This window comes from Streptosporangium sp. NPDC000239 (assembly GCF_040300765.1).
In the GTDB taxonomy this organism is placed as follows: domain Bacteria; phylum Actinomycetota; class Actinomycetes; order Streptosporangiales; family Streptosporangiaceae; genus Streptosporangium.
Genome location: NZ_JBEPEI010000010.1, coordinates 113195 through 169571, shown reverse-complemented (window position 1 = coordinate 169571; position 56377 = coordinate 113195). Strand labels below are relative to the sequence as shown.

The 56377-nt window shown below is 70.5% G+C and carries 55 protein-coding genes and 1 riboswitch (2 of these 56 cut by a window edge); of the genes, 39 read left to right on the top strand and 16 right to left on the bottom strand.

The features are described 5' to 3' along the window. Both ABT340_RS24405 and fabI read left to right on the top strand, forming a co-directional pair. Positions 1–542: the 3' portion of a beta-ketoacyl-ACP reductase gene (locus ABT340_RS24405; protein ID WP_352013125.1), read on the top strand. 163 nt of this gene lie to the left of the window's left edge; only the last 542 of its 705 coding nucleotides appear in the window; the start codon falls outside the window, past its left edge; the stop codon is at positions 540–542. A gap of 2 nt (positions 543–544) precedes the next feature. After that, the gene (gene fabI, locus ABT340_RS24400) at positions 545–1306 is read left to right on the top strand and encodes an enoyl-ACP reductase FabI (RefSeq protein WP_352013124.1); all 762 of its coding nucleotides are present in this window, start codon (positions 545–547) and stop codon (positions 1304–1306) included. Between the two features lie 8 nt (positions 1307–1314). Here the strand turns inward: fabI and ABT340_RS24395 are convergent, their stop codons facing one another. Both ABT340_RS24395 and ABT340_RS24390 read right to left on the bottom strand, forming a co-directional pair. Further along, entirely contained in the window at positions 1315–2526 is a 1212-nt protein-coding gene (locus tag ABT340_RS24395) for a hypothetical protein (protein ID WP_352013123.1), read from the bottom strand. 180 nt (positions 2527–2706) lie between these two features. Beyond that, positions 2707–3651, bottom strand: coding sequence for an aldo/keto reductase (locus ABT340_RS24390; protein WP_352013122.1), 945 nt, complete (start codon positions 3649–3651; stop codon positions 2707–2709). 65 nt (positions 3652–3716) lie between these two features. Between ABT340_RS24390 and ABT340_RS24385 the strand changes: the two genes are divergently transcribed. The 5 genes from ABT340_RS24385 (at position 3717) to mshC (ending at position 7876) form a co-directional block, all read left to right on the top strand. Beyond that, positions 3717–4427 carry a histidine phosphatase family protein gene (locus ABT340_RS24385; protein ID WP_352013121.1) on the top strand — a complete coding sequence of 237 codons (711 nt, stop codon included), beginning with the start codon at positions 3717–3719 and terminating at the stop codon, positions 4425–4427. Positions 4428–4437: 10 nt separating this feature from the next. Further along, positions 4438–5010, top strand: coding sequence for a DUF3090 domain-containing protein (locus tag ABT340_RS24380; protein WP_352013120.1), 573 nt, complete (start codon positions 4438–4440; stop codon positions 5008–5010). Further along, on the top strand, positions 5007–5768 hold the full coding sequence (locus ABT340_RS24375) for an SCO1664 family protein (protein WP_352013119.1): 762 nt from the start codon (positions 5007–5009) through the stop codon (positions 5766–5768). The genes ABT340_RS24380 and ABT340_RS24375 overlap by 4 nt, the downstream gene beginning before the upstream one ends. A gap of 75 nt (positions 5769–5843) precedes the next feature. Continuing rightward, positions 5844–6560, top strand: coding sequence for an NRDE family protein (locus ABT340_RS24370; protein WP_352013118.1), 717 nt, complete (start codon positions 5844–5846; stop codon positions 6558–6560). A gap of 92 nt (positions 6561–6652) precedes the next feature. Further along, positions 6653–7876, top strand: coding sequence for a cysteine--1-D-myo-inosityl 2-amino-2-deoxy-alpha-D-glucopyranoside ligase (mshC, locus tag ABT340_RS24365; protein ID WP_352013117.1), 1224 nt, complete (start codon positions 6653–6655; stop codon positions 7874–7876). A 99-nt stretch (positions 7877–7975) separates the two neighbouring features. Here the strand turns inward: mshC and ABT340_RS24360 are convergent, their stop codons facing one another. From ABT340_RS24360 to ABT340_RS24345, 4 genes are all read right to left on the bottom strand, one after another. Then, positions 7976–8179, bottom strand: a complete 204-nt coding sequence (locus ABT340_RS24360; RefSeq protein ID WP_352013116.1) for a cold-shock protein — start codon at positions 8177–8179, stop codon at positions 7976–7978. A 210-nt stretch (positions 8180–8389) separates the two neighbouring features. After that, on the bottom strand, positions 8390–8866 hold the full coding sequence (gene def / locus ABT340_RS24355; RefSeq protein ID WP_352013115.1) for a peptide deformylase: 477 nt from the start codon (positions 8864–8866) through the stop codon (positions 8390–8392). 127 nt (positions 8867–8993) lie between these two features. Further along, positions 8994–9644, bottom strand: coding sequence for a hypothetical protein (locus ABT340_RS24350; RefSeq protein WP_352013114.1), 651 nt, complete (start codon positions 9642–9644; stop codon positions 8994–8996). Positions 9645–9835: 191 nt separating this feature from the next. Next, positions 9836–10690: a PAC2 family protein gene (locus ABT340_RS24345; RefSeq protein WP_352013113.1), complete on the bottom strand. Its 855-nt coding sequence runs from the start codon at positions 10688–10690 to the stop codon at positions 9836–9838. 190 nt (positions 10691–10880) lie between these two features. Between ABT340_RS24345 and metH the strand changes: the two genes are divergently transcribed. The 8 genes from metH to ABT340_RS24305 all read left to right on the top strand — a co-directional run bounded on the left by metH (position 10881) and on the right by ABT340_RS24305 (position 22042). Continuing rightward, entirely contained in the window at positions 10881–14345 is a 3465-nt protein-coding gene (metH, locus tag ABT340_RS24340) for a methionine synthase (protein ID WP_352013112.1), read from the top strand. A gap of 21 nt (positions 14346–14366) precedes the next feature. Further along, positions 14367–15017 (top strand): HAD family hydrolase, encoded by a 651-nt coding sequence (locus ABT340_RS24335; RefSeq protein ID WP_352013111.1) that lies wholly within the window; start codon positions 14367–14369, stop codon positions 15015–15017. A gap of 131 nt (positions 15018–15148) precedes the next feature. Further along, on the top strand, positions 15149–15679 hold the full coding sequence (locus ABT340_RS24330; RefSeq protein WP_352013110.1) for a cellulose synthase: 531 nt from the start codon (positions 15149–15151) through the stop codon (positions 15677–15679). Between the two features lie 263 nt (positions 15680–15942). Continuing rightward, positions 15943–16953, top strand: a complete 1011-nt coding sequence (locus ABT340_RS24325; protein ID WP_352013109.1) for an ABC transporter permease — start codon at positions 15943–15945, stop codon at positions 16951–16953. Between the two features lie 58 nt (positions 16954–17011). Next, positions 17012–18796: an ABC transporter substrate-binding protein gene (locus tag ABT340_RS24320; RefSeq protein ID WP_352013108.1), complete on the top strand. Its 1785-nt coding sequence runs from the start codon at positions 17012–17014 to the stop codon at positions 18794–18796. A gap of 81 nt (positions 18797–18877) precedes the next feature. Continuing rightward, a complete protein-coding gene (locus tag ABT340_RS24315) occupies positions 18878–19891 on the top strand; it encodes an ABC transporter permease (RefSeq protein ID WP_352013236.1) in 1014 nt (337 codons plus the stop codon). Continuing rightward, positions 19888–20931 carry an ABC transporter ATP-binding protein gene (locus ABT340_RS24310; protein ID WP_352013107.1) on the top strand — a complete coding sequence of 348 codons (1044 nt, stop codon included), beginning with the start codon at positions 19888–19890 and terminating at the stop codon, positions 20929–20931. Before ABT340_RS24315 ends, ABT340_RS24310 begins: the two co-directional genes overlap by 4 nt. A 61-nt stretch (positions 20932–20992) precedes the next feature. Beyond that, complete coding sequence (locus ABT340_RS24305; protein WP_352013106.1) at positions 20993–22042, top strand: ABC transporter ATP-binding protein; 1050 nt, start codon at positions 20993–20995, stop codon at positions 22040–22042. Between the two features lie 76 nt (positions 22043–22118). On the opposite strand, the gene ABT340_RS24300 is transcribed toward ABT340_RS24305, so the two are convergent. Continuing rightward, the gene (locus tag ABT340_RS24300) at positions 22119–22409 is read right to left on the bottom strand and encodes a hypothetical protein (RefSeq protein ID WP_352013105.1); all 291 of its coding nucleotides are present in this window, start codon (positions 22407–22409) and stop codon (positions 22119–22121) included. Further along, entirely contained in the window at positions 22406–23170 is a 765-nt protein-coding gene (locus tag ABT340_RS24295) for an AzlC family ABC transporter permease (RefSeq protein ID WP_352013104.1), read from the bottom strand. The genes ABT340_RS24300 and ABT340_RS24295 overlap by 4 nt, the downstream gene beginning before the upstream one ends. A 79-nt stretch (positions 23171–23249) precedes the next feature. Between ABT340_RS24295 and ABT340_RS24290 the strand changes: the two genes are divergently transcribed. Beyond that, complete coding sequence (locus ABT340_RS24290; protein WP_352013103.1) at positions 23250–24128, top strand: LysR family transcriptional regulator; 879 nt, start codon at positions 23250–23252, stop codon at positions 24126–24128. Here ABT340_RS24290 and ABT340_RS24285 read toward each other — a convergent pair. The 3 genes from ABT340_RS24285 to ABT340_RS24275 all read right to left on the bottom strand — a co-directional run bounded on the left by ABT340_RS24285 (position 24106) and on the right by ABT340_RS24275 (position 26956). Continuing rightward, on the bottom strand, positions 24106–24789 hold the full coding sequence (locus ABT340_RS24285) for a response regulator (RefSeq protein ID WP_352013102.1): 684 nt from the start codon (positions 24787–24789) through the stop codon (positions 24106–24108). The two genes, ABT340_RS24290 and ABT340_RS24285, sit on opposite strands and share 23 nt — an antisense overlap. Then, positions 24789–25967: a sensor histidine kinase gene (locus ABT340_RS24280; protein ID WP_352013101.1), complete on the bottom strand. Its 1179-nt coding sequence runs from the start codon at positions 25965–25967 to the stop codon at positions 24789–24791. Before ABT340_RS24280 ends, ABT340_RS24285 begins: the two co-directional genes overlap by 1 nt. A 116-nt stretch (positions 25968–26083) precedes the next feature. After that, complete coding sequence (locus tag ABT340_RS24275) at positions 26084–26956, bottom strand: RecB family exonuclease (protein ID WP_352013100.1); 873 nt, start codon at positions 26954–26956, stop codon at positions 26084–26086. Positions 26957–27215: 259 nt separating this feature from the next. Here ABT340_RS24275 and ABT340_RS24270 point away from each other — a divergent pair, with 259 nt between their 5' ends. Beyond that, positions 27216–28307, top strand: coding sequence for a site-2 protease family protein (locus ABT340_RS24270; protein WP_352013235.1), 1092 nt, complete (start codon positions 27216–27218; stop codon positions 28305–28307). Positions 28308–28550: 243 nt separating this feature from the next. Next, on the top strand, positions 28551–29990 hold the full coding sequence (locus ABT340_RS24265; RefSeq protein WP_352013099.1) for an FHA domain-containing protein: 1440 nt from the start codon (positions 28551–28553) through the stop codon (positions 29988–29990). Between the two features lie 19 nt (positions 29991–30009). On the opposite strand, the gene ABT340_RS24260 is transcribed toward ABT340_RS24265, so the two are convergent. After that, positions 30010–32052: a cation:proton antiporter gene (locus tag ABT340_RS24260; protein WP_352013098.1), complete on the bottom strand. Its 2043-nt coding sequence runs from the start codon at positions 32050–32052 to the stop codon at positions 30010–30012. 118 nt (positions 32053–32170) lie between these two features. On the opposite strand from ABT340_RS24260, the gene ABT340_RS24255 reads away from it, so the two are divergent. Beyond that, the gene (locus ABT340_RS24255; RefSeq protein ID WP_352013097.1) at positions 32171–32959 is read left to right on the top strand and encodes a protein kinase domain-containing protein; all 789 of its coding nucleotides are present in this window, start codon (positions 32171–32173) and stop codon (positions 32957–32959) included. An 11-nt stretch (positions 32960–32970) separates the two neighbouring features. On the opposite strand, the gene ABT340_RS24250 is transcribed toward ABT340_RS24255, so the two are convergent. Continuing rightward, positions 32971–34053 (bottom strand): GNAT family N-acetyltransferase, encoded by a 1083-nt coding sequence (locus ABT340_RS24250; protein WP_352013096.1) that lies wholly within the window; start codon positions 34051–34053, stop codon positions 32971–32973. A gap of 162 nt (positions 34054–34215) precedes the next feature. On the opposite strand from ABT340_RS24250, the gene ABT340_RS24245 reads away from it, so the two are divergent. The 10 genes from ABT340_RS24245 to ABT340_RS24200 all read left to right on the top strand — a co-directional run bounded on the left by ABT340_RS24245 (position 34216) and on the right by ABT340_RS24200 (position 45793). Next, the gene (locus tag ABT340_RS24245; RefSeq protein ID WP_352013095.1) at positions 34216–35085 is read left to right on the top strand and encodes a tRNA (adenine-N1)-methyltransferase; all 870 of its coding nucleotides are present in this window, start codon (positions 34216–34218) and stop codon (positions 35083–35085) included. Positions 35086–35290: 205 nt separating this feature from the next. Beyond that, positions 35291–37054, top strand: a complete 1764-nt coding sequence (gene arc / locus ABT340_RS24240) for a proteasome ATPase (RefSeq protein ID WP_352013094.1) — start codon at positions 35291–35293, stop codon at positions 37052–37054. A gap of 199 nt (positions 37055–37253) precedes the next feature. After that, positions 37254–38420: an acyltransferase family protein gene (locus ABT340_RS24235; protein WP_352013093.1), complete on the top strand. Its 1167-nt coding sequence runs from the start codon at positions 37254–37256 to the stop codon at positions 38418–38420. An 85-nt stretch (positions 38421–38505) separates the two neighbouring features. Further along, a complete protein-coding gene (gene dop, locus ABT340_RS24230; protein WP_352013092.1) occupies positions 38506–40023 on the top strand; it encodes a depupylase/deamidase Dop in 1518 nt (505 codons plus the stop codon). A 91-nt stretch (positions 40024–40114) separates the two neighbouring features. Beyond that, positions 40115–40233: riboswitch (cobalamin riboswitch) on the top strand. A 32-nt stretch (positions 40234–40265) separates the two neighbouring features. Then, positions 40266–40460 carry a CbtB domain-containing protein gene (locus ABT340_RS24225; protein ID WP_352013091.1) on the top strand — a complete coding sequence of 65 codons (195 nt, stop codon included), beginning with the start codon at positions 40266–40268 and terminating at the stop codon, positions 40458–40460. Positions 40461–40476: 16 nt separating this feature from the next. Further along, the gene (locus ABT340_RS24220; RefSeq protein WP_352013090.1) at positions 40477–41217 is read left to right on the top strand and encodes a CbtA family protein; all 741 of its coding nucleotides are present in this window, start codon (positions 40477–40479) and stop codon (positions 41215–41217) included. Next, positions 41214–41777, top strand: a complete 564-nt coding sequence (locus ABT340_RS24215) for a histidine phosphatase family protein (protein ID WP_352013089.1) — start codon at positions 41214–41216, stop codon at positions 41775–41777. Before ABT340_RS24220 ends, ABT340_RS24215 begins: the two co-directional genes overlap by 4 nt. Beyond that, entirely contained in the window at positions 41774–43834 is a 2061-nt protein-coding gene (locus tag ABT340_RS24210) for a putative cobaltochelatase (RefSeq protein WP_352013088.1), read from the top strand. The genes ABT340_RS24215 and ABT340_RS24210 overlap by 4 nt, the downstream gene beginning before the upstream one ends. Before the next feature lie 43 nt (positions 43835–43877). After that, positions 43878–44480: a cob(I)yrinic acid a,c-diamide adenosyltransferase gene (gene cobO, locus ABT340_RS24205; RefSeq protein WP_352013234.1), complete on the top strand. Its 603-nt coding sequence runs from the start codon at positions 43878–43880 to the stop codon at positions 44478–44480. Continuing rightward, complete coding sequence (locus ABT340_RS24200; RefSeq protein WP_352013087.1) at positions 44474–45793, top strand: cobyrinic acid a,c-diamide synthase CobB; 1320 nt, start codon at positions 44474–44476, stop codon at positions 45791–45793. The genes cobO and ABT340_RS24200 overlap by 7 nt, the downstream gene beginning before the upstream one ends. Positions 45794–45868: 75 nt before the next feature. On the opposite strand, the gene ABT340_RS24195 is transcribed toward ABT340_RS24200, so the two are convergent. Next, positions 45869–46663: a serine/threonine-protein kinase gene (locus ABT340_RS24195; RefSeq protein WP_352013086.1), complete on the bottom strand. Its 795-nt coding sequence runs from the start codon at positions 46661–46663 to the stop codon at positions 45869–45871. Positions 46664–46730: 67 nt separating this feature from the next. Next, complete coding sequence (locus tag ABT340_RS24190; RefSeq protein ID WP_352013085.1) at positions 46731–47135, bottom strand: hypothetical protein; 405 nt, start codon at positions 47133–47135, stop codon at positions 46731–46733. A 214-nt stretch (positions 47136–47349) separates the two neighbouring features. Between ABT340_RS24190 and ABT340_RS24185 the strand changes: the two genes are divergently transcribed. The 8 genes from ABT340_RS24185 (at position 47350) to ABT340_RS24150 (ending at position 54286) form a co-directional block, all read left to right on the top strand. Then, positions 47350–47559 carry a ubiquitin-like protein Pup gene (locus ABT340_RS24185; RefSeq protein ID WP_352013084.1) on the top strand — a complete coding sequence of 70 codons (210 nt, stop codon included), beginning with the start codon at positions 47350–47352 and terminating at the stop codon, positions 47557–47559. 557 nt (positions 47560–48116) lie between these two features. Next, a complete protein-coding gene (gene prcB, locus ABT340_RS24180) occupies positions 48117–48965 on the top strand; it encodes a proteasome subunit beta (protein ID WP_386190379.1) in 849 nt (282 codons plus the stop codon). 19 nt (positions 48966–48984) lie between these two features. Next, on the top strand, positions 48985–49776 hold the full coding sequence (gene prcA / locus ABT340_RS24175; RefSeq protein WP_352013083.1) for a proteasome subunit alpha: 792 nt from the start codon (positions 48985–48987) through the stop codon (positions 49774–49776). Positions 49777–49894: 118 nt separating this feature from the next. Continuing rightward, positions 49895–50401, top strand: a complete 507-nt coding sequence (locus ABT340_RS24170; RefSeq protein WP_352013082.1) for a hypothetical protein — start codon at positions 49895–49897, stop codon at positions 50399–50401. Between the two features lie 179 nt (positions 50402–50580). Continuing rightward, positions 50581–51939, top strand: coding sequence for a Pup--protein ligase (gene pafA, locus ABT340_RS24165; RefSeq protein WP_352013081.1), 1359 nt, complete (start codon positions 50581–50583; stop codon positions 51937–51939). A gap of 96 nt (positions 51940–52035) precedes the next feature. After that, the gene (locus ABT340_RS24160) at positions 52036–52983 is read left to right on the top strand and encodes an FKBP-type peptidyl-prolyl cis-trans isomerase (protein ID WP_352013080.1); all 948 of its coding nucleotides are present in this window, start codon (positions 52036–52038) and stop codon (positions 52981–52983) included. A 151-nt stretch (positions 52984–53134) separates the two neighbouring features. Further along, positions 53135–53776 (top strand): helix-turn-helix transcriptional regulator, encoded by a 642-nt coding sequence (locus tag ABT340_RS24155; RefSeq protein ID WP_352013079.1) that lies wholly within the window; start codon positions 53135–53137, stop codon positions 53774–53776. A gap of 33 nt (positions 53777–53809) precedes the next feature. Next, positions 53810–54286 carry a DUF3291 domain-containing protein gene (locus ABT340_RS24150; RefSeq protein WP_352013232.1) on the top strand — a complete coding sequence of 159 codons (477 nt, stop codon included), beginning with the start codon at positions 53810–53812 and terminating at the stop codon, positions 54284–54286. Here ABT340_RS24150 and ABT340_RS24145 read toward each other — a convergent pair. Further along, on the bottom strand, positions 54232–55302 hold the full coding sequence (locus ABT340_RS24145) for a DUF3866 family protein (protein WP_352013078.1): 1071 nt from the start codon (positions 55300–55302) through the stop codon (positions 54232–54234). The genes ABT340_RS24150 and ABT340_RS24145 overlap by 55 nt on opposite strands. A 56-nt stretch (positions 55303–55358) precedes the next feature. Between ABT340_RS24145 and ABT340_RS24140 the strand changes: the two genes are divergently transcribed. Beyond that, positions 55359–56318 (top strand): helix-turn-helix transcriptional regulator, encoded by a 960-nt coding sequence (locus tag ABT340_RS24140; protein WP_352013077.1) that lies wholly within the window; start codon positions 55359–55361, stop codon positions 56316–56318. A gap of 37 nt (positions 56319–56355) precedes the next feature. Next, a protein-coding gene (locus ABT340_RS24135; RefSeq protein WP_352013076.1) for a helix-turn-helix transcriptional regulator crosses the window boundary here: on the top strand, positions 56356–56377 show its 5' portion. Its footprint extends 935 nt past the window's final position; 22 of the gene's 957 nt are visible here — the first part of the coding sequence; the start codon lies at positions 56356–56358; the stop codon falls past the right edge of the window.

Sequence of the window (56377 nt, the reverse complement as noted above, 5' to 3'; positions counted from 1 at the left end):
TCGACGCGGCGTTCGGGAAGATCGAGGCCGAGCACGGCCCGGTCGAGGTGCTCGTCGCGAACGCGGGCATCACCAAGGACACGTTGCTGCCGACGATGAAGGAGGAGACCTTCACCGACGTCATCGACGCCAACCTGACCGGCGCCTACCGGGTCGCCAAGCGAGCCACGCGCGGCATGCTCAGGCTCAAGCGCGGCAGGATCGTGCTCATCTCCTCGGTGGTCGCCATGCTCGGCTCGGCCGGCCAGAGCAACTACGCCGCCTCGAAGGCCGGGCTGATCGGCTTCGCCAGGTCGGTGGCCAGAGAGCTGGGCTCGCGCGGCATCACGGTCAACGTGGTCTCGCCCGGGTTCGTCGAGACCGACATGACGGCCGAGCTCGAAGAGGCCTACCAGGAGCAGATCCGTAAGAACATCCCGCTGGGACGCTACGCGAGCACCGAGGAGATCGCGCGCGTGGTCGGGTTCCTGGCGAGCGAGGACGCCGCCTACATCACCGGGGCCGTGATCCCCGTGGACGGCGGCCTGGGAATGGGGCACTGACAATGGGAATTCTCGAAGGCAAGCGCATTCTGGTCACCGGTGTCCTGACCGAGGCCTCCATCGCGTTCTCCGTCGCCAAGCTGGCCCAGCTGGAGGGCGCGCAGGTCGTGCTGACCGGCTTCGGCAGGCTCAGCCTGGTCGAGCGCATCGCCAAGCGGCTGCCCGAGACGCCGCCGGTGATCGAGCTGGACGTGCAGAACACCGAGCACCTCGACTCGCTGGCCGACCGGGTCGGCGAGCACCTCGACGGCCTCGACGGCGTGGTGCACTCCATCGGCTTCGCCCCGCAGAGCTGCCTCGGCGGAAACTTCCTGAACACCTCGTGGGAGGACGTGGCCACCGCGGTGCACGTCTCGACCTACTCGTTCAAGTCCCTCGCCGTGGCCTGCCTGCCGCTGATGAAGGAGGGGGGCGCGGTCGTCGGGCTCGACTTCGACGCCAGCAAGGCCTGGCCGGTCTACGACTGGATGGGCGTGGCCAAGGCCGGGCTTGAGTCCTGCTCCCGCTATCTGGCCCGTGACCTGGGCAAGCACAACATCCGGGTCAACCTGGTGGCCGCGGGGCCGCTGCGCACGATGGCCGCCAAGAGCATCCCGGGCTTCGCCGAGTTCGAGGACAGCTGGCCGGAGAAGGCACCGCTCGGCTGGGACCTGCGCGACACCGTGCCCGCGGCCAAGGCCTGCCTGGCACTGATCTCCGACTGGTTCCCTGCGACGACCGGGGAGATCGTCCACGTCGACGGCGGCGTGCACGCGATCGGCTGACCGGCGGCTCAGGCCGTCCTGTGCCGCTTCATCCGCAGCGGCTCAAGCGGGATGGACTTCTCGCCGATCCGCCTGACATACAGCAGGCGGACGGCGAGGATCGCCGCGAGCAGCAGCACGGCGGTGAACGCCGTGCCCAGCGGGTCCGGTGTCTTGGTCGGTGTGACGGCCCGCTGGAACCTGCGCATGACCGGGCCCGCGGGCCACAGCAGTTCGAGCCGGGGCGCCTCGGCGTCGACCGTGGGCGGCGGAGTCTCGGAGCCGGTGGCCTCCCCACGCCTGCCGCCGCGTTCGCCGCCCCCGTCGGTCTCCGCCACGCGCCTGCGGGTCTGCGGAGGACGCGCCTGCTCGCCCGCCGGCCGCCGCGTGGCCTCCTCCGCGGGCACGGTGCCGCCGGAGTGGGAGGGCCGGGGGCTCGGGGAGGCGTGCGGGGACGGTGTCGTCTTGTGGGCCGGGTTCGCCGAGGTGCCCGCACATCCGGGGGAGTCGGACAGCGGGGAACAGGCGCCGCCCGGGTTCTGGGACGGCAGGACGTCGTTGTCCGCCGGATCCTGGATGTCGGGGACGTCCTGGACGTCCGCGGTGTCCTCACCCCAGGGGGTCACGAGGATCTCGGGGACGGTCTCGGGAAGGACGGACGGCTGGGGCTGGTCCAGAACGCTCTCCGCGTCCAGCACGTCGGCCCCGCTCTGCGCCTTTCCGATTTTATCGCCTTTTTTGGCGTTATCGTCTTTCTTGCTTTTTCCGGCTTTTTCGGTATGCGGTGGGGTTTCCGCGTTCTGTCCGTAGCCGTAGCCCTCCCCGCCGGGGGAGGGGCCGCCGGCCGGTCCGTTCGCGGGGCCGCTCGTGGCACTGTTCATGGCGCCGCCCGGAGTGGCGCTCACGGTGTCGTCCGGCGGGCCCCCCGCCGTGTCGCTCACAGTGGTGCCCGCGGTGGTGCTCATGGTGACGTTCACGGTGTCGTCCACGACGACGCCGCCGAGCAGGGCGCCGCCCACAGCGTCACTCACAGTGTCGCTAACGGTGTCGTTCGCGGTGGCACTCACGGTGTTGCCCAGGACGCCGACCGCCTCGCACAGACCGCCGGTCACCCCGCCGAGAAGCCCGCCGCCCTCACAGTCACCCGCCTGGGTGACGGCGCTCACGGGGGCGGGTGCGACGGCGAGCAGTACGCCGCCGAGTGTCAGCGCCAGGGCGCCGACGGAGATCGCGGTTCGCAATTGTCCCCCTTGTGCATCGGTGACGGAACGTCGCTGACACCTGAGTGCCCCTCCTGTCACCATTGACAGTTTTGTGGGGAGGCCAGGGTTTTCCACGTAAAGTTGCCATTCGGTATCGAGTAGTGATACGCGAGATGGATTCTCGTTCTGTTCGGGCTCGCTTTCCTCGTTCCGAGTTCCTCAGTCCGCCGAGACGTCGTCAAGAGCCTCTCTGATCTCCACCGGCAGGACGAGGTCCTCCGACTGGAGCACCCCGGTCAGCTGGGCACAGGTCCTGGCGCCGACGATCGCCGCCGCGACCCCCGGCTGGTCCCGCACCCAGGACAGGGCGACCGACAGTGGCGAGACCCCCAGCCCCTCGGCCGCGGTCGTCACCGACTCCACGACCCGCCGGCACCTCTCGTCCAGGTACGGCGTGACGAAGTCGGCGAAGTGCGGGGTCGCGGCCCGGGAGTCGGCGGGGATGCCGGTGCGGTACTTGCCGGTGAGGACCCCCCTGCCCAGGGGCGACCAGGCCAGCACCCCCGCGCCGACGTGCTCGGCCGCCGGGACCAGCTCACGCTCGGCCTCCCGCGCCAGCAGCGAGTACTCGACCTGGGCCGCGACGATCGGCGTCCGCCCGGGGACCGCCCGCTGGCTGACGGCCGCCGCCGCGAGCTGCCAGCCCGTGTAGTCGCAGACACCCGCGTAGGCCGCCCTGCCCGAGGACACGATGGCGTCCACCGCGGCCAGGGTCTCCTCAAGCGGCACCTCCTGGTCGAAGGCGTGCAGCTGCCACAGATCGACCTCGTTGATCCCGAGGCGACCGAGGGAGGCGTCGATGGCCGCGATCAGGTGCCTTCTTGAGGCGTCGCGCGGCCTGTGCCCGGCCGGGGTGAGCACGGCCTTGGTCGAGATCACCAGCTCGGAACGGGGCACCGAGTCCCGCATCATCCGTCCGAGCAGCCGCTCCGCCTCGCCGCCCGAGTAGACGTCCGCGGTGTCGATGAGGGTGCCCCCGGCATCGGCGAACGTCCGGAGCTGCGCCGTGGCCTCCTCCGCGCCGGTGTCGCGTCCCCATGTCATCGTCCCGAGTCCGAGGCGGGACACCGACAGGCCGCTCCGGCCCACATAGCGCTGCTCCATGATCCGGCCAGGGTACCGCCCGGCCGGTTAAAAGTAGTGGAGCGAGGCCTGCAAGACTTGCCCGCGTGACGACCCTGTTGCTGGCCAGACACGGCCTGACCCCCCTCACCGGTCCCGTGCTGGCGGGCTGGACACCAGGACTCCACCTCAGTGACGCGGGCCGGGCCCAGGCCGAGGCTCTGGCCGTACGGCTGGGCCCGCTGGAGCTGGACGCGATCGTCTCCAGCCCGCTGGAACGCTGCCAGGAGACGGCCGGAGCCGTGGCGGCCGGGCGGGAGACCGAGGTGGTGACCGACGAGCGGTTCGGGGAGTGCCGCTACGGAGACTGGACCGGCCGCCCGATCGCCGAGCTGGCCAAGGAGCCCCTGTGGCGGGTCGTGCAGACCCATCCGAGCGCCGTGACCTTCCCCGGCGGGGAGTCGCTGGCCGCCGTACAGCACCGGGCGGTGAGCGCCGTCAGGGAGTGGAACGAGCGGCTCGGCCCGAAGGGGGTCTATCTCGTCTGCAGCCACGGAGACGTGATCAAGGCCATCGTGGCGGACGCGATGGGCCTGCACCTTGACCAGTTCCAGCGGATAACCGCCGACCCCGCCTCACTCACCGCGATCCGCTACACCCCCCTGCGCCCCTTCGTGCTCAGGCTCAACGACCTGGGCGGAGAGGTCGCCGGGCTGCGCCCGCCAGAGGAAACCCAGGACGGAGCGGGGGAGAAGGACGGGGGACAAAACCTCACCGAGAGCGACGCCGCGGTCGGCGGCGGTGCCGGGACCACGTAAGGTCAGGGCTATGCCGGTCTTCGACTACGACCCACCTGAGAGATTCGTGGCCGGTGCCGTGGGGCAACCGGGATCGCGAGCGTTCTTCCTGCAGGCCCGCGGGCAGGGCCGGCTGACCACGGTCGGGCTGGAGAAGTTCCAGGTCGCCGCGCTGGCCGACCGGCTGGACGAGCTGCTCGATGAGGTGCTGCGGCGCGGAGGGGCCCAGGTGCCCGCCGCCGCCCCCGCCGCGCTGACGGACAACGACCCGCTCGACGTGCCCATCAGCGAGGACTTCAGGGTGGGCGCCATGGCCCTGGCCTGGGACGCGGAGACCGCTCAGGTGGTCATCGAGGCGCAGGAGGCCGTCGCGGAGGACGAGGAGGACTTCGAGCCCTCCCCGCTGTCGGAGCCCGCGGTGCTGCGCGTGCACATCAGTCCCGCCGCCGCCAGGGCCTTCACCAGGCGCGCCATGGCCCTGGTCGCCGCAGGACGCCCACCGTGTCCGTTGTGCGGCCAGCCTCTCGACGCGGATGGGCATATTTGCGTGCGTCTCAACGGTTACCGGGGTAGGAGCGCTTCACAGGCAGAAGGAGGCGAATGAGTGCCGAGGGCGAGTTCACGCTGAGCGCGGCTCCCATGGCGGGACTGGACGACGAGACCGCTCTGCGTCTGCTCCGCGACGGGCACCTGGAGGTCGAGGGCCGTCTGGTCGAGGCGAGCAACATGACGCTCTACTGTTCGGTCCGGCTCGGCGGCCTGTCCGCCGCCTGCGTGTACAAGCCGGTGCGTGGAGAACGCCCGCTGTGGGACTTTCCCGACGGCACTCTCGCCGCCCGCGAGGTGGCCGCCTTCGAGGTCTCCGCGGCCACCGGCTGGCGGATCGTCCCGCCGACGGTCTACCGTGACGGCCCGTTCGGCCCGGGAATGTGCCAGATGTGGATCGACGCCGACCCCGACGCCGACCTGATGGTCCTCATCCGCAGCCGTCAGCCCTCCCTGCGGCGGATGGCGGTCTTCGACGCCGTCGTCAACAACGCCGACCGCAAGGGCGGCCACCTGCTGCCGCTGCCCGGGGGGCACGTCCACGGCGTCGACCACGGGGTCTGCTTCGCCACGGAGAACAAGCTGCGCACCGTGCTGTGGCAGTGGCGTGGCAAGCCGCTGTCGCGCGAGGCCGTGAACGTCCTGGCCCGTCTCGAACGTGACCTGGAACAGGGAGGTCTCGGCCGCCGGCTGCGCGAGCTGCTGACCCCCGCCGAGGTCCAGGCGACGGGCGAACGGGTTCGCAGGCTCCTCGACACCGGCCTGCACCCCCTGCCCTCCCAGGACTGGCCCGCCATTCCCTGGCCCCCGATCTGAGGTTCTTGATCCGAGGCCCTGATCCGAGGGACCCCGGTCCGGCCCGTCCGGCGGCGGGGGCGTAGCCTGCCGGGCATGTGCACGGTTGTGGTCAGCGTCGATCCCGGCGCCGACGTTCCCCTGATCATGGTCGGAGTGCGAGACGAGTTCGTCGACCGGCCGTGGTCGCCCCCGGGGCCGCACTGGCCGGGCCTGTTCGGTGGACGCGACCTGCTCGCGGGCGGGACCTGGCTCGCCGTGCATCCGGCGGAGGGCAGGATCGCCGCGCTGGTCAACGGGCAGGGCGTGCCCGCCCCGCAGGAGGGCAGGATCTCGCGTGGGGGGCTGCCGCTGACGGCCGCGGCCGAGGGCGGTCTCACGGGCCTCGACCCCGCGGGCTACGACCCCTTCCACCTGGTCCTGGCCGACCGGAGCGGAGTCCGGCTGTGGCACTGGGACGGGACCGGGCTGTGGGACGAGGAGCTCCCCGAAGGAACGCACATGATCGTCAACAGCGGCTGGGAGCGCGGTGAGGAGAACGAGCGGGTCGCCTTCTTCCGCCCGCTGTTCGCCAAGGCCACCAGGCCGGACACCCTCGGCGGCCCCTGGCGGGAGTGGCGGGAGGCCGCCACCGGTGCGGGCCTGGCCAGGGACGATCCCCGGGCCATGATCGTCCGGCACGAGCTGCCCGACGGACGCGTCTTCGGCTCGCTGTCGGTCTCCCTGCTCGGGTTGTCCGCCGAGGGCGTCCGCTACGACTTCACCGGCGATCCGCGGGACCCGGCGGCCTTCCGCCGCGTCCTGCCGGAATGATCCACGGGGTCGCCGAGGTTGAGAAAGTGCCCCTGTACCACCCACCGTCCCTGCCTGACCGGGACGGTCTGTCTGCTGGATAGGCTCATCACATGAGATCGTGGTCTGCGCCGAAGGTCCCTCGGCTTCCCGGTGCCGGTGTCCCGTTGCGGTTGTTCGACACCGCCTCCGGGGAGACCGGCCCCACCAGGCCGGGCCCGACGGCGCGGATGTACGTCTGCGGCATCACGCCGTACGACGCGACCCACCTCGGGCACGCCAACACCTACCTCGCCTTCGACCTGGTCAACCGCGCCTGGCGGGACGCCGGTCACGAGGTCCACTACACCCAGAACGCCACCGACGTCGACGACCCGCTGCTTGAGCGGGCGGAGCTGACCGGCGTCGACTGGCGTGAGCTGGCCGAGCGTGAGATCGAGCTCTTCAGGACCGACATGGAGGCGCTGCGGATCCTCCCGCCGCGCGAGTACGTCGGGGTGACCGAGGTCGTCGACCAGGTCGCCGAGCTGATCGAGCGCCTGCGCGACAAGGGCGCGACCTACGAGCTCGACGGTGACGTCTACTTCGACGTCGCGGCGGCGCCCAAGTTCGGCGCCGTCTCCGGATATCCGGAGGAGCTGATGCTCACCCTGTCCCGCGAGCGCGGCGGCGACCCGGACAGGGCGGGCAAGAAGCACCCGCTCGACTGGCTCCTGTGGCGCGCCGAGCGTCCCGGTGAGCCGTCCTGGTCCTCGCGCCTCGGCAGGGGCAGGCCGGGCTGGCACATCGAGTGCACCGCCATCGCGCTGGCCAACCTGGGCAGCGGGTTCGACGTCGCGGGCGGCGGTTCCGACCTGATCTTCCCGCACCACGAGTGCGGCGCCCACGAAGGCCATGTGGCCTGCGGGGAGTGGCCCTTCGCCAAGGCGTACGTCCACGCGGGAATGGTCGCCCTCGACGGCGAGAAGATGTCGAAGTCCAAGGGCAACCTGGTCTTCGTCTCCAAGCTCCGCAGGCAGGCCGACCCGATGGCCATCCGGCTGGCGCTGCTGGCCCACCACTACCGCGCCGACTGGGAGTGGACCCCCGACCAGCTGGCCTCCGCGGAGGTACGGCTGGCCCGCTGGCGCTCGGCGACCGGGCTGCAGACCGGTCCCCAGGCGCGTGACCTGCTTGAGGAGGTCAGGGCCAGGGTCGCCGACGACCTGGACGCCCCGGGGGCGCTGGCGCTGATCGACGGCTGGGCGGAGCGGGCGCTGGCGGACGGCGGCACCGACCCGCAGGCGCCCGGGCTCGTCAAGGACATCACCGACGCGTTGCTCGGCGTCGAACTCTGAGAACGCGCAGGCCCGTGCCGCGGAGAGCGGCACGGGCCCGAGGCCGGGACGTGCGACCGGAAGGCATCCGGTGCTCCGGCGGGAGACCTGAGGTCAGGGTCAGACGATCCGGACCTGCTCGGCCTGCAGACCCTTCTGGCCCTGCGTGATGACGAAGCTGACCCGCTGGTTCTCCTCCAGGGAGCGGTAGCCCCTGGAGTCGATGGCCGAGTAGTGCACGAAAACGTCGGCGCTGCCGTCATCCGGCGCGATGAATCCGAAACCCTTTTCGGCGTTGAACCACTTGACGGTACCTTCGGACAAAACCCACTTCTCCTCGTCGGGAGCCTCACCGGACCGCCAAGCCGGCGGTTCGGGGCTGCGTTGCGGGCCTCGCCTGCACCCACGAAACCATCGGGAGAAACCGGAAAGCCCGCCGTCGGCGGACCTCATTGAGCACTTGAGATGATAAGGCTTGCTGAGAACTACGACTGCAACCGGGCGACCTTATCAGAAGGGTTACCGTCTGACAAGTCACGAGTTGGCGGCGAAGAACCGTTCCTGCTCCTCCTCGGGGAGCCGGTCGACGAACAGGACGCCGTCGAGGTGGTCGGCCTCGTGCTGCAGGACCCGGGCGAGGGTCCCCAGGGCGCGGACGGTCACGGGCTTGCCGAACATGTCGCGGCCACGGGCCGTGACCATGTAGGAGCGTTCCAGCGGCCACCAGAGGCCGGGCGCCGACAGGCACGCCTCATCGGCCACGATTCTGCGCTCTGACGCCTCGATGCGCGGATTGACCAGATGCCCGGACCTGCCGTCGAGCTCGTAGACGAGGACCCGCAGCGAGACGCCGATCTGCGGGGCGGCCAGACCGGCTCGGCCCGAGCCCGCGCGCAACGTCGCCTGGAGCGACTTGACCAGGCCGCGCAGCTCGCGGTCGAAGTCGGTCACCGGCTCGGACGCGGTCCTGAGCACCGGGTCTGCGAACAGTCGGATCGGCTGGACGGTCACGCGCACTCCCCGGGTCGGCGGGCGGACAGGCACACGATTCCCATTGTCGCCTCCGGCCAACCCCCGTGGGGGCCGCTTGGCCGTATGGGCGAAGGGTGCGCACCGGTCTTCCGGCCGGTGCGCGGGCTCACTCCGGCGGGGTGCCGCCGGCGGGGTCCTCGCCGGGGGCGCGCTCCAGACGCAGCTCGCGGATGATCTCCTCGGCGCTGTCGTCCCGTGACGGCAGGAAACCGGTGCCGACGAACATCTCGTAGTAGGCGTGGCGGAAACACCCGGCCAGCAGCAGCCGGGCGCTGGCCAGCGGGTCCGCGTCCGCCGAGATCCGGCCTATCCGCTGCTCGGCCGCGAGGTACTCGGCCAGGGGGACGACCTCGGACATGGGGCCCATCTCGCTGTCACGCATCGCCTCACGGAAGCGGACGGTGACCGAGGGGGAGGTGAAGGCGGGCAGCGCCGCGGCCTGGACCTCCAGGTAGTAGTCGATGCCCGCCCTCGCGATGGGCAGCAGGTTGTCGTTCACCCGCCCTTTTCCGACGAGATACATGAGGTCGTCGAGAATGCGCACCCAGACCGGAAGCCGGTCCTGCAACAGGGCGAGGAACATGTCGACCGCCTGCCCGGGGGTCGTGCCCCGCACCTGAGGGTAGGAGGGGACGTTCTCACCGTCCTCGCGTTTCATGATCACGGCCATCTCGAGGACACGGCGTCGCGCCTCCTGTGCCTTCTGGTGCGGATCGAGCTGTGGAGTGGCCATGATCGCCCTAACGTGCGCTGTCACGTGGACAATGTTCGGCGCGGTGACGGGCCCGTTCACCGGTGTTTACAGAACGGTGTTTCTCCTGGTCGTCCAAACGTCGTGAACCGGTTTCCCAACCCGGTGCGACCCGAAGGAAGACCCGGATGGTCACCGATTATCACTCTAAATCAGTGGAGAAAGGAGTAAACGATTATAACTATGTCGCGGGCGTCTCAGCCATCGCCGTCGCGATCTCTGCGCCGGAGATAGCGTTCGAACTCCGCGGCGATGGCGTCGCCGCTCGCCTCGGGCAGCTCGGCGGCGTCCTTGCGCTCCTCGAGCTCCTTGACGTAGTCGGCCACCTCGCTGTCCTGTGAGGCCAGCTCGTCCACCCCGTGCTCCCAGGCCCGCGACTCCTCCGCCAGGGCGCCCATCGGCATCGGGATGTCGAGGAGGTCCTCCATCCGGCTGAGCAGCGCCATGGTTGCCTTGGGGTTGGGCGGCTGCGCCACGTAGTGCGGCACCGAGGCCCACAGTGAGACCGCGTGCACCCCGGCGGTGCCGAGCGCGTGCTGGAGCACGCCGACGATGCCGGTCGGCCCCTCGTAGCGGTTCAGTTCCAGGTTGATCGCCCTGGCCAGCCCCTCGTCGGTCGCCGAGCCGACGATCGGCACGGGCCGGGTGTGCGGGGAGTCGTTGAGAAGCGCGCCGAGCAGTACGGCCAGCTCGACGCCCAGTTCGCGGCAGATCACGACGATCTCCTCGCAGAACGAGCGCCAGCGCATGTTGGGCTCGATGCCGCGCACCAGCACCACGTCGCGGTCGGCGCCGGGAGGACGGGCGAAGGACAGCTTGGTCGTCGGCCACGTGATGGACCTGGTCAGGCCCTCACCCATCTCCACGATGGGGCGCGTCACCTGGAAGTCGTAGTACTCCTCCGGATCGAAGGAGACCAACGGGGTGGCCTTCCACTCCTCCTCAAGGTGTGCGATCACTCCGCTCGAAGCCTCGCCCGCGTCGTTCCACCCCTCGAACGCGGCGATCAGCACCGGGTCGACGAGCTCGGGTAGACCTTCGAGTTCGATCACGCGCGGCCTCCTCCTGGTTTCCTCGCCGTACTGTCTATCCCGCTAAGCCTATGCTGTGAGGGGGCCTTTACGTCACCTTCCCAGGGGTGCGCATGATCAGGACGGCCACGGCACGTTCGCCCCGTCCTGCCCGCCGAGGTGCCGTACGGCGGAGCGGTGACGGTCGCAGGGGCCCCAGTAGTCTTGTCCCATGACGAGCACCCCGTCTTTCCGTGAGGCTCTGGCCGAGCGGGTGATGGTCGCCGACGGGGCCATGGGGACGATGCTCCAGGCCCACGAGATCACCCTCGACGACTTCGAGGGGCGCGAGGGCTGCAACGAGGTCCTCAACGTCACCCGCCCCGACATCGTCCGCGCCGTGCACGACGCCTACTTCGAGGTCGGCGTCGACTGCGTCGAGACCAACACCTTCGGCGCCAACCTGGCCGCGCTGGGCGAGTACGACATCCAGGAACGCGTCTTCGAGTACTCGGAGGCCGGGGCCAGGGTCGCCAGGCAGGCCGCGGACCACTGGTCGGTGCCCGGCCGTCCCCGATACGTGCTCGGATCCATCGGGCCCGGCACCAAGCTGCCCACTCTGGGGCACCGGTCGTACGGTGTGCTGCGCGACGCCTACTACGACAACGCGGCCGGTCTGATCTCCGGAGGGGCCGACGCCCTCATCGTCGAGACCTGCCAGGACCTGCTCCAGGTCAAGGCGGCCGTCGTCGGGGCGAAGCGGGCCGTGGCCGACGGGGGCAGGGACGTGCCGATCATCGCCCAGGTGACGATCGAGACCAACGGCGCGATGCTGCTCGGCTCCGAGATCGGCGCCGCGCTCACCGCCGTCGAGCCCCTCGGCGTCGACGTCATCGGGCTCAACTGCGCCACCGGCCCGGCCGAGATGAGCGAGCACCTGCGCCATCTGGCCAACCACGCGCGGGTGCGCCTGTCCTGCATGCCGAACGCGGGCCTGCCCGTGCTGACCTCGGACGGCGCCTACTATCCGCTCTCGCCGGAGGAACTGGCCTCCGCCCACGAGACCTTCGTCCGCGACTACGGCCTGTCCCTGGTCGGCGGCTGCTGCGGCACCACGCCCGAGCACCTGCGCCAGGTGGTCGAGCGGGTGCGCGGCCACGAGGTGCCCGCCCGCCGTCCCCGTCCCGAGCCGGGCGCCTCCTCGCTCTACCAGAGCGTCCCCTTCCGCCAGGAGACCTCCTACCTGGCCATCGGTGAGCGCACCAACGCCAACGGCTCAAAGGCCTTCCGCGAGGCGATGCTCGCGGGCGACTGGGAGGAGTGCGTCGAGATCGCCAGGGCACAGGCCCGAGACGGCGCCCACATGCTGGACCTGTGCGTCGACTACGTCGGCCGTGACGGCGCCGGCGACATGCGGGAGCTGGCCTTCCGGCTGGCCACGGCCTCGACGCTGCCGATCGTGCTCGACTCGACGGAGCCCGCCGTGATCGAGGCGGGACTGGAGATGCTCGGCGGGCGCGTGATCGTCAACTCGGTCAACTACGAGGACGGCGACGGCCCGGACTCGCGCTTCCACAGGATCATGCGGCTGGTCCGCGAGCACGGCGCCGCGGTGACCGTCATGACCATCGACGAGCAGGGCCAGGCCCGCACCGCGGCCGACAAGGTCAGGATCGCCTCCAGGATCATCGACGACCTGCGCCGGGACTGGGGGATGCGGATCGAGGACATCGTCGTCGACACCCTCACCTTCCCCATCGCGACCGGCCAGGAGGAGACCAGGCGCGACGGCGTCGAGACCATCGAGGCGATCAGGGAGCTCAAGCGGCTGTACCCCGGCGTGCAGACCGTGCTCGGCCTGTCCAACATCTCCTTCGGCCTCAACCCGGCCGCGCGGGTGGTCCTCAACAGCGTCTTCCTCAACGAGTGCGTCAACGCGGGCCTCGACGCGGCCATCGCGCACGCCTCCAAGATCCTGCCGATGTCACGCATCCCCGACGAGCAGCGCCAGGTCGCCCTGGACATGGTCTACGACAGGCGCAGGGAGGGCTACGACCCGCTGCAGCGGTTCATGGAGCTGTTCGAGGGGGTGGACGCCGCCTCGGTCAAGGCCGACAGGGCCGCCGAGCTGCTCGCCCTGCCGCTGTGGGAGCGGCTCAGGCGCCGCATCGTCGACGGTGAGCGCAAGGGGCTCGAAACCGACCTCGACGAGGCTCTGGCCCTGCGCCCGGCCCTGGAGATCGTCAACGACGTGCTGCTCGACGGCATGAAGACCGTCGGCGAGCTGTTCGGCTCCGGCCAGATGCAACTGCCGTTCGTGCTCCAGTCGGCCGAGGTGATGAAGAGCTCCGTCGCCTACCTCGAACCCCACATGGAGCGGGTCGAGGGCGAGAGCAAGGGCCGCATCGTGCTGGCCACCGTCAAGGGCGACGTGCACGACATCGGCAAGAACCTGGTCGACATCATCCTGTCCAACAACGGCTACGAGGTCGTCAACCTCGGCATCAAACAGCCGGTCTCGGTGATCCTCGAGGCGGCCGAGGACAAGGGCGCCGACGTGATCGGCATGTCCGGCCTGCTGGTCAAGTCCACGGTCGTCATGAAGGAGAACCTGGAGGAGATGAACTCCAGGGGCATCGCCGAGCGCTATCCCGTGCTGCTCGGCGGCGCCGCGCTCACCCGCGCCTACGTCGAGCAGGACCTCGCCGAGCTCTTCCAGGGTGAGGTCCGCTACGCCCGTGACGCCTTCGAGGGGCTGCGCCTGATGGACGCCTTCATGGCGGTCAAGCGCGGTGAGGAGGGCGCCAGGCTGCCCGAGCTGCGCGAACGGCGGGTCAGGACCGGGGCGAGACTGGTCAGGACGCCGGAGGAGGAACTGCCCGCCCGCTCGGACGTGGCCGCGGACAACCCCGTGCCGAGGGCGCCCTTCCACGGTGAGCGCGTCGTCAAGGGCATCCCGCTCGCCGACTACGCCGCCTTCCTCGACGAGCGCGCGACCTTCATGGGCCAGTGGGGCCTGAGGGCCGCGCGGGGCGGGGAGGGCCCCTCCTACGAGGAACTGGTCGAGACGGAGGGCAGGCCCCGCCTGCGCATGTGGCTGGAGCGGATGCAGACAGAGGGCCTGCTTGAGGCGGCCGTCGCCTACGGCTACTTCCCCTGCGTCAGCGAGGGGGACGCGCTGATCGTCCTGGACGAGGCGGGCGGGGAGCGCACCAGGTTCACCTTCCCGCGTCAGCGCCGTGACCGGCACCTGTGCCTGTCGGACTTCTTCAGGTCCAGGGAGTCCGGTGAGACGGATGTGGTCGCCTTCCAGATCGTCACCATGGGCGGCCGGATCTCCGAGGCGACGGCCGAGCTGTTCGCCAAGGACGCCTACCGTGACTACCTGGAGCTGCACGGCCTGTCGGTGCAGCTCACCGAGGCGCTGGCCGAGTACTGGCACGCCCGGGTCCGTGCGGAACTCGGCATCGGTGGCGACGAGTCGCTTGAGGACATGCTGAAGGTCAACATCACCGGGTGCCGTTACTCCTTCGGCTACCCAGCCTGTCCCAACCTGGAGGACCAGGTCCAGCTGACCCAGCTGATCGACCCGGCCAGGATCGGGGTGAGCCTGTCGGAGGAGTTCCAGCTCCATCCGGAGCAGTCGACGTCCGCGCTGGTCGTCCACCACCCTGAGGCCAAGTATTTCAACGTCTGACGTGTAAGGGGTTTTCAGGGTATGGACGCGGTTCTCTTCGACATGGACGGTCTGCTCGTCGACAGCGAGAAGATCTGGTTCCAGGTCGAGAGCGAGGTGATGGAACGGCTCGGCGGCGACTGGAGGCCGACCGACCAGGAGAACCTGGTCGGCGGTTCGATGCCCTCGACCGTCGCCTACATGCTCAAGGCCTCCGGCTCCGGCGCGGACCCCGCGGACGTGGCGGCCTGGATGCTGGAGGGCATGACCTCCAGGCTCGCCGATGGGGTCGAGATGATGCCGGGCGCCGCCGAGCTGCTGGCGGCCGTACGGCGGGCGGGGCTGCCGACCGCGCTGGTCACCTCCTCGCTCAGGCCCATCGCCGAGGCCTGTCTCGACGGCATCGGCAGGCACAACTTCGACCGGGTCATCACCGGGGACGACGTGACGAGGACCAAGCCGGACCCCGAGCCCTACCTGCTGGCCGCGAGCCTGCTCGGGGTCGGCCCGGCCCGCTGCGTCGTGCTTGAGGACTCCCCGAACGGTGTGACCTCCGCCACCGCGGCGGGCTGCCGGGTCGTGGCCGTGCCCAGCGTGCTGCCCGTCCCGCAGGCCCCCGGGCGCCTGGTCGTCGGCTCGCTGCGCGAGGTCGGCGTCGAGACGCTGCGGGAGCTGTCCGCCGCGAGCCTGTGACCCACCCGGACTCTTCCCTGAGAGGGTCCCCGGCGGCCCCCTAGGGGACGTTCCCTCCGCTGGGAGGAGGAACGGTCCTCGCGCGACATGCCAGGATGGATCGGGTAAGCCGACTTTGAGGGGCGGTCCGCATGTTGTCGTACGGTCAGATCGCGTGGTTGCCGCTGTGCGCCGGGGTCACCGGGGTGGGGCTGGTGCTGAGCTTCCTGGCGCTGCGCCGCAGAGGCGCGGCCGCGGGACTGAGAGGGGCGGCCTGGTCGCTGCTGCCCATGGCGGCCTACCTCACCGGTGCGCTGCCCGCGCTCTGGCAGGCGGGTACGGCCATCGCCGGATTCCTCACCGGCCTGGTCTTCAACCCCATCGTGTGGTCGGGGGTCGCCGTCACGGGGCTTTCCGCGCTGCTGTTCCTGGTGTCCGGCGTGCTGCGCCGCCGTGCCGCCCCCAAGGCGGCCGCGGCTCCCGCGGCCTCCGCCGCCCCCGCCGCGCCGGGGGTCACCGCCGGGTCCCCGGCCACCCAGCCCCTGCCGCGGCGCCAGCCCCAGGCCGGAGCGAAGCCGGGCGCCCCGACCGGTGCCAAGCCCGGCGCCCGGGGGGCCTCGCCCGCCGCCGACGACGACTTCTCGGATATCGAGGCCATTCTCAAGCGCCGCGGGATCGGATGACCCAGCGTCACCCCTTGGGTGCAATGTCACAAATCTGAGACACAAGCCGAACGGCTTCTGGACATTCGCTTCAAGATCAAAACAAATGAATTTCGCATGAATCACAGTTGAGCCACATGGTGTGCCAGGGGACTAGTCAGCGCAGATCAGCCCATAGATTCTGCGTCACGGGACCGTCAAACGGCCCATAGACTTCAGGCGCGCTACCCGACCCGGGCACGCGTAATAGGACAATGTCGTCTGGGACCCAGGGGGCCACTGGTATGACCGCACCGCTCGATGTCTCCGGGCAGGCCATGGAGGCCCAGCCCGAGGCCGTTCTCGAAGGGGCGGGCGGAAAGGCCATCGAAGGCCGTTCGCTCGGGCGGATCGCGTGGATTCGCCTCAAGCGCGACAAGGCGGCGATCATCGGCGCCTTCATCGTGGCCTTCCTGACCTTGGTCGCCATCTTCGCCGAACGTCCCTTCGGGGGCCTGATCGCGCTGTTCGGTGACAACCCGAACATTCCGAACAACGACCTGATCGACCCGCTCACCAGCGCCCCCAGCGGCGCCTGGGGCGGCATCAGCCTGGAGCATCCGTTCGGCCTCGAACCGGTCAACGGGCGCGACCTGTTCGCCAGGGTCCTGTCGGGTGCCCAGATCTCGCTGCTGGTCGCCTTCCTCGCCACCCTGATGTCGGTGGTGATCGGCTCGCTGATGGGTGTGCTGGCCGGCTTCTTCGGGGGCTGGGTCGACACGCTGATCAGCCGCCTGATGGACATCTTCCTGGCCTTCCCGCTGCTGCTGTTCGCCATCGCCATCGTGGGCGCGCTGCCCGACTCGGCGCTCGGCCTGACCGGCAACGGCCTGCGGATCGCCGTGATCGTGTTCATCATCGGTTTCTTCAGCTGGCCGTACATCGCGCGTATCGTGCGTGGTCAGACGCTGTCGCTGCGTGAGCGGGAGTTCGTGGACGCCGCGCGTTCGCTCGGCGCGGGCAACGGCTACATCATCTTCCGCGAGATGCTGCCGAACCTCGTGGCGCCGATCCTGGTGTACGCGACGCTGCTCATCCCCACGAACATCCTCTTCGAGGCCGCGCTGTCCTTCCTCGGAGTGGGCGTGAACGAACCGCAGGCCTCGTGGGGCGGCATGCTCACCCGGGCGGTGGACTACTACCAGATCGCCCCGCACTTCATGATCGTTCCGGGCCTCGCGATCTTCATCACCGTCATGGCCTTCAACCTGCTGGGCGACGGGCTCAGGGACGCCCTCGACCCGCGCGCCCGATAGCGGAACACGACCGTTTCTCCATATCACTGTCACTCATGACAAGGGGTGTACCACCACGATGAGGAAGACCAACGTCCTGGCGCTCGCGGCGCTGGGCACCGTGCTGACGATGGGGCTCGCCGCCTGTGGCGGCACAGCCGGTGGCGGTGGCAGCACGTCCCCCGCGAACAACGGCTCGACGGGCACCGGTAACGCCTCGGCCGCCAAGCACAACGACGGCTACACCAAGGTCGTCAACCCGTCGGACGCCAAGGGCGGCACGCTCAAGTTCGCGCTGACCGACGAGCCGGACTCCGCCGACCCGGGCAACACCTACTACGCCTGGAACTGGAACTTCACCCGGCTCTACGCCCGCCCCCTGATGACCTACGCGGCCAAGCCCGGTCCCGAGGGCCTGAAGCTGGTCCCCGACCTGGCCGAGGCCCCCGGTGAGGTCAGCGCCGACGGCAAGACGTGGACCTACAAGCTGAAGAAGGGCATCAAGTACGACGACGGCACCGAGGTCAAGGCCGCGGACGTCAAGTACGCCATCGCCCGCAGCAACTTCACCGCGGAGCTCACCGACGGTCCGAAGTACTTCGCGCAGTACCTCGACGCCGGCGACTACAAGGGTCCCTACAAGGACAAGAACCTCGACGACTTCAAGGGCATCGAGACCCCCGACGACTACACGGTCGTCTTCAAGCTCAAGGCGCCCTTCTCCGAGTTCGACTTCCTGGTCGCCAACCCGCAGTCCGCCCCGGTGCCGCAGGCCAAGGACACCGGTGTCGACTACGAGAAGGCCGTCGCCTCCACCGGTCCCTACAAGTTCGAGAGCTACGAGGTCGGCAAGCAGCTCAACCTCGTCAGGAACGAGAACTGGGACCAGGCGACCGACACCACCCGCAAGCAGCTGCCTGACCGCATCGAGGTGCAGTACAAGCAGAACGCCGAGGACATCGACAACCGCCTGATCGCCGGGCAGATCCAGGTCGACCTGGGCGGCACCGGTCTGCAGCCCGCCGGCCGCGCGAAGGTCGTCAGCAACCCGCAGCTGAAGGACTCGACGGACAACCCGTTCACGCCCTTCAACCGCTACGCGATGATGTCCACCAAGGTCGCGCCGTTCGACAACGTCGAGTGCCGCAAGGCCGTGCAGTACGCCACCGACAAGGTCGCCACCCAGGCGCCGTGGGGCGGCCCGCTCGGCGGTGACATCGGCACCACCGCGATGACCCCGACCACGGTCGGCTACAAGCCGTTCGACCTCTACCCGAACGGCGCCGACCACAAGGGCGACCTGGCCAAGGCCAAGGAGGCCCTGGCGGCCTGCGGTCACCCGGACGGCTTCTCGACCAACATCGCGGTCCGCGGTGACCGGACCAAGGAGGTCCAGGTCGCCGAGGCGATGCAGGCCTCCCTCGACCGGGTCGGCATCAAGCTCACGATCAAGAAGTACCCCTCGGGTGACTGGAGCGCGCAGTACGCCGGCAAGCCGGACTTCGTGCACAAGAACAACCTGGGCATCATGATCGCCGGCTGGGGCTCCGACTGGCCGTCCGGCTTCGGCTTCCTGTCGCAGATCGTCGACGGCCGGGCCATCAAGCCCTCCGGCAACTACAACATGATGGAGCTCGACGACAAGTCGATCAACGAGCTGCTCGACAAGGGCGTCCAGACCTCCGACGCCGCCGCCCGCAACGAGATCTGGGCCCAGGTCGACCAGAAGGTCATGGAGTCGGCCGCGTTCATGTCCTTCGTCTACGAGAAGACGCTGATCTTCCGTCCCGCCAGCCTCACCAACGCGTACGTGCACCCCGCCTGGGGCATGTACGACTACACGTGGCTGGGTGTCAAGCAGTAGTCCTTCTCTAGCTAGCCAAAGGCAGGTGAAGGCCTGACGATGCCCGGGAGTGACCCTCCCGGGCATCCCGGCCGAACGATCGTGGTCGCTTTCATCGTCCGCCGCGTGATCGCCGCCGTGCTGATGCTCGCCGTCGTCAGCATGGCCACTTTCGCGATCTTCTTCCTCATCCCGCGCGCCCTGGGACAGACCCCTGAGGGCATGGCGTCGCGTTACGTGGGAAGGGACGCCACACCCGAGGCGATCCAGGGAGCCGTCAAGCGGCTGCACCTGGACGACCCGCTGCTCGTGCAGTACGGGCGTTTCGTCAAGGGCATCGTCGCCGGTGAGGATTACTCCCTCGGCCCCAAGAAGGCCGAGTGCCCCGCGCCCTGCTTCGGCTTCTCGTTCAACAACAACCAGCCGGTCTGGCCGACGCTGCTCGACCGGTTGCCCGCGACGCTCTCGCTGGCCCTCGGCGCCGCCGTCCTGTGGCTCGTCACCGGTGTCAGCATCGGTGTCATCTCCGCGCTGAAACGCGGCACCGCACTGGACAGAGCGGCCATGACGATCGCCCTGGCCGGAGTGTCGTTGCCGATCTACTTCACCGGCCTGGTCTCCCTGTCGGTGTTCGCCTACACGCTCGGGATCTTCCCCGGCGGCGGCAGCTACACCCCGATCACCCAGGACCCGGTCATGTGGTTCCAGGCGCTCGTGCTGCCCTGGATCACCCTGGCCTTCCTCTACGCCGCCCTGTACGCACGGCTCACCAGGGCGGGCATGCTGGAGACGATGGGTGAGGACTACATCCGCACCGCCCGCGCCAAGGGGCTCAGGGAGCGCACGGTCGTCACCAAGCACGCCCTGCGCGCCACGCTGACCCCCATCCTCACCATCTTCGGTCTCGACCTCGGGCTGCTGCTGGGCGGTGCGGTGCTCACCGAGAGCACCTTCTCCATCCAGGGAGTCGGCAAGCTGGTGATCGACGCGATCCGCGGCAACGACCTGCCGGTCGTGCTGGGGGTGACCCTGTTCGCGGCGTTCTTCATCGTCCTGGCCAACCTCATCGTGGACATCCTGTACGCGGTGGTCGACCCGAGGGTGAGGCTCTCATGACGACTCAGCCACCCGAGTCCTTCCTCGAACTGCGCGACCTGCGCATTCACTTCCCGACCGAGGACGGCCTGGTCAAGTCCGTCGACGGCCTGTCGTACAAGCTCGACCGGGGCAAGACCCTGGGCATCGTGGGCGAGTCCGGCTCCGGCAAGAGCGTGACGAGCCTGGGCATCCTCGGCCTGCACAAGGGCGGCAGCGCGAAGATCTCCGGTGAGATCTGGCTCGACGGCGAGGAACTCGTCAGCGCCAGCGCCGACCACGTGCGGACGCTGCGCGGCAAGAAGATGGCGATGATCTTCCAGGATCCGCTGTCGTCGATGCATCCCTTCTACTCCGTCGGCGCCCAGATCGTCGAGGCCTACCGGATCCACAACAAGGTCAGCAAGGCCGTCGCGCGCAAGCACGCGATCGACATGCTCGGCCGGGTGGGCATCCCGCAGCCCGACAGGAGGGTCGACGACTTCCCCCACCAGTTCTCCGGTGGCATGCGCCAGCGCGCGATGATCGCCATGGCGCTCTCCTGCGACCCCGAGCTGCTGATCGCCGACGAGCCGACCACGGCCCTCGACGTGACCGTCCAGGCGCAGATCCTGGACCTTATGACCGACCTGCAGCGCGAGTTCAACTCCGCGCTGATCATCATCACCCACGACCTCGGCGTGGTGGCCGAGCTGTCGGACGACATCCTGGTGATGTACGGCGGCAAGTGCGTCGAGTACGGCTCCGCGGAGGACATCTTCTACCGGCCGGAGCACCCCTACACCTGGGGCCTGCTGGGGTCGATGCCCCGCCTGGACCGTGACCGGACCGAGCGCCTGCTCCCGATCAAGGGCACGCCGCCCTCCCTGATCAATGTCCCGAGCGGTTGCGCCTTCAACCCCCGGTGCGCCTACGCGGGCCGTACCGAGGGCAAGTCCACCACACAGGTGCCCGAACTGCTGGAGACCGAGGGCGGTCACCTGGTCCGCTGCCACATGCCCCGCGCGGAGCGGCGGTCCATCTGGGACAACGAGATCAAGCCGATGATGGAGAGCACGTGAGCGAGCGTAGCCAGCGAGCCGGTGGGCACACCGTATGCCCGCGAGTGACGGGAGAGGGCGCGTGACCTCGCACGAGGACCACAAGAACGAGGCCGAGGTCCTGCTGTCCGTCCAGGGGCTCCAGAAGCACTTCCCGGTGACCAAGGGGCTGCTGCGCCGCCAGGTCGGTGCGGTCAAGGCCGTCGACGGGGTCTCCTTCGACGTCCGCAAGGGGGAGACGCTCGGCCTGGTCGGTGAGTCCGGCTGTGGCAAGAGCACCACCGGCAGGCTGATCACCCGGCTGCTCGAACCGACCGGTGGGAAGATCCACTTCGAGGGTCACGACATCACCCACATGTCGGCGTCGCGGATCCGCCCGCTCCGCCGGGACATGCAGATGATCTTCCAGGACCCCTACTCCTCGCTCAACCCCAGGCACACGGTCGGCGCCATCGTGGGCGCCCCCTTCCGCATCCAGGGGATCGAGACCGAGCAGGGTACGAAGAAGGCGGTCCAGGACATCCTCGAACTGGTCGGCCTCAACCCGGAGCACTACAACCGCTATCCGCACGAGTTCTCCGGCGGCCAGCGCCAGCGCATCGGCATCGCCCGCACACTCGCGCTCAAGCCCAAGCTCATCATCGCCGACGAGCCGGTCTCCGCGCTGGACGTGTCGATCCAGGCCCAGGTGGTCAACCTCCTGGAGGACCTGCAGGACGAGCTGGACCTGACCTACGTCATCGTCGCGCACGACCTGTCGGTCATCCGGCACATCAGCGACCGGGTCGCGGTCATGTACCTCGGCAAGATCGTCGAGCTGGCCGACCGCAAGTCCCTGTACGACACGCCGATGCACCCGTACACCAACGCCCTGATGTCGGCGGTGCCGATCCCCGACCCGGCCAGGCGTAACGACCGCGAGCGCATCCGGCTCCAGGGCGACGTGCCCAGCCCGCTCAACCCGCCGCCCGCCTGCCGCTTCCACACCCGCTGCTGGAAGGCGCAGGAGGTGTGCAAGACGGTCGAGCCGCCGCTGGTCGAGCTGGCCCCCCGGCACCAGGTGGCCTGCCACTTCCCGGAGAACGCCCCGGAGACAGGCCGGGCGACCCCGGCCGAGACGGTCTCCGCCTGAGGCGCCGACGCGCCGGGGTGCCGAGGTATCCGGACCTCCCGCCCCGTACGGCCCCGCCGTACGGGGCGGCCGGCGTTCAGGGGAGCAGGGCCCCGGCGAGGGTGCCCAGCAGCACGGCGGGCAGGAACCCGGTACGGCGGGCGCACAGCCCGGCCACCGTGGCGGCGACGGCCAACCGGACCGAGGGAGCGCCGCCGGGCGCCGCCTGGACGGTCACCACGGCGGCCAGCAGGGCCACCGGCAGCGCCGCGGCCGCCGCGCCGAATCCCGGGCCGCCCACGCGTCCCGAGGCCGCCGCGCTCACACCGGCCAGCCGCAGCAGGTAGGTCGTCACCGCCAGCCCCGTCACGAACAGCACGACGCTCACGCCCGTCTCACCGCCCCCGGCAGTACGGCCAGCGCCGCGAGCGCGACCGGCAGGCCCGCGGGCAGCCACCACGAGGACACCAGCGCCGTCGCCGCGGCGCCCGCCGCGACGGCCAGATCGGCACGGGTGCGCAGCAACGGGGCCAGCAGCGCTGCGAAGGCCGCGACCGCGGCGCCGTCGACGGCCTGCCGGGCCTCGGCGGGCAGCGCGGCCCCCAGCGTCGCGCCCACGACGGTCCCGGCCACCCAGCCCGTGAAGAGCACCGACCCGACGACGAGGAAGGTCCGCCTGCGCGCGCGGGGGGACTCACGCGTCACTGCCGCGGCCACCGACTCGTCGGAGACCAGGTGCGCGGCGAGCGCACGCCCCCACCGGGTCGGGAAGACGTCGCCGAGCGCCAGGCCGAAGGCGGTCAGCCGCAGGTTGACCAGCGACGCCGTGGCCACCGCGGCGGCCACTGAAACGGTCACTGAAACGGACGCTGAGAGGGCCACCGAGGCGGCCGCCGTGGCCCCCGGGACCGCCGGAGCCCGCGTTCCCACGTCGTCCAGCGCGGCCAGCCCGACGATCTGGCTCCCGCCCGCGTGCACCGCCACGCTGGCCAGCACCGCCTCCCAGACGGACCAGCCCCGCTCGACCGCCGCCGCGCCGAACACCGCCGAGTAGACGGCGGCCCCGCCCGCCGCGCCCAGCGCGAGCCCGAGGTCCTCCCGGAGGCCGCCCCGTCGTCCGGGAGGGGGTGTGCCCGTTCGTCGTCTCATGTGCCGATCCTCGGCGAAGGACCCCCGTCCTGTTCAACAGCCTCCGGCTATGCCCATAGCCGGAGGCTATCGTTGCGGGATGGAGGTTACGCTGCCCGCGGTACGGGCCTTCGTGGCCGTCGTCAGGGAGGGCTCGTTCGGCGGGGCGGCCGCCCGGCTCGGCGTCAGCCAGCCCACGGTGAGCGCCGCCGTCAGACGCCTGGAGACCGCCGTGGGACGGCCGCTGCTGGTCCGCGACCGCGACGGTGTACGGCCGACCGAGCTGGGCCACCGGCTGCTGGCCCACGCGGTGGCCGTGGTGAGCGCCGCCGACGACTTCGAGGCGCTGCTGGCGGGGGAGACCCCGGAGCTGACGGTCGGCTTCATGGGCGAGGCGGCGGGCCCGCTGACCTCCCGGCTGCTCGCCGTCGTGCGCCGCGCCCGCGGCGGAGAGGTACGGCTGCGCCGGTTCGACTTCGACGACCCGTCCTGTGGTCTGCTGACCGGGGCCAGCGACCTGGCCGTGGTGTGGCCGCCGCTGGAGGCGGGTGACGCCCTGGAGACCCTGCTCCTGGGCACCGACCGGCGTGCCGTGGCCGTACCCGTCGGAGACCCTCTCGCCGGGCTCGCCACCGCGGGGCCGACCGAGCTGGCGGGCCGCGTCTGGGTGGTGCCGCGCAGCCGGGACGAGGTCTGGCGGGCCTTCCGCCGTCCTGAGGCGGTCGGGGTGACGGACGTGGCGGGGGAGGTCGGCTCGGACGCGATCGAGGAGACTCTGGAACTGGTCGCGGCGGGACGGGGCGTCGCCCTGCTTTCCGAGGGGACCGACGAGCACTACGCCCGTGCCGGAGTGGTCTTCGTCCCCCTCACCGGCGGTCCCAGGTGCGCCACCGCCCTGGCCTGGCGGCGCGCGGACACCCGCCCTGTGCTGGCCGGCATCCTGCGGGCGCTCGGGGCTAGGGAATGGCGCCCGGAGTGATCAGGCCGGTCTCGTAGGCCAGGACGACGGCCTGGACGCGGTCGCGCAGGCCGAGTTTGGTGAGCACGTTGCCGACATGGGTCTTGACCGTGGTCTCGCTGACCACCAGCTCGGCGGCGATCTCCGCGTTCGACATGCCTCTGGCGATCAGCTTCAGCACTTCGAGCTCCCGCTCGGTCAGCCGGTCCAGACGGGCCGGAGTCGACTGCTGGTAGGCCGAGGGCAGCCGCGCTCCGAAACGGTCGAGCAGCCTGCGCGTGACGCTCGGCGCGACGATGGCGTCTCCCGCGGCGACCACCCGGATGGCCTGCACCAGCTCGTCGGGCGGGACGTCCTTGAGCAGGAAGCCGCTGGCCCCGGCGCGCAGCGCCTCCACGATGTACTCGTCGAGGTCGAAGGTCGTCAGCACCAGCACCCTGGGAACGTGCGCCCCACCGGTCGCCTCCCGGACGATCCTCCTGGTCGCCTCGATGCCGTCGACCCCGGGCATCCTGATGTCCATCAGCACCACGTCGGGCAGCAGAGCCCGCGACTGGTCCTGGGCGGCCTTGCCGTCCCCGGCCTCGCCGACCACGGTGACGTCGGGCTCGGCCTCCAGGATGAGACGGAAGCCGGTGCGCAGCAGTGGCTGGTCGTCCACCAGCAGCACTCTGATCGTCATCACACGTCCTTGAGGGGGAACCGGGCATTGACCTCGAACCCGCCCTCTGGGCGCGGGCCGATCCTCAGGACTCCACCATAGAGGGCCACACGCTCACGGATGCCGACGAGGCCGTGGCCGCTGCCCTCCCCGGGGGCGGCGCCGCCGTCGAGGCCCCGGCCGTCGTCCTCGACCTCGACGGCCAGCTGGCCGTGCTCGTGCCGTACCGTCACCCAGGCGCGGGCCGTGGGACCCGCGTGCCGCAGGCTGTTGGTCAGCGCCTCCTGGACCAGCCGGTAGGCGGCCAGGTCGACCCCGGGCGGCAGCGTCCCCGGGGTGCCCTCGACCCACAGCTGCGCGCGCAGGCCCGCCTCCCGCATCTGGTCGACCAGCGCGGGGATCTCGGCGACCCCGGGCTGCGGGTTGCGTTCGGCGGGGGAGGCGTCGGTCCTGAGCACGCCCACGATGTTGCGCATCTCCGCCATCGCGGTGCGGCCCATCTCCTCGATCGCGGACAGGGCCTCCCGCGCCCCCTCCGGGTTGGTCGCCAGCACCCGGCGCGCCGCGGAGGCCTGGACGGTCATCACGCTGACGTGGTGGGCGACCACGTCGTGCAGCTCCCTGGCGATGCGGGAGCGTTCCTCCGCCCTGGCCGCCCTGGTGTCGGCCTCCCTGGCCCGTTCGGTGCGCCGGGCCCGGTCGCGCAGTTCCTCCAGGTACGCCCTGCGCAGCCGTACGCTCCGGCCGGTGAGCCACATGGTGACGGTGAGGACCGTGACCGGCAGGTGGACGCCCCAGTCGCCGAGCGTGCCGCCGGGAACCGTCGTGACGAAGTGGCACACCAGGCTCCACACCAGCGCGCACAGGCTCAGCGCCAGGCCGCGGTGGGCGGCGACCGTGTAGACCAGCAGCAGCACCGCGGGCCACAGCGGCAGCCCGTCGACGCCCAGCGTCGCCAGGGCGATCCCCGCCAGGCAGGTCGTCAGCAGCATGGAGAAGGGCGCGCGGCGGCGCAGCACCAGGGACAGGCACCAGGCCACGGCCAGCGCGGCGACGAGGCCCTCCTGCGTCCCCTCGCGGGGCGGGACGGCGCGCAGGAGGAGCACGGCGACCCCCGCGAGCGCCACCGCGAGAGCCGTGTCGGGGACCAGTGGACGGTCGTTGAGCCAGGCCCGCAGGACGCCGGAGGGGTTGCGCACACAATCAATTTAGGCGCCCAGTCTCCGCCGCCGCCCTGCTGCGGGTGGATATCGCACTCATACCCACGGATGACGCGGAACGCCTCGGAGGTGCTGCCGAGGTGCTGCGGAGGTGCTCAGAGCTCGTCGGTCGCAGCCCTGGCAGGACGTCTTCTCGTGCTGCGCACGGTGTCGCCGGGCTGCCGCTCGGGCAGCGGCGGGGGAGTGCCGCCGAACTGCGGGCACAGCTCCTGGTAGTTGCACCAGTCGCACAGGCGGCTCGGTCGCGGCGGCCACTCGCCGGTCTCCATGGCCCGCTCGATGGCCGTCCACAACGCCCGCACCTTGCGCTCCGTCGCCAGCAGGTCGGCCTCGTCGGGGGCGTAGCGCAGGACCTCTCCCTGGCCGCCGAGGTACATCAGCTGCAGCACGCGCGGCACCGAGCCGTGCAGCCGCCACAGCGCCAGCGCGTAGAACCTCATCTGGAACAGCGCCTTGGCCTCGAAGGCGGGGCCGGGCGCGCTGCCGGTCTTGTAGTCGACGACCCGGACCTCCCCGGTCGGCGCGACGTCGAGCCTGTCGATGTAGCCCCGTAGCACCAGGCCGTTGTCCAGCGTCGCCTCGATGTAGAGCTCCCTCTCGGCGGGTTCGAGGAGGGTCGGGTCCTCAAGGGTGAAGTAGCGCTCGACCATGACGGCCGCCTGGGAGAGCCACGCGGCCCGCTCCGCCTCGTCGGTGAACATGTCCTCGTAGGACGGCTCGGCGGCCAGCAGCCTGCGCCACTGCGGTTCGAGCAGGTCGAGCGCCGCGGCCCGGGTGCGTTCTGCGGCCGGCAGGTCGTAGAGGCGTTCGAGCACCGAGTGGACCATCGTGCCGCGCACCGCGGCGGGTGACGGCGGCTCGGGCAGCCGGTCGATCACCCGGAAACGGTAGAGCAACGGACATGTCATGAAGTCGCCCGCCCGGGACGGCGACAACGCTCCGATGATCGTGGGCTCGGTCGGTGGCATGTCCGCACTGTAGGTCACGGTGGCGACAGTTCGGGACGGCTCGCGGAACCCCACGCGGACCTCACAGGTCCTTCCGGGGCCTCACGGGTGGGAGGTCTCGGGAAGATCTCGGAGGGGTCTCGGGAGGACCAGGTTGGCCGCGGGCGGCTGCGGGTGGCCCGATGGCGCGTAGCATCGAGGCCTGAAGACGATGTGAGCGAGGAACGGTGAGCCAGCGGTGAGCAGCGACAGCCCGCGCCAGGACAAGCCAGGACTGCGGATGGGACGGCCCTTCGGCATTCCCGTCTACGTCTCGCCGACCTGGTTCATCGTCGCGGCGTTCATCACCTTCACCTTCCAGGGGTCGGTGAGCGCCCAGCTGCCCGAGCTGGACGTCCCGATGACCTACGTCGTCTCCTTCGTCTTCGCGGTGCTGCTGTACGTCTCGGTGCTCCTGCACGAGCTGGCCCACTGCGTGGTCGCCAGGATGTACGGCCTGCCGGTCCGCCGCATCACCCTCTACCTGCTCGGCGGCGTCTCGGAGATCGAGCGTGAGCCGGAGACCCCCGGCAGGGAGTTCATGGTGGCCTTCGCCGGGCCGCTGCTGTCCCTGGGCCTGGCGGTCATCGGGTTCCTGGCCTACCGGGTCATCGACCCCGGCACGGTCGCGGGCGTCCTCGTCTTCCAGCTGTGGCTGGCGAACCTGATCGTCGGGGTGTTCAACCTCCTGCCCGGCCTGCCCCTGGACGGCGGCCGCATGCTCCGCGCCGGGGTGTGGAAGCTCACCAAGAGCTCAGGCTCGGGCACCGCGACCGCCGCCTGGGTCGGCCGGGCGCTGGCCGTCCTCCTGGTCGCGGTGCCGGTCGGCCTCGCGCTGATCAGCGGGCAGGCGCCGAACACCAGCATGCTCATCTGGTCGATCCTGCTGGCCTCCTTCATCTGGCTCGGCGCCACCCAGTCGCTGCGCAGCGCCCGGGTGCGCGCCCGCATCCCGCAGGTCAACGCCCGGGCCCTGGCCAGGCGCGCCATCCCGGTGACCGCGGACGTGCCGCTGGCCGAGGCGCTGCGCCGGGCCACCGAGGCGCAGGCGGGGGCGATGGTCGTCGTCGACCACGACGGCCGCCCGACCGGGATCGTCAACGAGGTCGCGGTCGAGGCGACCCCGGAGAACCGCCGCCCCTGGGTGAGCGCGGGCTCACTGGCGCGCAACCTCGAACCGTCGCTGGTGCTGGCCGCGGACCTGACGGGAGAGGCCCTGATCGACGCCATGCGTGAGAGCCCCGCCGGGGAGTACCTCCTGGTCGAGCGCGGCGGTGAGATCTTCGGGGTGCTGGCGACCTCCGACGTGAACCGTGTGTTCAGCGGGGTCTAGACGGTACGGTACGGGCCCGTCCCGCGGTTCCCGGGGGAGAGGCGCCGTTCGGGTTCGCCGGCCCTCGTTCCTGAAGGTCTTCTGCTGTACTTTTTGCTACGGTCCGATGCGGTTGATTTGATTGACCCGGTCCCACCTGCCGTGTTCCGGACGCGCACAACCGTCCGGGCTGGGTGCGGCTGGTGACGGACGGGCCGATGCGGGTTCCGTTCATCGGGTGGCGTTTCCGGGAGGGAGAGTTCTGTGACCGACGAGGGCTTCGGAGTGGTGCGTCCACTTCCAGGCAACGGGCTGGTCGCCCATGTGGGGGGCCTGCTGCTGGTGTGTGACGCGGCTGAGCCCGTCGTCGAGGACCTTCTGGGCGCGCTCAGGGAGACGGCGGCCTCCGGCGGCGACGGCCGGGCCCTGGCCCGCCGCGTCGCCCAGGTGCTCGCGGTCGTGATGGGCGAACCCGTGGCGTGCGCCGTCGCCGGTCCGGTGGCCTCCGGGGTGGCCGTGCTGGTCAGCGGCCCGGCGTTCGCCTCGGTCACCGGTCAGGGCGGTGAGGTGCAGCTCGCCGGGCGCGACGCCCTCACCTGGTCCGACCGGCTGGTGCCCGGCCCGGTCACCCGGGTCGAGCTGCGCCTTCCCGAGGCGGGGCAGGCGCATCCGCTGACCCGGCTGGACAGCGGTGTGGTCACCGCGGGCGGCGTCCTGTGCGACCCCGCCGAGCCCGGGCAGGAGCCCGTAGGGGTCCCGCGCCGTGAGCCAGTGGCCGAGGCCCTCCCGCAGGCCGCGCCCGCCGTGGAGCCGATGCCCTCAACGGGAGCTCAGGCGGCGCCCCCGCCGGTCCCGGCACCCGCCGAGTGGGCCGAGCCCGCGCGGTCCCAGCCGTCGGTGGACTGGTCCGTGCCCGAGGCGGCGTCACCGCCCTCCGCCTCCCCTGAGCCCGCGGTGTCCCCGATGCCCCCGGGGCCGCCCGCTCCCTATCCGATGGGCTCCCCGGACCACTACGCCTCCGGCCCGCCCGCGCACCAGTCCGCTCCCCAGGGTTGGCACTCCGATCCGGGGCCGCAGATTCCCGCCATGGCCCAGCACGAGGAGCCGGAGCCCGTCCCCGACATCCGTGACCAGCCCTTCGAGTACGAGCTGCTGACGCCGGGAGGTCTCCAGGGCACGGCGGAGTCCCCGCTCTCCCCGGCGCCCGCGGACCAGCAGGCCGAGTCCCGCCCGCTGGTCTACGGGGTCGACTGCAAGAACGACCACTTCAACGACCCGCGCGTGCCGTACTGCGCGGTCTGCGGCATCGCGCTGGTCCAGCGCACGCTCGTCCCCTACAAGGGACCGCGCCCGCCGCTCGGCGTGCTCCTGCTCGACGACGGCATGACGCTCCGCCTCGACAGTGACTACCTGGTCGGCCGTGACCCCGAGCGGGCCCCCGAGGTCGCCGACGGGTCGGTGCGTCCCGCGAAGGTCACCAGTCCCGACGGGTCGGTCTCGCGCCGTCACCTGCGGGTCGCGCTGGACGGCTGGGACGTCAACCTGGTCGATCTGGGTTCGGTCAACGGCACCCAGATCCAGCCGCCGGGCGACCCCAACTTCTACGACATCCCGCCGAACGAGCCGGTCGCCATCCTGCCGGGCACGACCGTGCGGATCGGCGTCTCACGCACGATGCGTTACGAGTCGCACCGTAACCGCTGACGACCGGCGCGGGCCGCGCTCAGCTCCGTACGGAGACCTCGACAGGGCTTTCCGCAGGGGTCTGGCGCAGCGCGGAGACGAGCGCGGGCCAGTCCACCGGGTCGGCGTCGCGCTCGGCCCGGACCAGCAGATGCGCCGCCGGCCCCGTGGCCTGCCCGGCGCCGTCCCCGGCCACGGTCAGTGCGTCCTCGGGCACCGGGCCGCCGGTCACCTCGACCCCGAGCCGGGTCAGCCGCCTGACGAGGGCCGGGGCCCTGCCGCCGCCCTCGACGACCAGCGGGCGCCCGCAGGCCAAGGCCAGGGTGAGCGCCACGCGGACGGTGTCCTCGCCGGCCTGCCCATGAGGCACCGCGACCGGCCCGGCGGGCGGCGGGCCCGGCGGACCGGGTGAGGCCACCGTCACCACGGGGCAGGCGACCCCGTCGCGGATCGCGGCGTGCCCGGGGGTTCCCCGGGGCAGCACGACGAGGCCCGGAGCGGCCTCCACGGCCAGCTCGGCGAGCTCGGCGCCGACGGAGGCGCTGAAGCGGCTCACCACCCTCACCTCGGGGCCGTGCGCGCGCACGGCGTCCGCGAGGACCTCAAGCTCGTGGAGCGTCTCGGTCAGCTCGGCCAGCTCCGACGACAGGCCCCCGCCGAGTTCGAGCCGGCCGCCGGGATAGGGCCGCAGATGGGCGAGGATCACCTCGGCGGGCGCGGCGGAGCGGGCCAGGAGGGCCGCCAGCTCCGCCAGCGGGACCTGCTCGGCGGGGGAGCCGGGTACGACGACCAGCACGCGGGTGGCGGCGCGCGTGCCGAGGGCCTCGCGTCCGGCCTGCTCGATGTCGCGCGCGACCCGCCGCCCGGGGTAGACCCTGCGCAGCAGCGGCTCCGTCATCGCCGTGGTCAGCAACGCCATCACCACCATCAGCGAGTACAGCTCCTCGTCGAGGACGCCCTTCTGCAGCCCGACGGACAGGATGACGAGTTCGGTGAGCCCACGGGTGTTGAGAAGCGTGGCGATCGCCAGCGCCTGCCGTCCGGGAAGCCGTGTGCGGGCCGCGGCGTAGGAGCCGAGCAGCTTGCCGCCGATCGCGACCACCAGGATCGCGGCCAGAGTCCCCAGGCTGGACAGGTCGAGCGTGCGGAGGTTGACGTCGAGCCCCGCGACGACGAAGAACATCGGCAGCAGCAGGAGCACGGCGAGCTGTTCGAGGCGCTCCAGGATCTCGTGGTTGAGCCGTTCCGCGCCCTCACGGGGCATCACGGCGCCGAAGACGAACGCTCCGAAGATGAAGTGCACATGCATCCACTCGGTGGCCCAGGAGGAGGCCAGCAGGCCGATCAGCACCAGGGAGAGCAGCCCCGGGGTCAGCCTGCCCGCCCGCTGCCTGGCGGGCACCAGGCGGGCCAGCAGCGGCCGGACGACCAGGAACATCAGCAGCCCGTACGGCAGGGCCAGCGCGACCCGCCAATGGTCCGCGCCCTCGCTGACGCCTCCACCGGCGCTCCCGCCGGCGCCCGCGAGGCCCGCCACGACGGCGAGCGCGGTCCAGGCGAGCACGTCGATCACCGCGGCGGAGGCCAGCGAGAGGCCGCCGACCGTGGAGCGCTGCATCCCCCGGTCGGTGATGATCCTGGCCAGCACGGGGAAGGCCGTCGCCGCCATCGCCGCGCCCATGAACAGCACGAACGGCAGCGTCCTGGCCCCGTCGACGTGGTCGCCCGCGATGCCGAGCGCCAGCGCGCAGCCGAGCACGAACGGCACGAGCGTCGAGCCGAGCGCCACGGTCACCGCGGTCCTGCCCCGGCCCCTGACCAGCTTCTGGTCGAGTTCCATGCCGACGACGAACATGAACAGCACGAGCCCGACGTCGGCCAGGGCGCGCAGCGGGGGCATCATCCCGTCGCCGAACAGCCGGTCGCCGAGAAGCGGCCCGAGCAGGGTCGGGCCGAGAAGAATGCCGGCCACGATCTCCCCGACGACCGGTGGCTGGCCGAGCCGCCGGGCCACGGCCCCCAATAATCGCGCGGAGATGAGGACGATCACGAGGTCGAGCAGCAGCAAATCAACGTGGAACACTGGGACACGCTTCCCCGTAAGTAATGAAAGTAATGAAAAGCCCCGAGAGTGACCAAGGCGACGTTACCGTCTTAATAGATCATCGCGAGCGTCGCGGGGCACGTCGAAGGGAACGCCGGTGGAGGGTATCGCCGACTACGAGTTCGTCCGCCCGCTGGGAACGGGCAACCATGGCGAGTTCTACCTGGCGAGGAGACCGCGGCGGCTGCCGGTCGAGGCCGACCTGGTGGCGGTGAAGGTGGTCGGCGGCACCGGCAAGGACGCCTTCCGGCGGGCGACCAGGGAGCTGAAGGCCTTCGCCACGGTGCGCTCGCCGTACCTCGTGACGCTCTACGACGCGGGGCAGCAGGGTGGGGTCTTCTACTACTCGATGGAGTACTTACCCGAGGGCTCGCTGAGACTGCCCGCCGGGGCGCCCTCGCGGGAGCGGGTCCTGCGTTCGGTCGCGTGCGCGGCCCAGGCCGTCCAGGCGCTGCACGAGGGGGGCATTCTGCACCGGGACGTCCATCCGGGCAACGTGCTGCTCACCGAGACCGGGGGCAAGCTGTCGGACCTGGGCCTGTCGCAGGTGTTCGCGCCCGGCGCGACGGTGACCGGGATGGGCGGCATCGGGTCGGCCGAGTTCACCGACCCCGCGCTGCTGCGGGGCGGTGACCCCTCTCCCGAGGGAGACGTGTGGTCGCTCGGAGCCACACTGCACTGGTCGATGACCCGCACCGGCCTGTACGGCGAGCTGCCCGTCCACGACCCGCTGCTGACCCTGCGCAGGGTCAGCACGACGCCGCCGTCGGTCAGCGGCGATCTGGAGCCGGAGCTGGCCGACCTCGTCCGGGCCTGCATCGGGGACATGGCCGCGCGGCCGACCGCCAGGGGGGTCGCGGACCGCCTGCACGCGCTGCTCGACTGAAGGGGCCGGTCCTACCCTCGCAGCCTGTACCACTGCAGGTCGTCCAGGCGGGTGCCGTCAGGGCCGGGCAGCAGGCCGTGCACCAGGCCCTCCCTGGTGAAGCCCGCGCGCTCAAGCACCCGGTGCGAGGCGTGGTTGTCCGGGGCGGTGCCCGCGACGACCCTGGTCAGCGGGGTGTGCTCGAAGGCCCACTCGACGAGCAGGTTCACCGCCCGCGCGGTGAACCCCCTGCCGCGGAAGGCGGGCAGCAGGCTGTAGCCGGTCATCGCCTGGCCGAGCACCGGGACGATCGAGGTCAGCTGGATGTGCCCGGCGAAGGCGTCCGTCGCGGCCTCTCTGATGGTCAGCTCGACGCGTTCGCCCGCCAGCCAGTGCGCCCCCGCCTCCCGGCACAGTTTCTCGACCCTGGCCATGTCCGGCCCCTCCGGGGGGACGCTGTAGCGCACGACGTCGGGCAGGTTCTCCAGCGCGTGGTGGTCGGCGACATCCTGGGGGCCCAGGGGCCTCAGCCGTACCACGCCGTCGGACAGGGAACCGCCCGGCAGGGCGGGCAGGAAGGGCTGGACGCGTTCGCCGGACTCGCCGTACAGGCGGGCGAAGGCGACCAGGTCGCTCCTGCCGCCGTCCCTGCGGGCCTCGGCCGAGCGCCTGACGCCCTCGCGCTGGAAGCCCGCGGCGAGCGCGACCAGCTGGCTGGCCAGGTTCTCGACATCGGTCAGCAGTTCGAGCCGCCGCACCCCGAGGGCGAAGGCCCATTCGGTGAGCGCCCTGGTGGCCGCCGTCGCGACCCCCCGCCCCTGCGCCCACGGAGCGACCAGGTAGCCCACCTCGCCGTTGCCGCGCGCGTCGAGCGGCCTGAGGCCGATGTTGCCCATCCACTCGTCCGTCTCGGTGTCGGCGATGGTGAAGGAGGCGCCGCCGTCCCGCCAGGACCGCTCGGCCGCCCTCAGGTAGGCGAACGCGTCGTCACGGGTGTACGGCACCGGCAGGGTCGGCAGGAAACGGCTGATCCGAGGGTCGTCGCAGGCGCGGGCGATCGACTCGACGTCGGTCTCGGCCGGTGGGCGCAGCACGACGTCCCGGGAAAGGATCACGTCTTGTGGGAGCATCCCCAAGTGCTATCAGTTCCCCATGAAGGGGGACCAATCATTTCGGTCCGATCACGCTCTCCGGCGTGCGCCAAGGCCTTCATCGGGCCTTCATCGGGTCCTCGCCGGCGGGACGGGTGGCGGCCGGGCGCCGATAACCTTGCGGGCATGGGTTTTCGCAGGCATGGGCCGTTTCAGGCCGGGGATCAGGTTCAGCTCACCGATCCCAAGAACAAGCGTCACACGGTGACGCTGAAGGAAGACGGGGTCTTCCACACGCACAAGGGCGGCATCCCGCACAGCGACCTGATCGGCCGGCCCGAGGGGTCGGTGGTGCGTTCGTCCGGCGGCACCCAGTATCTCGCGTTCCGGCACCTGCTCCAGGACTACACGCTGTCCATGCCGCGTGGCGCCGCGGTCATCTACCCCAAGGACTCGGCGCAGATCGTCGCCATGGCCGACATCTTCCCCGGCGCGCGTGTCGTCGAGGCGGGGGTCGGCTCGGGCGCGCTGACCTGCTTCCTGCTGCGCGCGGTCGGCTCCGAGGGCCGGGTCACCTCCTACGAGCGGCGTGAGGACTTCGCCGAGGTCGCCACCAAGAACGTGGAGAAGTTCTACGGCGGCCCGATGGACCAGTGGCGCCTGGTCGTCGGTGACTTCGTGGACGCGCTCGACGAGAGCGACGTCGACCGGATCATCCTGGACATGCTCGCGCCGTGGGAGTGCGTCGACGCCGCGGCCAAGGCCCTCACTCCGGGTGGTGTCATCTGCTGTTATGTGGCGACAACCACCCAATTGTCCCGCACGGTGGAAACTCTCCGCGAACACGGGAGTTTCACCGAGCCTCATGCGTGGGAGACCCTGGTTCGCGACTGGCATGTCGAGGGCCTCGCCGTACGGCCGGACCACAGGATGGTCGGGCACACCGGGTTTCTCGTCACCGCGCGTCGCATGGCGGACGGGGTGACCCCACCACCGCGTCGCAGGCGTCCAGCAAAGGGGGCATATGGCGAAGAGTCCACCTCTTCCACCAGTTGATGACGATTCAGCCACGAGGGTGCGCCGGAGAGTGACGCGGGAACAGAACTCCGTGTTCTTATGCTCCAAGGACTAAACGCACCATAAGGGATTGTTAAGTGCCTACTTAATGTAGGCATACGAACACTGCTCGGCCAGGTAAGGGACAGCCCCCAGATGGGTAGGGTTTTGAGTAGTCGGTCTCGACTGGGAAGGAGGTGACGCCGTGGCAGCTCGCGACGACGCCGAGGCTCGTGCCGCGCAGCGCGAACGGGAGGTCGCCGACCTCACAGCACAGGTCTCCTTCCTGCAGGAGGAGATCACCACGCTACGTCGGAAGCTGACGGAGTCTCCCCGGCAGGCCAGGATTCTCGAAGAGCGTCTCCATGAAGCACAGGCGAACCTCGCGGCCGTAACCGGCCAGAACGAGCGGCTCGTGGCCACCCTCAAGGAGGCCAGGGACCAGATCGTCGCGCTCAAGGAGGAAGTCGACCGGTTGGCGCAGCCGCCCTCCGGCTTCGGCGTGTTCCTTGAGTCCAGGGAAGACGGCACGGTGGAGGTCTTCACCGGCGGTCGCAAACTTCGAGTGAACGTCAGTCCAGCGGTGGACGTCGACTCGCTGAAGCGTGGCCAGGAGGTCATGCTCAACGAGGCGCTCAACGTCGTCGAGGCCCTCGGATACGAGGAGGTCGGCGAGATCGTCATGCTCAAGGAGCTCCTTGAGGACGGCCAGCGCGCGCTGGTGATCTCGCACGCCGACGAGGAGCGGGTGGTGAGACTGGCCGAGTCGCTGCTCGACCAGCCGATCCGCGCGGGCGACTCGCTGCTGCTTGAGCCGCGCTCCGGTTACGTCTACGAGCGCATTCCCAAGTCCGAGGTCGAGGAGCTCGTCCTGGAGGAGGTGCCCGACATCTCCTACGAGGAGATCGGCGGGCTCATGCGGCAGATCGAGCAGATCAGGGACGCCATCGAGCTTCCCTACCTGCACGCCGACCTCTTCCGCGAGCACAAGCTCCGTCCCCCGAAGGGCGTGCTGCTGTACGGCCCGCCCGGATGCGGCAAGACGCTCATCGCCAAGGCGGTGGCCAACTCCCTGGCCAAGCAGGTCGCGGAGAAGACCGGCCAGTCGGGCAAGAGCTTCTTCCTCAACATCAAGGGTCCCGAGCTTCTCAACAAGTACGTCGGCGAGACCGAGCGGCACATCCGCCTGGTCTTCCAGCGCGCCAGGGAGAAGGCCTCCGAGGGCACCCCGGTGATCGTGTTCTTCGACGAGATGGACTCGATCTTCAGGACCCGTGGCTCCGGCGTCTCCTCCGACGTCGAGAACACCATCGTTCCCCAGCTGCTGTCCGAGATCGACGGTGTCGAGGGCCTGGAGAACGTCATCGTCATCGGCGCCTCCAACCGTGAGGACATGATCGACCCGGCGATCCTGCGGCCCGGCCGTCTGGACGTCAAGATCAAGATCGAGCGGCCGGACGCCGAGGCGGCCAGGGACATCTTCTCGAAGTACCTCATCGAGGACCTTCCGCTGCACACCGACGACCTTGCCGAGCACGGTGAAAGCCGTGGCGGCACGATCTCGGCGATGATCCAGCGGGTGGTCGAGAGGATGTACGCCGAGAGCGAGGAGAACCGCTTCCTTGAGGTGACCTACGCCAACGGTGACAAGGAGGTCCTGTACTTCAAGGACTTCAACTCCGGCGCGATGATCCAGAACATCGTGGACCGCGGCAAGAAGATGGCCATCAAGCAGTTCCTGGACACCGGGCAGAAGGGGCTGCGGATCCAGCACCTGCTGGCGGCCTGCGTGGACGAGTTCTCCGAGAACGAGGACCTGCCCAACACCACCAACCCCGACGACTGGGCCCGCATCTCTGGCAAGAAGGGCGAGCGGATCGTCTACATCCGCACCCTCGTGACGGGCAAGCAGGGCACCGAGGCGGGCCGGTCCATCGACACGGTCGCCAACACCGGTCAGTACCTGTAGAAGCACCACCAAGGCGGCGCGTGCCCTCCGAGGGCGCGCGCCGCCTTCGCGTGTCCCCTCCACGGACCCTCGGAAAACCGCCGCGAGGCCCGGAAGGAGGGTCACGGAAAACAGCGGGAACAAGATCCGGGCCGAGGGAACCCGGTTGATCGAAACACCGTCCAAGTGGCGTGCGTGAACACTTCGCCCCGGCGGGCACATGACCGGCACGGCCGCAAAGGGAACCGGCCGCCTCGCCGAACTCGACCTCCTGCGTTTCCTCGCCGCCGCCGGGGTCGTCTCCTTCCACTACCTCATCGCCTTCGCCTCGGTCTGGGGGGAGCGTCCGGCGAAGTTGTTCCCGGAGACGGCCACCCCGGCGGGCCTGGGCATCCTCGGCGTCGAGCTGTTCTTCATGATCAGCGGCTTCGTGATCCTGATGAGCGTCTGGGGGCGGGGGCTGGGCGCCTTCGCCCTGTCACGCCTGGTGCGGCTCTTTCCCGCCTACTGGATCAGCGTGGGCGTCGTCGCGGCCGTCTACGGCCTGGGCGCGGCCACCGCCCTGGACCCCAAGCTCGGCCTGCGCGACTACCTGGTCAACCTGACCATGTTCCAGCGCGCCTTCGGCCTGACCGACGCCAACGGTGTCTACTGGTCGCTCTGGGCCGAGCTTCGCTTCTACCTGCTGATCTCAATCCTGGTGATCGTCGGGGTGACGTTCACCCGCTGCCTGGTCTTCATGGGCGTGTGGCTGCTGGCGGCCGGGATCTTCACCGGCAACGAGAACGAGTGGGTACAGCTGATCGTGATGCCGAAGTACGCGGCGTACTTCGTCGGCGGCATGGCCTTCTTCCTCATGACCAAGCACGGCCCCAGGCCGGTGCTGTGGTGCGTGGCCGGGCTCAGCGGCGGGCTGGCGGTCTACGCGGCCCTGGCCAGGGTCGAGGGCCGCATCGACGCGGTGGGCTACGCCGCGATGCCGGTGCCCGGCTGGACGGTCGTCGTGACCGTCGTGATCTTCTACGTGCTCATGGCGCTGGTGGCGCTGGGCGCCCTCGGCTGGCTGCGCTGGCGCGGGCTGGTCGTGCTCGGCGCGCTGACCTACCCCCTCTACCTGTTCCACTCGACGGTCGCCGCCGTGCTCGTGCCCGTCCTGCGCGACACGCTCGCGCCCTGGCTGACCGTCGCGGTCACCGTGCTGGTCACGCTGGTGCTGTCCTACCTGGTCCACCGGCTCGTCGAGCGGCCCATTCAGGAGTTCGTCAAGGCCAGGCGGCGGCGGGCGGCCGTACCACAGGGGAGGCACGGACGCGGTCCCGGCGGGGGAGCGGTTCCCGCTCCGGGGGCCCCGGGAGAAAACGCCTCAGAAAAGGCCTCTGTGCCATAACTGTCTGGTCACCGGGGATAGTGAAGGGTCTAGGGTCGGGGATATATACGGCGGAGTAGTCGTCCTGGATGAACAGAGGGTGCGCATGACGGTACGGCGGGTGATGGGCATCGAGACCGAATACGGCATCTCCGTGCCCGGACAGCCGGGGGCCAACGCGATGGTGACCTCCTCCCAGGTGGTGAACGCCTATCTGGCGGCCTCGGCGGCCAGGGCCAGGCGGGCACGCTGGGACTTCGAGGAGGAGAACCCTCTGCGCGACGCCCGGGGCTTCGACCTGTCCAGGGAGGTGGCCGACCAGAGCCAGCTCACGGACGAGGATCTGGGCCTGGCCAACGTGATCCTCACCAACGGGGCCCGGCTGTACGTGGATCACGCCCATCCCGAATACTCGACTCCCGAATGCACCAATCCACGAGCCGCGGTGATCTGGGACAAGGCGGGGGAGCGCGTCATGCACGACGCCGCGACGCGCGCCTCGGCCGTCCCCGCCAACGCTCCGATCCAGCTCTACAAGAACAACACCGACAACAAGGGCGCCTCCTACGGCTGCCACGAGAACTACCTGATGCGGCGCGCCACGCCGTTCGCCGACATCGTCAGGTATCTGACCCCGTTCTTCGTCTCCCGGCAGGTCGTCGTCGGTGCCGGCAGGGTCGGCATCGGCCAGGACTCCCGGGGCGAGGGCTTCCAGATCAGTCAGCGTGCCGACTTCTTCGAGGTCGAGGTCGGCCTGGAGACCACGCTCAAGCGGCCGATCATCAACACCAGGGACGAGCCGCACGCCGACCCGGAGAAGTACCGCAGGCTGCACGTCATCATCGGCGACGCCAACATGTCGGAGATCTCGACCTACCTGAAGCTGGGCTCGACCGCGCTGGTCCTCGCCATGATCGAGGACGGCTACTTCACCCGTGACCTCGCGGTCGACAACCCGGTCCAGGCGCTGCGCGCGGTCTCCCACGACCCCACGCTGAAGTACGAGATCGCGATGCGCGACGGCCGCAGGCTCACCGCGGTGCAGCTGCAGATGGAGTATCTGGAGCTGGCCCGCAAGTACGCCGAGGAGCGCAGCGGGAACGGCGTCGACGAGATCACCAAGGACGTCCTCGACCGCTGGGAGTCCGTCCTGACCCGTCTGGCCGAGGACCCGATGCAGCTGTCGCGGGAGCTCGACTGGGTGGCCAAGCTCGAACTGCTGGAGGGCTACCGTACCCGTGACGGCCTGGCCTGGTCCCACCCGCGGCTGCAGCTGGTGGACCTGCAGTACTCCGACATCCGCCCCGAGCGCGGCCTGTACAACCGGCTGGTCGCCCGGGGCAGGATGCAGCGCCTGGTGACCGAGGACGAGGTGCGGCGGGCCATCGAGGCGCCGCCGAGCGACACGCGGGCCTACTTCAGGGGTCGTTGCCTGAGCCAGTTCAGCGAGTCGGTCGCCGCCGCGTCCTGGGACTCGGTCATCTTCGACATCCCGGGCAGGGAGTCCCTGCAGCGCGTTCCGACCATGGAGCCGCTGCGCGGTACGAAGGCCCATGTCGGAGAGCTGTTCGACCGCTGTCGCACCGCCGCCGACCTGGTCACCGCTCTCACCGGCGATCAGTGACCTCCCGTGCGGGCGGGTGCTCCCGCCCGCACGGTTTATGGCTTTGTGTCCGCTATCGCATGGATTGACGGACGCTGTGAACCGGTATACATTCCGGGTGTTTTGTGGCGGTGCGAGGGAAATCCGGTGAGATTCCGGTGCGGTCGCGCCACTGTAACCGGCCCGAGAGGGTGGGGAGCCAGGTCACTCGGCCGCCACCGACCTACGAAAAGGGGCGCGTCAATCCCCTGAAGGAGGTGGCCGTGAGCCAGATCTCTGCTCCGCCGGTCAAGCCCATCCCGCTCGGTTCGCTCACCCGCTGGCTTCTCGCCGTACCGGTGCTGCTGCTCCTCGCCTACCTGGTCGCCTTCGACCAGGGCGCGATCTCGCAGGCCGGTAACTACCTGCACGAACTCATGCACGACGGGCGTCACCTGCTCGGTGTTCCCTGCCACTGAGCGCACCGAGCCACACGTGATCACCAAACTCATCGTCAGAGGCATGCTCGTCGGCCTTCTCGCAGGACTGCTCGCCGGGGTGTTCGCCTACACCGTGGGCGAACCCCGCGTCGAGCGGGCCATCGCGCTGGAGGAGGCCGCGGCGGCCTCCTCCGGCACCGGTGCCCACAGTCACGAGGCGGCCGAGCCCGCCCACTCCCACGGGGAGGAGGCGCCGGTCAGCAGGAACGGCCAGCGCTTCGGCCTCTTCCTCGCCTTGGCCCTGTACGGCCTGGCTCTCGGGGGCCTGTTCGCCCTCGTGTACGCGGGGGTGCGCGGCCGGGTCGGCCCGAGATCGGAACCGCTGCTGGCGGTCTCCCTCGCGGCGGCGGCGTTCGTCGCGATCGTCCTTATCCCTTTCGTGAAATATCCCGCCAACCCACCGGCCGTCGGTGACCCGGAGACGATCAACCAGCGCACGGTGCTCTACCTGGTCGCCGTCGCCATCGGCATCCTCTCCGTCGGCGCCGCGGCGGCCGCGCACCGCTACGTCTCCTCCGAGGAGGCGTGGCCGCGCTGGCTCGCGGGCGGTGCGGCGCTGCTGGTGCCGGTCGCGGCGGCCTGGATCCTGCTGCCCGGGATCGACGAGGTGCCCGAGGGGTTCCCCGCCGGTCTCCTGTGGGACTTCCGCCTGGCCTCCCTCGGGACACAGGCGGTGTTCTGGCTGGGCGTAGGAGCCCTGTTCGCCTTCGCCGCGCGCAGGCGCAGCCCGGCGTGACGGCCCCCTCGGGGGTCGCGCGCCTGCTGCTGGTCTGTCACGCCTCGACACGGGCGACGGCACGGGCGGCCTTTCCCGGAGACGAGCCGCTCGACGGGAACGGCCTGCGCCGCGCCCGGGCGCTGGCCCCGCGGATCGGTCCGGGCCGGGCCGTCCGCGGAGCCGAGCTGCGTTGCGCGCAGACGGCCGAGGCGCTCGGCCTGCGTGCCGGGCCGGAGCCGTCGCTCGCCGACTGCGACTACGGGCGCTGGCGCGGCATGACGCTGGCCGAGGTCGAGGCGGCCGATCCCGAAGGACTCGCGGCCTGGCTCACCGACCCGGCGGCGGCCCCCCACGGCGGGGAGCCGATCACCGGACTCGTCGGCCGGGTCGCGGCCTGGCTCGCGGTCCTCGGCCCGGGGCGGACGGTCGCCGTCACCCACGCTCCGGTGGTCAGGGCTGCGGTCGTGCACGCCCTCGGCGCCCCGGCCCATGCCTTCTGGCGCGTCGACGTCGCGCCCCTCGCCCTGGTGACGCTCACCGGGCGGGGCGGACGCTGGCGGCTGAGTTACCCCGTATGACGAGAGCCGAGGAGGCAGTCAAGGTGCGCGACCCGCGCTATCCCTTCACCGCGATCGTGGGGTCGGAGGACCTCAAGCTCGCCCTGATCCTGAACGCCGTCTCCCCCGGTGTCGGCGGAGTCCTGGTCAGAGGGGAGAAGGGCACGGCCAAGTCCACGATCGTGCGGGCGCTCGCGGCGCTGCTCCCGCCCGTCGAGGTGGTGCGTGGCTGCCGCTTCTCCTGTGACCCCGCCGCCCCGGACCCCGGCTGCCCGGACGGCCCGCACGAGGCCGCCCCCGGCACCGTACGGCCCGCCAGGCTCGTCGAGCTGCCGGTCGGCGCCTCAGAGGATCGCCTCGCGGGCTCACTCGACCTGGAACGGGCGCTCACCGAGGGGGTGAAGGCCTTCGAGCCCGGCCTGCTCGCCGACGCGCACCGGGGCGTCCTCTACGTCGACGAGGTCAACCTCCTGCACGACCACCTGGTGGACCTGCTGCTCGACGCCGCCGCGCTCGGCACCTGTTACGTCGAACGCGAGGGCGTCTCGGTGCGGCACGCCGCCAGGTTCCTGCTGGTGGGGACCATGAACCCGGAGGAGGGGGAGCTACGTCCCCAGCTCCTCGACAGGTTCGGGCTGACCGTGGAGGTCAGGGCGTCGCGGGAGGTGTCCCAGCGGGCCGAGGTGGTCCGGCGGCGCCTGGCCTTCGAGGCCGACCCGGTCGCCTTCGCCGCCTCGTGGCAGGCGCGGGAACGGGAACTGGCCACGCGTGTCGCCGAAGCCAGGGCCAGGGTCGCCGAGGTCACCCTGCCGGACTCCGCGCTGCGGAGCATCGCCACGGTCTGCGCCGCCTTCGAGGTCGACGGCCTGCGGGCCGACCTGGTCACCGCGCGGGCGGCCATCGCGCACGCCGCGTGGCGGGGCGGGACGACCGTGACGGCCGAGGACGTCCGCGAGGCCGCCAGGCTCGCCCTCCCGCACCGCCGCCGCCGCGACCCCTTCGACGCGCCGGGCCTGGACGAGGCCAGGCTGGACGAACTCCTCGACCAGACGCCCGAGGACCCGGAGGAGCCGGACGACCCCGGCGACGGTCCGGAGGGCGGTCCCGGTGACGGTCCCGAGGGCGGTCCCGGAGGAGGCCCGGACAGCCCGGGGAGCGGCCCCGGCGGTTCCGGCGAGGACGTCCCGGGGACGGAGCCGGCCGAGCCGGCGAGCCGGGAGGGCGTTCCCGCGCCCGCCGGGGGAGACGCCGCGACCGGGCGGACGGGAGACGACCGGGTCGCCGAGGCCGACCCCGCGAGGCACGCCAGGCTGTTCACCGTGCCCGGTCTCGGCGCCGGGGCCCCGGGCCGCAGGTCCAGGGCCGCGACCCCGCTGGGCAGGGTGACCGGGGCCAGGGTCCCGGGGGGACGGCCCGCCTCCCTGCACCTGCGGGCGACCGTCGAGGCCGCCGCGCCGTACCAGGTGGGACGGGGCAGGAACGGGCCCGGCCTGCTGCTGCGGCGCGAGGACCTCAGGGAGGCCGCGCGCGAGGGCAGGGAGGGCAACCTGGTGCTGTTCGTCGTGGACGCCAGCGGATCCATGGCGGCCAGGCGGCGCATGAGCGCGGTCAAGGGCGCCGTGCTCGGCCTGCTTCTCGACGCCTACCAGCGCCGTGACAAGGTAGGCCTGGTCACCTTCCGGGGCGCCCGCGCCGACCTGGTGCTGCCGCCGACCTCCTCGGTCGAGGCGGGGGCCGCCCGGCTGCGCGAGCTGCCGACCGGCGGACGCACCCCGCTGGCGGCGGGGCTGCTGCGCGCGGCCGAGGTCCTGCGGGTCGAGCGCCTGCGTGACCCGTCCCGGCGTCCGCTGCTGGTCCTGGTGACCGACGGGCGGGCGACCTCCGGCACCGTCGAGGAGGCCCACAGGGCGGCGGCGCTGCTGGCCGGGGTCGCCACGGTCGTGGTCGACTGCGAGACGGGGCACATCCGCCTCGGCCTGGCCGCGTCCCTGGCCCGGCGGATGGGCGCGCGGGCCGTGCGCCTCGACGACCTCACCGACCTCGCCGGAGTGGTCCGTGACAGGCGGGCCGCCGCGTGAGAACCGCTCCCGCGAGCCGTACGAGAACGAAAGGCTGATGACGATGCCCCAGGGGAAACCGGTCAGCGTGCCCGACGACGGGCTGACCACCAGGCAGCGCCGCACCCGGCCGTTGCTGATCGTCCACACCGGGCCGGGCAAGGGCAAGTCGACCGCGGCCTTCGGCCTGGCGTTGCGGGCCTGGAACCAGGGCTGGCCGATCGGCGTGTTCCAGTTCGTCAAGTCCGCCAAGTGGCGCATCGGCGAGGAGCGGGCGCTGCGGGTGCTGGGTGAGTCCGGTGAGGGCGGCACGGTGTCCTGGCACAAGATGGGGGAGGGGTGGTCCTGGATCCAGCGGCCGGGCGCCGAGGAGGACCACGCCGCGGACGCCAGGGAGGGCTGGGAGCAGATCAAGCGTGACCTGGCCGCGCGGACCTTCCGGCTGTACGTCCTCGACGAGTTCACCTATCCGATGAAGTGGGGCTGGATCGACGTCGACGAGGTCGTCGCCACGCTCACCTCCCGCCCCGACGGCCAGCACGTCGTCGTCACCGGGCGGGACGCCGACCCCCGCCTGGTCGCCGCCGCCGATCTGGTGACGGAGATGGGCAAGGTCAAGCACCCCATGGACGCCGGGCAGAAGGGGCAGAAGGGCATCGAATGGTAGCCCGGCTGGTGATCGCGGCCCCCGCGTCCGGTGCGGGGAAGACCACGGTCGCGACCGGGCTGATGGCCGCGCTCACCCGGAGAGGCACCCGGGTCTCCCCGCACAAGGTGGGGCCCGACTACATCGACCCGGGCTACCACGCCCTGGCCACCGGCCGTCCCGGACGCAACCTCGACCCGTGGCTCGTCGGTGAGGAACTGATCGCCCCGCTGTTCCTGCACGGCGCCGCCGGGGCCGACCTGGCGGTGGTCGAGGGGGTGATGGGCCTGTACGACGGGGCGGGCACGAGCGAGTTCGCCTCGACCGCGCACGTCGCCAGGCTGCTGCAGGCCCCGGTCGTCCTGGTGGTCGACGCGGCCAGGCAGAGCCGGTCGGTCGCGGCGCTCGTGCACGGTTTCGCCTCCTACGACACCCGGATTCGCCTCGGCGGGGTGATCCTCAACCGGGTCGGCTCCGCCAGGCACGAGGAGTTGTGCCGCGCGGTCCTGGCCGAGAGCGGCGTCCCGGTGCTCGGCGCGATCCACCGCAGCGACCTGGTGACCACCCCCTCCCGCCATCTCGGCCTGGTCCCCGCGGCCGAACGCGCCACGCAGGCGGCCGGTGCCATGGACGCCGTCGCCGACCTGGTCGCCGCCTCGTGCGACCTGGAGGAACTGCTGCGGCTCGCCCGTACCGCTCCCGCCCTGTCCGCGCGGCCGTGGAGCCCGGGGCCCGCCGTACCGGCGACCAAGAGAGTCGCGGTCGCCGCAGGGCAGGCCTTCACCTTCGGGTACACCGAGCAGGCGGAGCTGCTGGCGGCGGCGGGGGCCGAGGTCGTCCCCTTCGACCCGCTGGCGGACGAGGCCCTGCCCGAGGGGACGGGCGGCGTCGTCATCGGAGGGGGCTTCCCCGAGGTCTACGCCGCCGAGCTGTCGGCGAACGAGCCGCTGCGCAGGGAGGTCGCCGCGTTCGGCGGGCCGATCTCCGCCGAGTGCGCCGGTCTGCTGTATCTCGCCAGGCGGCTGGACGGCAGGCCCATGTGCGGGGTCTTCGACCTGGAGGCCAGGATGACGGGGACCCTCACCCTGGGCTACCGCGACGCGGTCGCGGTCGAGGACTCGGTGCTGACCCGGGCGGGGGAACGCTACCGGGGGCACGAGTTCCACCGCACCGCCGTCGACCCCGCGCCGGGAAGGCCGCTGTTCCGCTGGAGGGGAGGGGCGGACGGGTTCGCCTCCGGCCCGGTCGTGGCCTCCTACCTCCACCTGCACTGGGCGGGCACCCCCCGGCTGGCCACCCGGTTCGTCGAGGCCTGTATCCGATCTACATCGTAAAGGCGTCGGCTCCGGAAAGCACGACGCCATGGGACCCGCGCAGGGCGGGTCCCATGGCGGACGACGGAAAACGGTTCAGGCGGCGCTGAAGCAGCGGACCTTGGCCAGCATGGCCGAGGTCTGCTCGGCGCTCAGGCGCGCCCTGGGGTCCTTGCGCAGCAGCCCGCGCAGGACGGGTTCGAGCGCGCCCGCCCGCTGCGGGGCCCGCGCGGGCTCGCGCAGCGCCTCGACCAGCGCGGGCATCGAGTTGACCGTCCTGAACGGGGTCCTGCCCTCGACGGCCATGTAGAGGGTCGCCCCGAAGGACCACATGTCCGCCTCGCGGGTGCCGCCCCGGCCGTGCAGGGTCTCCGGGGCGATGAAGGCCGGAGTACCGCGCATCGAGTTGCCCGCCGTGCCCTCGGGGGCGGCGAAGCCGAAGTCCGCGAGCACCACCCGGTCGCCCGTCAGCATGATGTTGGCGGGCTTGATGTCACGGTGGATCACGCCGCCGTCGTGCGCGTGCCGCAGCGCGTCGAGCAGCCTGCGGCCCATCCCCGCCACCAGGTCGACCGGGAGCGGCCCCGCCTGGACGAGTGTGTCGTGCAGGGTGAGGGCTTCGAGGAACTCCATGACGATCCAGAGCCGTTCGGCCTCCTCGGCCAGGTTGTGGACCGTCACGATGCCCCGATGGCTGAGCCTGGCGGCCATCCGGGCCTCGCGCACCACCCGCCGCCGCTGCTCGGCCGCGGCCGGACCCGGTGGCAGGGCGATCTCCTTGAGCGCCACCTTCCGTTCGAGTAACAGGTCGTAGGCGCGCCATACCACGCCCGTCGCACCCCGGCCTACGGGGGAGTGAAGCTTGTAACGGCTGGCGACGATGGTGCTCACGGTCCAATGATCGCAGTTTTACACCGGGTTGGCCTACTCGGAACGGTCCTGACTCGCCGGAGCGGCCTCAGATCAGGCCGATGCCGAGCAGCAACGTGCCCGCGGCGAGGAACACGCCGCCGAGGACCGTGAGCCAGATCAGCTTGTTCGGCTTGGTGTCCGACGGGCGTACGACCGACAGGAAGAAGCCGAGCGGCATCAGGATCGGTGACGAGACGATCAGGAGCCTGGTCAGCCTCTGGAGGCCCTCTCCCCAGTGGGTCTGGTCGATGTAGAACAGCGCGACGAGCGAGAACAGGACCAGGACGCCGGCGTGGGCGTGCCCGGCTCGCCACAGGTTCTGCCGTACGGGGTTGTCGAGGTAACCGGGGACGTTGCGCATGATGTGCGTCAGCAGCATGAGCCCGCCGAAGGCGATGGTGGGCACGGTGATCAGGAGCACTCCGGCGGTGCTCAGCGTCTCGGGGGGCATTGGGCTCCTTCTGGAAGGCCGATGTCGGCCCATCATTGGATAGAGTAGCTATCTAGTCAAGTGGGATTTGCCGCCGGAGGCTTCGGGAGGGTTGTCTTGGGGCGAGTCCGGGGAGTTCGCGGTCCTCGTAAAGATCGAGGACGATCCACGCGAAATGTCCGCCGGTTCGGGGAAGATATGGGACAACGACGTCCCCCATGTGGAGGTGCCACAGATGGCTAGCAAGGACACCGGAGGCCAGAAGCAGACCGGGCGGACCGACAAGGAGGTCGAGGAGACCGCGCAGGCCGACTCCACCGACGTCCAGGACCGCCACGAGAAGCTCTCCGACGACGTCGACGCCATTCTCGACGAGATCGACGAGGTGCTTGAGGAGAACGCGGAGGAGTTCGTCAGGTCCTACGTCCAGAAGGGCGGCCAGTAGCCGGTCGTCCGCGTCCGCGGTCCGGAGGCGGAAGTCCGGAGGCGGCGGCTCCGCGGGTGAGAGCCCGGGATCGGCGCCTCCGGGGTGAGCGTCCGGAGACGAGAGGGGAAGTCAGACGGGCCCGGGGCAGAGCGGGGTGAGGCCGCGCGCGGCGGCACCGGCCCCCCGGGTGGTTCGACGGCGTTGGTGAACGTGGGAAGACGAGAGGCGGACCGGCTCAGGGCACGGCCGGGCCGCGCGACGACAGGCCGATCGGCCGTCGCCGGTCCCGCCGCGCCCTGACGGCGCGGACCGGCGCGGGCGGACGGGTGAGACGAAACAGCCACCCGTCCCCTTTTTTCTGGGTTCTCCGGCCGCCCGAAGGGCCCTCCCGTCCGTGCGGAGAGCCGGGCAGGAGACCCCCGCGTGTGGGCGCGGAACGCGGCGCCCGCGCGGATGTAAAGATTCGAAGACGCTCCCGGAGAGGGTTCGCGCTGAGCTGATCCAGGGAAGTGCATGCAGCACGACAAGATGAGTAAGGTCGGGCCTTATAGGACCGCACCTTTGGAGGGAGTCGCGTGGGATCGCACAGGGACCTGCCCGCCGGCATGGTGAATCACATCTTCACGAACAGCGGCATTTCCTCGTTCACCGAGTTCGTCGGCTCCTACGCGCCGGACTTGTTGCCCGGCAGAAACGAGACCCTGGCGGCCCCGGTAGGAGACCACGTCCCGCATGCGACCACGATCGTCGCCGCGACCTGCGCGGGCGGTGTGGTGATGGCCGGTGACCGCAGGGCGACCTCGGGGAACATCATCTCCCAGCGGGACATGGAGAAGGTGTTCCGCACCGACGACTTCTCGTGCATGGGCATCGCCGGGGCGGCCAGCACCGGCCTTGAGATGGCCCGCCTCTACCGGGTCGAGCTGGAGCACTACGAGAAGATGGAGGGCAGGACGCTCTCCGTCGCCGGGAAGGCCAACCGCCTGGCCACGATGATCCGCGGCAACCTCGGCATGGCGATGCAGGGCCTGGCCGTCGTGCCGTTGTTCGCCGCCTACGACCCGGAGATCGACGGCGGGCGGATCTTCGGATACGACGTCGGCGGCGGGCCGTACGAGCAGCACCAGCACCACGCGATCGGCTCGGGATCGATCTTCGCGCGTGGTTCGCTGAAGAAGCTCTACCGGGAGAACTCCTCGCCGGAGGAGGTCGTGCGGGCGCTCGTCAACGCGCTGTACGACGCGGCCGACGACGACTCGGCGACCGGCGGCCCCGACGTCACCCGCAAGATCTGGCCCGTCGTAGCGCAGATCACCGCCGACGGCTTCCGCCGTCTGTCCGACGAGGAGGTCGGCGCCCACGTCCAGACAGTCCTCGAAGGGCGCATGAGCTCCCCCGACGGCCCCGTCGCCCCGCTGCGCTAACACGAGAGGATCACCCCAAGTGTCCATACCCTTTGGATATGTCTCGCCCGAGCAGCAGATGCGGGACAAGGCGGACTACGCGCGTAAGGGGATCGCGCGAGGCCGCAGCGTCGTCGTCCTGCAGTACGAGCACGGCATCCTGTTCGTCGCCCCCAACCCCTCCCGGGCCCTGCACAAGATCAGCGAGATCTACGACAAGATCGGGTTCGCCGCGGTCGGCCGCTACAACGAGTTCGAGGCTCTGCGCCTCGGCGGCATCCGTTACGCCGACATCAACGGCTACAACTACGCCAGGGACGACGTCACCGCGCGCGGACTGGCCAACCTCTACGCGCAGAACCTCGGTCAGATCTTCACCGAGTCGCCCAAGCCCTTCGAGGTCGAGATCGTGGTCGCCGAGGTCGGTGACAGCGCGGAGGAGGACCACATCTACCGCCTCACCTTCGACGGCTCGGTCTTCGACGAGACCGGCCTGGTGGCGATGGGCGGCCAGGCGGAGGCGGTCGCGGGCAGGCTCAAGGAGCGCTACCGCGAGGGCATGCCGCTGGCCGAGGCCCTTGAGGCGGCGCTGTTCGCGCTCACCGAGCCGGGCGGCGAGCGTCCTCCGGCCGGTCAGCTCGAGGTCGCGGTGCTCGACCGCAACCGGCCGCACCGCAAGTTCCTGCGCCTGAACGGTCCGCGTCTGGAGCAGGCGCTCGCCGAGGGACGGCCCCAGGACGCCGCGTCCGAGGCGGAGTCCGGTACGGCGCAGGCCTCCGATCTGCCGCCGACCGCGCCCGAGGGCGACATCGACACCGGCTCCAACGGCTGACGGGCCGTCCCGGCTGTGGTGAGAGCGCCGTGTCCCGTGTGGGGCACGGCGCTCCGCTGTGATGTGGATCACTGTCCGCCCGGCGAACCCGGCCCACACGGTGGTCGTCGTAACGGGCATGAAACGCTCCATGCTGGCCGTGGCCGCCGCCCTCTCCGTCGCCCTGGGCGGCGCGATCCCCGCCGAGGCCGCGGTGATTCCGAACTTCCCCAAGCCGAAGATCTTCGGGACCACCTTCCAGAGCGATCCGGGCCACGACTTCACCAAGCACATCAGCTCCCGTAAGGACGGCATCCTGCGCGGCTGGATCACCCACGTCGGACGTACCCAGGTGGAGTACAAGCCGATCAAGTGGAAGAGGGACAAGTACACCGAGGGGTACTTCGTCGGTCCGCCCGAGGGGGATGTGACCGCCTACGCCTCACCCGTCGCCAAGAACGTCGTCTTCCTGAGCGCCTTCGGCTGCTCGGCGAAGATGACCGGGACCACCGTCGACAAGGGGGGCCTGGGCGCCAAGCGGTGCTCCAGGAAGGCCCTGCTGACCAGGGCGAAGAGCACCCGCCCCTCGCTGATCACCGTGTACCGGGGACAGATCGTCAAGGTCCAGGAGATCTACACCCCCTGAGCCGGGTACGGGGTGGCCCTCCGCACCGGCACCCCCATCATCTCCGTACGGCTCGCGCCCGCCTCACCGGGCGTGAGCCCCGCTCACGCTTAGCCGATCCCCGCCGGGGGCATAAGCCATACGACCGAAAACCCCACTGATCCCTCCCGCAGGAGGGGTTCGGCGAATAGTGTGAGGCAATGGACCGTCGCATCTTCGGGCTTGAGAACGAGTACGGCGTCACCTGCACGTTCAGGGGACAGCGGCGGCTGTCGCCCGACGAGGTCGCGCGTTACCTATTCCGCAGAGTCGTCTCCTGGGGCCGGTCGAGCAACGTCTTCCTGCGCAACGGCGCGCGCCTCTACCTCGATGTCGGCAGCCACCCGGAGTACGCAACCCCCGAGTGCGACAACGTCGTGGAGCTCGTCACCCACGACAAGGCGGGTGAGCGCATCCTGGAGGGCCTGCTCGTCGACGCGGAGAAGCGGCTGCGCGAGGAGGGCATCGCCGGGGACATCTACCTGTTCAAGAACAACACCGACTCGGCCGGCAACTCCTACGGCTGCCACGAGAACTACCTGGTCGGCAGGCACGGGGAGTTCGGCCGCCTGGCGGACGTGCTCATTCCCTTCCTGGTCACCCGGCAGATCATCTGCGGCGCGGGCAAGGTGCTGCAGACCCCGCGTGGCGCGGTCTACTGCGTCTCCCAGCGGGCCGAGCACATCTGGGAGGGCGTCTCCAGTGCGACGACCCGTTCCCGGCCGATCATCAACACCCGTGACGAGCCGCACGCGGACGCCGAGCGCTTCCGCCGCCTGCACGTCATCGTCGGCGACTCCAACATGAGCGAGACGACGATGCTGCTCAAGGTCGGCGCGACCGACCTGGTGCTGCGCATGATCGAGGCGGGCACCGTGATGCGCGACCTTTCGCTGGAGAACCCGATCCGGGCCATCAGGGAGGTCTCCCACGACATGACCGGGCGGCGGCGGGTGCGCCTGGCCAACGGCAGGGAGGCGTCCTCGCTGGAGATCCAGCAGGAGTACCTCGCCAAGGCACGTGACTTCGTCGACCGCAGGGGCGGTGACAAGATCAGCGAGCGGGTGCTGGAGCTGTGGGAGCGGACGCTCACCGCGGTCGAGACGGGAAACCTGGACCTGGTCTCCAGGGAGATCGACTGGGTCACCAAGTACCAGCTGATCGAGCGCTACCGCAGGAAGTACGACCTGCCGCTGTCCAGCCCCAGGGTCGCCCAGCTCGACCTCGCCTACCACGACGTGCACCGGCGCCGGGGCCTGTTCTACCTGCTGCAGAAGCGCGGCGCGGTCGAACGGGTCGCCTCCGACCTGAAGATCTTCGAGGCCAAGTCGGTGCCGCCGCAGACCACCAGGGCGAAGCTGCGCGGGGAGTTCATCCGCAGGGCGCAGGAGAAGCGGCGCGACTTCACCGTCGACTGGGTCCACCTGAAGCTCAACGACCAGGCACAGCGCACGGTGCTGTGCAAGGACCCCTTCCGTAGCGTGGACGAAAGGGTGGACAAGTTGATCGCGGGCATGTGACGGTCATGCTTCGGTAAGGTCATCGGCGGTCTTAGCACGCCCGTATGTGTTGACGGGTAGTGTGACGCAAACCTGACGTCTTTCAGAAGGATATTCATGCGCCGCCGCAGCCTGGCCGTACTGGCCGCAGTGCCACTGTTGTTCGCCGCCGCCTGTGGCTCCGAAGGGGGGTCGGGGGCACAGGCCACCACCTCCGCCGGGACGGCGCCCGAGCTGAAGGTCACCGGGGCGGTGAACACCAAACCGACCGTCGAGTTCCCGGCGAAGGTCACGGAGGCCTCCTCCTACCGGGTGCTCACGCCCGGAACCGTCGGCACCCCCGCGAAGGACGGTGCCAGCGTGGTGGCCAACCTCACCGTCTTCACCTGGGACGGCAAGCAGAACAAGCTGGTCGGCTCGACCTACGACGAGGGTGGTCCGCAGCTGATCACTCTCAACGAGCAGATCCCCGAGATCCTGCGCAAGGGCTTCGCCGAGACCAAGGGCGGAGGCAGGTTCCTGTCGGTCGTCGGCAAGGACGCGCTGCCCAAGGAACAGCAGGCCCAGGCGCCCGCGGGCCAGTCGCAGGTCTTCGTGGTCGACGTGATCGACGTCCCCGCGGGCAAGGCCGCCCAGGGCGAGGCGACCGACCCCACCCTCAAGGGGATCAAGGTCGAGAACCCCGGTGGGGAGGCCGCGCCCAAGCTGACCACCAAGACCGACGAGAAGGCCCCCAAGGAACTGGTCGCCAAGACCGTGATCAAGGGCACCGGTCCCGAGGTCAAGTCGGGCCAGTCGATCCTGGTCCAGTACGTCGGCAAGATCTGGGGTTCCGATCTGGAGTTCGACAGCAGCTGGTCGCGCGGTGGCGCGCCGATCATGTTCCAGATCGGCACCGGCCGGGTCATCAAGGGCTGGGACCAGGGCCTGGTCGGCGTCCCGGTCGGCAGCCGGGTGCTGCTGAGCATCCCGCCGGACCTGGGTTACGGCAAGGAGGGCTCCGGCGACAAGATCAAGGGGACCGACACGCTGGTCTTCCTGGTGGACGTCCTCAAGGCCTACTGACCCGCTTGAGCGCTCAAGGGACCCGGTCACGCACCCGCGTGGCCGGGTCCTTCGTGTCACCGGTACCGGTGCCGTACGTGAGGAGTGCCGGCACCCAAGCCCCGCGACGCCGTCAGGCGGCGCAAAAGGAACACCGCCTAGAATCCCGGCTGTGAGCAGCGATGACCTCGGCACGGTCGCGGCCCTGCACGATCCCGTGAGGCGGGCCGTCTACGAGTATGTGGCCTCCCTGGGGCGTGAGGCGGGGCGCAACGAGACCGCGGAGGCGGTCGGGGTGCAACGGACCCTGGCGGCCTTCCACCTCGACAAGCTGGTCGAGGCCGGCCTGCTGGAGGCGGGTTTCAAGCGCCTGACCGACAGGACGGGGCCGGGAAGTGGCCGTCCGGCGAAGGTCTACCGCAGGGCGCGAGGGGAGTGGCAGGTCAGCGTCCCGGCCAGGGACTACCGCTCCATGGCGTCGATGCTGGCCGAGGCGGTCGACCGCCTCGGCGGGGACGAGGTGGCCGACGAGGTCGCGCGGCGGGCGGGCGCGGAGCTGGCGGAACGGGGCGAGGACCTGACCGGGGCGCTGCGCGGACGAGGATACGAACCCTACGAGGAGGACGGCGCGCTGCGGTTGCGCAACTGTCCCTTCCACGTGTTGTCGCAGGAGCAGCCGCTGCTGGTGTGCTCGATGAACCTGGCGCTGTGCCGGGGGCTGCTCGACGCCCTGGGAGAGGAGGACCGTACGGCCAGGTTGGACCCCCGTCCTGGGGAGTGCTGCGTCGCCTTTTCTAAAAACAATGAAGATTGACATAGAAGGGCGGTGGATGGTTTGCTGACGAGCATGCATCTCGCCCAGCTCAACGTCGGTCATCTGCGCGCGCCCCTCGAATCCCCCGAGATCGCCGACTTCGTCGCGGCCCTCGACCCCGTCAACCGTCTCGCAGAGGAGGCCCCCGGCTATGTGTGGCGGCTCAAGGGAGGAGACGGGCCTCAGGACGTCGTCCATCACGACTACGGTGACCACCTGCTGATCAACTTCTCCGTGTGGGAGGACAGGGACAGCCTGTGGGACTTCGTCTACCGCAGCGCCCACCTGGGCTTCCTGCAGCGACGCAGAGAGTGGTTCCAGCGCGTCGCGGAGCCGTACTCGGTGATGTGGTGGATTCCGCGCGGGCACGTGCCCACGCTGGAGGAGGGCATGGAACGCCTCGACCTGCTCAAGGCGCAGGGCCCCACGCCGGAGGCCTTCACCTTCAAGCAGTTCTACGAGAGCAGCGAGGCCGCGTGGCGTCCCGCCGCCGCCGAGGTCAGGAAGTAGGCCAGGTCCTCGTCAAGCCCGCGGCCCATCGTCGACAGCCTGACCGGGCAGTCCGCGAGGGCCTCGTAAAGCCCCTCGACCGAGACCCCGACCAGCTCGTGCCGTACGGCCAGCGGCGCGCACTGCTCGGCGACCCGGCTGCCGAAGTCGCCGGGCAACTCGGGCACCACCACCTGGGCGGGGGCGAGGGCGACCCTGCCGTAGGCGGTCAGTGAGTGGTGGGATACCCCGATGTGGCGCTTACGCAGGTCGCCCTCGCTGACCCGCAGCGCCGCGACCGGCCTGCCGTCCAGCACGGAGGCCGCGTTGACCGCCTCGCCCGCCGAGACGCCGGAGAAGCCCCAGCGGGTGCCGGTGCCCAGGTTGCCGGGGCCCTGGGTGACGACCGCCACGTCGGCGCCCATGACGTGGCGGGCCGCAAGCAGGCCCGTGTGCAGCGTCACGGCCTCCACGTCGCCGCCGAACGCCTGGCCGACCGTGACCACCCCGTCGAGCCAGCCGATCTCTCTGAGCCTGGCGCAGGACATGGAGAACCAGGCGGGCAGCGCGCCGCCGTCGAGCATCACGTAGGCGACCCGGGCCCCGCCGGGGCGGGAACCGTAGAGGCCGCAGAGGATCGCGGGCAGCGCCGAGTGCAGGTCGGCGACCACGACCGGCATGCCGTCCAGCGAGTCGGCCTCGCGGAGCGCCTCGTGGAAGGGCGAGTCCTGCTCGTCCGCACCGAGCACGGTGGCCTGCAAGGGGGTGTAGCGTGCCTTCACCAGGTGGCCGGGACCCTGTGGATCTTTCGGCAATCTGTTCGGGAGAGCCACCACCATGGCGTAACCTCCCGTACCGAGACCCATCGCGAGCGCGGTCGTGTTGAGGAGGACCGTGTCGCCCGGCTCAGGACGCCCGACCAGGGCGGGATAGGCCAGCGCGCGGACGACCCCCTCCTCGGTGGAGACCTCGATCTCCATCGCCCCCGACCACTCTCGCCGGACACGCGCGACCTCGCCCCTGCGCCATCTGATCACCGGGGAAGAGTAGCGCCACCTGGACGTAGAGTCATGTGAACAGGGAAGGAGGCCGGATGTCGCGCCGGAAGACCGAGCGGTTGCTGAACCTTGTGATCTGCCTGCTGGCCACGAGGCGGCCGCTCAGCGCCGAGCACATCCGCCAGGCGGTGCCGGGCTACGACGCCGCCAACGACGAGGCCTTCCAGCGGATGTTCGAGCGGGACAAGAACGAGCTGCGGGAGATCGGCATCCCGATCGAGGTCCAGAAGGACCCCTGGGAGGAGGACCCCGGCTACCGGATCGTCAGGGAGTCCTACGAACTGCCCGAGATCACCCTCGAACCCGACGAGGCCGCCGTGGTCGGTCTGGCCGCCCAGGTGTGGCAGCGCGCGAGCCTGGCCGAGGCCGCCAGCGGCGCGCTGCTGAAGCTGCGCGCGGGAGGAGTGGAGACCGACGAGGCGGACGGGATGCTCGGCGGGGCGCTCGAACTGCGCGTCGACACACGGGACCCGGCCTTCCCCGCGCTGTGGGAGGCCGTGCGCGACCGGCGCGCGGTCCGCTTCCCCTATCGGGCCGCGGCCAGCGAGAGCGTGCTGACCAGGACGGTCGAGCCGTGGGGAGTGGTCAGCCGCCGTGGCCGCTGGTACGTCGTCGGCCACGACCGCGACCGTGACGCGGCACGGGTGTTCCGGCTCAGCCGGATCAACGGCCCCGTCGTACCGGTCGGCCGCCCCGGCGCCGTCGTGGTCCCCGAGGGCGTCGACATCACCTCGATGGTCGGCTACCGCGACGAGATGACGGTCAGGGAGCGCACCGCCCTCATCCGGGTCCGCGAGGGCACCTGCCAGGGGCTGCGCCAGGTGGCCAAGGCCGTACGGCAGGGCACCGGCGGGTGGGACGAGCTGGACGTCGAGTTCACCGACACCGAGCGGCTCGCCGGGTGGGTGGCGGGCTTCGCCGCGGACGCCGAGGTGACCGGTCCGCCGGACGCCAGGGAGGCCGTGATCCGCCGCCTGAAGGGAGCCCTGGCGTGACGGGCGAGGACACACGAACGAGCAGGGGGAGCGCAGTATGAGCACGGCCGACCGGTTGC

Excerpts from the sequence above, each read along its gene's own strand:
- fabI (WP_352013124.1), top strand. The coding sequence starts at position 545 with ATGGGAATTCTCGAAGGCAAGCGCATTCTGGTCACCGGTGTCCTGACC.
- ABT340_RS24290 (WP_352013103.1), top strand. The coding sequence starts at position 23,250 with ATGGAGGTTACGCTGCCCGCGGTACGGGCCTTCGTGGCCGTCGTCAGG.
- ABT340_RS24210 (WP_352013088.1), top strand. The coding sequence starts at position 41,774 with ATGACGAGAGCCGAGGAGGCAGTCAAGGTGCGCGACCCGCGCTATCCC.
- ABT340_RS24320 (WP_352013108.1), top strand. The coding sequence starts at position 17,012 with ATGAGGAAGACCAACGTCCTGGCGCTCGCGGCGCTGGGCACCGTGCTG.
- ABT340_RS24270 (WP_352013235.1), top strand. The coding sequence starts at position 27,216 with ATGGGACGGCCCTTCGGCATTCCCGTCTACGTCTCGCCGACCTGGTTC.
- ABT340_RS24295 (WP_352013104.1), bottom strand. The coding sequence starts at position 23,170 with ATGAGACGACGAACGGGCACACCCCCTCCCGGACGACGGGGCGGCCTC.
- cobO (WP_352013234.1), top strand. The coding sequence starts at position 43,878 with ATGCCCCAGGGGAAACCGGTCAGCGTGCCCGACGACGGGCTGACCACC.
- ABT340_RS24275 (WP_352013100.1), bottom strand. The coding sequence starts at position 26,956 with ATGCCACCGACCGAGCCCACGATCATCGGAGCGTTGTCGCCGTCCCGG.
- pafA (WP_352013081.1), top strand. The coding sequence starts at position 50,581 with ATGGACCGTCGCATCTTCGGGCTTGAGAACGAGTACGGCGTCACCTGC.
- ABT340_RS24170 (WP_352013082.1), top strand. The coding sequence starts at position 49,895 with ATGAAACGCTCCATGCTGGCCGTGGCCGCCGCCCTCTCCGTCGCCCTG.
- ABT340_RS24190 (WP_352013085.1), bottom strand. The coding sequence starts at position 47,135 with ATGCCCCCCGAGACGCTGAGCACCGCCGGAGTGCTCCTGATCACCGTG.
- ABT340_RS24380 (WP_352013120.1), top strand. The coding sequence starts at position 4,438 with ATGCCGGTCTTCGACTACGACCCACCTGAGAGATTCGTGGCCGGTGCC.
- ABT340_RS24185 (WP_352013084.1), top strand. The coding sequence starts at position 47,350 with ATGGCTAGCAAGGACACCGGAGGCCAGAAGCAGACCGGGCGGACCGAC.
- metH (WP_352013112.1), top strand. The coding sequence starts at position 10,881 with ATGACGAGCACCCCGTCTTTCCGTGAGGCTCTGGCCGAGCGGGTGATG.
- ABT340_RS24325 (WP_352013109.1), top strand. The coding sequence starts at position 15,943 with ATGACCGCACCGCTCGATGTCTCCGGGCAGGCCATGGAGGCCCAGCCC.
- ABT340_RS24375 (WP_352013119.1), top strand. The coding sequence starts at position 5,007 with ATGAGTGCCGAGGGCGAGTTCACGCTGAGCGCGGCTCCCATGGCGGGA.
- ABT340_RS24200 (WP_352013087.1), top strand. The coding sequence starts at position 44,474 with ATGGTAGCCCGGCTGGTGATCGCGGCCCCCGCGTCCGGTGCGGGGAAG.
- ABT340_RS24335 (WP_352013111.1), top strand. The coding sequence starts at position 14,367 with ATGGACGCGGTTCTCTTCGACATGGACGGTCTGCTCGTCGACAGCGAG.
- ABT340_RS24245 (WP_352013095.1), top strand. The coding sequence starts at position 34,216 with ATGGGTTTTCGCAGGCATGGGCCGTTTCAGGCCGGGGATCAGGTTCAG.
- ABT340_RS24150 (WP_352013232.1), top strand. The coding sequence starts at position 53,810 with ATGCATCTCGCCCAGCTCAACGTCGGTCATCTGCGCGCGCCCCTCGAA.
- ABT340_RS24370 (WP_352013118.1), top strand. The coding sequence starts at position 5,844 with ATGTGCACGGTTGTGGTCAGCGTCGATCCCGGCGCCGACGTTCCCCTG.
- ABT340_RS24310 (WP_352013107.1), top strand. The coding sequence starts at position 19,888 with ATGACGACTCAGCCACCCGAGTCCTTCCTCGAACTGCGCGACCTGCGC.
- dop (WP_352013092.1), top strand. The coding sequence starts at position 38,506 with ATGACGGTACGGCGGGTGATGGGCATCGAGACCGAATACGGCATCTCC.
- ABT340_RS24390 (WP_352013122.1), bottom strand. The coding sequence starts at position 3,651 with ATGGAGCAGCGCTATGTGGGCCGGAGCGGCCTGTCGGTGTCCCGCCTC.
- ABT340_RS24140 (WP_352013077.1), top strand. The coding sequence starts at position 55,359 with ATGTCGCGCCGGAAGACCGAGCGGTTGCTGAACCTTGTGATCTGCCTG.
- ABT340_RS24160 (WP_352013080.1), top strand. The coding sequence starts at position 52,036 with ATGCGCCGCCGCAGCCTGGCCGTACTGGCCGCAGTGCCACTGTTGTTC.
- ABT340_RS24285 (WP_352013102.1), bottom strand. The coding sequence starts at position 24,789 with ATGACGATCAGAGTGCTGCTGGTGGACGACCAGCCACTGCTGCGCACC.
- ABT340_RS24330 (WP_352013110.1), top strand. The coding sequence starts at position 15,149 with ATGTTGTCGTACGGTCAGATCGCGTGGTTGCCGCTGTGCGCCGGGGTC.
- mshC (WP_352013117.1), top strand. The coding sequence starts at position 6,653 with ATGAGATCGTGGTCTGCGCCGAAGGTCCCTCGGCTTCCCGGTGCCGGT.
- ABT340_RS24235 (WP_352013093.1), top strand. The coding sequence starts at position 37,254 with ATGACCGGCACGGCCGCAAAGGGAACCGGCCGCCTCGCCGAACTCGAC.